38 protein-coding genes and 1 tRNA gene (2 of these 39 cut by a window edge) are annotated in these 57671 nt (G+C 72.6%); 16 read left to right on the forward strand and 23 right to left on the reverse strand.

All coding sequences use genetic code 11. From position 1 onward, the window contains the following. From uvrC to uvrA, 3 genes are all read right to left on the reverse strand, one after another. Nucleotides 1–802 carry the 5' portion of an excinuclease ABC subunit UvrC gene (uvrC, locus tag DFJ68_RS07900; RefSeq protein WP_121032272.1) on the reverse strand. 1346 nt of this gene lie to the left of the window's left edge, so only the first 802 of its 2148 coding nucleotides appear in the window; its start codon is at nt 800–802; its stop codon lies off the left edge, out of view. Between the two features lie 156 nt (nt 803–958). Continuing rightward, nucleotides 959–1540 (reverse strand): Rieske (2Fe-2S) protein, encoded by a 582-nt coding sequence (locus DFJ68_RS07905; RefSeq protein ID WP_121032273.1) that lies wholly within the window; start codon nt 1538–1540, stop codon nt 959–961. Continuing rightward, a complete protein-coding gene (gene uvrA / locus DFJ68_RS07910) occupies nt 1537–4650 on the reverse strand; it encodes an excinuclease ABC subunit UvrA (protein WP_170165855.1) in 3114 nt (1037 codons plus the stop codon). The genes DFJ68_RS07905 and uvrA overlap by 4 nt, the downstream gene beginning before the upstream one ends. A 95-nt stretch (nt 4651–4745) precedes the next feature. Here uvrA and DFJ68_RS07915 point away from each other — a divergent pair, with 95 nt between their 5' ends. From DFJ68_RS07915 to DFJ68_RS07925, 3 genes are read left to right on the forward strand one after another with little or no spacing between them, the layout of a single operon-like run. Further along, nucleotides 4746–6629 (forward strand): glycoside hydrolase family 15 protein, encoded by a 1884-nt coding sequence (locus DFJ68_RS07915; RefSeq protein WP_121032275.1) that lies wholly within the window; start codon nt 4746–4748, stop codon nt 6627–6629. Then, nucleotides 6626–7480 (forward strand): maleylpyruvate isomerase family mycothiol-dependent enzyme, encoded by an 855-nt coding sequence (locus DFJ68_RS07920; RefSeq protein ID WP_147431530.1) that lies wholly within the window; start codon nt 6626–6628, stop codon nt 7478–7480. The genes DFJ68_RS07915 and DFJ68_RS07920 overlap by 4 nt, the downstream gene beginning before the upstream one ends. Then, nucleotides 7446–8177, forward strand: coding sequence for an MBL fold metallo-hydrolase (locus DFJ68_RS07925; protein ID WP_121032277.1), 732 nt, complete (start codon nt 7446–7448; stop codon nt 8175–8177). The genes DFJ68_RS07920 and DFJ68_RS07925 overlap by 35 nt, the downstream gene beginning before the upstream one ends. Before the next feature lie 42 nt (nt 8178–8219). Here the strand turns inward: DFJ68_RS07925 and DFJ68_RS07930 are convergent, their stop codons facing one another. Beyond that, nucleotides 8220–8585 carry a hypothetical protein gene (locus DFJ68_RS07930; protein ID WP_121032278.1) on the reverse strand — a complete coding sequence of 122 codons (366 nt, stop codon included), beginning with the start codon at nt 8583–8585 and terminating at the stop codon, nt 8220–8222. Nucleotides 8586–8684: 99 nt separating this feature from the next. Here DFJ68_RS07930 and DFJ68_RS07935 point away from each other — a divergent pair, with 99 nt between their 5' ends. Together DFJ68_RS07935 and DFJ68_RS07940 are read left to right on the forward strand one after the other, a co-directional pair. Continuing rightward, entirely contained in the window at nt 8685–9569 is an 885-nt protein-coding gene (locus DFJ68_RS07935) for a C40 family peptidase (protein WP_211333291.1), read from the forward strand. Then, nucleotides 9566–10462, forward strand: a complete 897-nt coding sequence (locus DFJ68_RS07940; RefSeq protein ID WP_121032280.1) for an EamA family transporter — start codon at nt 9566–9568, stop codon at nt 10460–10462. The genes DFJ68_RS07935 and DFJ68_RS07940 overlap by 4 nt, the downstream gene beginning before the upstream one ends. A 133-nt stretch (nt 10463–10595) precedes the next feature. Here DFJ68_RS07940 and DFJ68_RS07945 read toward each other — a convergent pair whose 3' ends face one another. Then, nucleotides 10596–11306 carry a hypothetical protein gene (locus DFJ68_RS07945; protein WP_121032281.1) on the reverse strand — a complete coding sequence of 237 codons (711 nt, stop codon included), beginning with the start codon at nt 11304–11306 and terminating at the stop codon, nt 10596–10598. Nucleotides 11307–11599: 293 nt separating this feature from the next. Here DFJ68_RS07945 and DFJ68_RS07950 point away from each other — a divergent pair, with 293 nt between their 5' ends. Together DFJ68_RS07950 and DFJ68_RS07955 are read left to right on the forward strand one after the other, a co-directional pair. Further along, nucleotides 11600–24307, forward strand: coding sequence for a DUF7507 domain-containing protein (locus tag DFJ68_RS07950; protein WP_121032282.1), 12708 nt, complete (start codon nt 11600–11602; stop codon nt 24305–24307). 64 nt (nt 24308–24371) lie between these two features. After that, nucleotides 24372–25790 carry an MFS transporter gene (locus tag DFJ68_RS07955; protein WP_121032283.1) on the forward strand — a complete coding sequence of 473 codons (1419 nt, stop codon included), beginning with the start codon at nt 24372–24374 and terminating at the stop codon, nt 25788–25790. Nucleotides 25791–26251: 461 nt separating this feature from the next. Here DFJ68_RS07955 and DFJ68_RS07960 read toward each other — a convergent pair whose 3' ends face one another. After that, the gene (locus DFJ68_RS07960; RefSeq protein WP_121032284.1) at nt 26252–27247 is read right to left on the reverse strand and encodes a TerC family protein; all 996 of its coding nucleotides are present in this window, start codon (nt 27245–27247) and stop codon (nt 26252–26254) included. Nucleotides 27248–27508: 261 nt separating this feature from the next. Further along, nucleotides 27509–29632: an excinuclease ABC subunit UvrB gene (uvrB, locus tag DFJ68_RS07965; protein ID WP_121032285.1), complete on the reverse strand. Its 2124-nt coding sequence runs from the start codon at nt 29630–29632 to the stop codon at nt 27509–27511. Between the two features lie 146 nt (nt 29633–29778). Here uvrB and DFJ68_RS07970 point away from each other — a divergent pair, with 146 nt between their 5' ends. After that, nucleotides 29779–31056, forward strand: coding sequence for an AGE family epimerase/isomerase (locus DFJ68_RS07970; RefSeq protein WP_121032286.1), 1278 nt, complete (start codon nt 29779–29781; stop codon nt 31054–31056). Between the two features lie 66 nt (nt 31057–31122). Here DFJ68_RS07970 and DFJ68_RS07975 read toward each other — a convergent pair whose 3' ends face one another. Continuing rightward, nucleotides 31123–32172 (reverse strand): lipoate-protein ligase LplAB, encoded by a 1050-nt coding sequence (locus DFJ68_RS07975; protein WP_121032287.1) that lies wholly within the window; start codon nt 32170–32172, stop codon nt 31123–31125. Between the two features lie 161 nt (nt 32173–32333). Here DFJ68_RS07975 and DFJ68_RS07980 point away from each other — a divergent pair, with 161 nt between their 5' ends. Next, on the forward strand, nt 32334–32555 hold the full coding sequence (locus DFJ68_RS07980) for a hypothetical protein (RefSeq protein ID WP_121032288.1): 222 nt from the start codon (nt 32334–32336) through the stop codon (nt 32553–32555). Between the two features lie 24 nt (nt 32556–32579). Then, nucleotides 32580–33200, forward strand: a complete 621-nt coding sequence (locus tag DFJ68_RS07985) for an MSMEG_6728 family protein (RefSeq protein ID WP_170165721.1) — start codon at nt 32580–32582, stop codon at nt 33198–33200. Nucleotides 33201–33324: 124 nt separating this feature from the next. Here the strand turns inward: DFJ68_RS07985 and coaE are convergent, their stop codons facing one another. From coaE to rpsA, 4 genes are all read right to left on the reverse strand, one after another. Further along, nucleotides 33325–34521 (reverse strand): dephospho-CoA kinase, encoded by a 1197-nt coding sequence (coaE, locus tag DFJ68_RS07990; RefSeq protein WP_121032289.1) that lies wholly within the window; start codon nt 34519–34521, stop codon nt 33325–33327. Between the two features lie 3 nt (nt 34522–34524). Next, on the reverse strand, nt 34525–34992 hold the full coding sequence (locus tag DFJ68_RS07995; protein WP_121032290.1) for a PPOX class F420-dependent oxidoreductase: 468 nt from the start codon (nt 34990–34992) through the stop codon (nt 34525–34527). Between the two features lie 92 nt (nt 34993–35084). Beyond that, nucleotides 35085–35759 (reverse strand): TetR/AcrR family transcriptional regulator, encoded by a 675-nt coding sequence (locus DFJ68_RS08000; protein ID WP_245963533.1) that lies wholly within the window; start codon nt 35757–35759, stop codon nt 35085–35087. A 394-nt stretch (nt 35760–36153) separates the two neighbouring features. Then, nucleotides 36154–37656, reverse strand: a complete 1503-nt coding sequence (gene rpsA / locus DFJ68_RS08005; RefSeq protein ID WP_121032292.1) for a 30S ribosomal protein S1 — start codon at nt 37654–37656, stop codon at nt 36154–36156. A gap of 241 nt (nt 37657–37897) precedes the next feature. On the opposite strand from rpsA, the gene DFJ68_RS08010 reads away from it, so the two are divergent. From DFJ68_RS08010 to DFJ68_RS08035, 5 genes are all read left to right on the forward strand, one after another. Beyond that, nucleotides 37898–38761: a class I SAM-dependent methyltransferase gene (locus tag DFJ68_RS08010; protein ID WP_121032293.1), complete on the forward strand. Its 864-nt coding sequence runs from the start codon at nt 37898–37900 to the stop codon at nt 38759–38761. Further along, complete coding sequence (locus DFJ68_RS08015; RefSeq protein WP_211333292.1) at nt 38758–39726, forward strand: hypothetical protein; 969 nt, start codon at nt 38758–38760, stop codon at nt 39724–39726. Before DFJ68_RS08010 ends, DFJ68_RS08015 begins: the two co-directional genes overlap by 4 nt. A gap of 67 nt (nt 39727–39793) precedes the next feature. Continuing rightward, on the forward strand, nt 39794–43321 hold the full coding sequence (gene lysX, locus DFJ68_RS08020) for a bifunctional lysylphosphatidylglycerol synthetase/lysine--tRNA ligase LysX (protein WP_420823654.1): 3528 nt from the start codon (nt 39794–39796) through the stop codon (nt 43319–43321). Then, nucleotides 43321–44436 carry an alpha/beta hydrolase gene (locus tag DFJ68_RS08030; RefSeq protein WP_121032294.1) on the forward strand — a complete coding sequence of 372 codons (1116 nt, stop codon included), beginning with the start codon at nt 43321–43323 and terminating at the stop codon, nt 44434–44436. Before lysX ends, DFJ68_RS08030 begins: the two co-directional genes overlap by 1 nt. A 34-nt stretch (nt 44437–44470) precedes the next feature. After that, the gene (locus DFJ68_RS08035; protein ID WP_170165722.1) at nt 44471–45469 is read left to right on the forward strand and encodes an SGNH/GDSL hydrolase family protein; all 999 of its coding nucleotides are present in this window, start codon (nt 44471–44473) and stop codon (nt 45467–45469) included. A 30-nt stretch (nt 45470–45499) separates the two neighbouring features. On the opposite strand, the gene polA is transcribed toward DFJ68_RS08035, so the two are convergent. Beyond that, the gene (gene polA / locus DFJ68_RS08040; protein ID WP_121032296.1) at nt 45500–48172 is read right to left on the reverse strand and encodes a DNA polymerase I; all 2673 of its coding nucleotides are present in this window, start codon (nt 48170–48172) and stop codon (nt 45500–45502) included. A gap of 264 nt (nt 48173–48436) precedes the next feature. Between polA and DFJ68_RS08045 the strand changes: the two genes are divergently transcribed. Next, the gene (locus tag DFJ68_RS08045) at nt 48437–48829 is read left to right on the forward strand and encodes a PaaI family thioesterase (protein WP_121035203.1); all 393 of its coding nucleotides are present in this window, start codon (nt 48437–48439) and stop codon (nt 48827–48829) included. Between the two features lie 56 nt (nt 48830–48885). Here the strand turns inward: DFJ68_RS08045 and DFJ68_RS08050 are convergent, their stop codons facing one another. The 10 genes from DFJ68_RS08050 to DFJ68_RS08095 all read right to left on the reverse strand — a co-directional run. Next, nucleotides 48886–49518: a GNAT family N-acetyltransferase gene (locus DFJ68_RS08050; protein ID WP_121032297.1), complete on the reverse strand. Its 633-nt coding sequence runs from the start codon at nt 49516–49518 to the stop codon at nt 48886–48888. A 183-nt stretch (nt 49519–49701) separates the two neighbouring features. Then, nucleotides 49702–50421: an ABC transporter ATP-binding protein gene (locus DFJ68_RS08055; protein WP_121032298.1), complete on the reverse strand. Its 720-nt coding sequence runs from the start codon at nt 50419–50421 to the stop codon at nt 49702–49704. Further along, a complete protein-coding gene (locus DFJ68_RS08060; protein ID WP_121032299.1) occupies nt 50411–51340 on the reverse strand; it encodes an ABC transporter ATP-binding protein in 930 nt (309 codons plus the stop codon). Before DFJ68_RS08060 ends, DFJ68_RS08055 begins: the two co-directional genes overlap by 11 nt. Continuing rightward, nucleotides 51333–52478 carry a branched-chain amino acid ABC transporter permease gene (locus DFJ68_RS08065; protein WP_121032300.1) on the reverse strand — a complete coding sequence of 382 codons (1146 nt, stop codon included), beginning with the start codon at nt 52476–52478 and terminating at the stop codon, nt 51333–51335. The genes DFJ68_RS08060 and DFJ68_RS08065 overlap by 8 nt, the downstream gene beginning before the upstream one ends. Beyond that, nucleotides 52475–53464, reverse strand: a complete 990-nt coding sequence (locus tag DFJ68_RS08070; RefSeq protein WP_121032301.1) for a branched-chain amino acid ABC transporter permease — start codon at nt 53462–53464, stop codon at nt 52475–52477. The genes DFJ68_RS08065 and DFJ68_RS08070 overlap by 4 nt, the downstream gene beginning before the upstream one ends. 118 nt (nt 53465–53582) lie before the next feature. Beyond that, nucleotides 53583–54737 (reverse strand): branched-chain amino acid ABC transporter substrate-binding protein, encoded by a 1155-nt coding sequence (locus DFJ68_RS08075; protein ID WP_245963534.1) that lies wholly within the window; start codon nt 54735–54737, stop codon nt 53583–53585. A 268-nt stretch (nt 54738–55005) separates the two neighbouring features. Then, nucleotides 55006–55569, reverse strand: a complete 564-nt coding sequence (locus tag DFJ68_RS08080) for an ANTAR domain-containing response regulator (protein WP_121035205.1) — start codon at nt 55567–55569, stop codon at nt 55006–55008. A gap of 327 nt (nt 55570–55896) precedes the next feature. After that, nucleotides 55897–55982 (reverse strand) — tRNA-Leu (locus DFJ68_RS08085). Nucleotides 55983–56022: 40 nt separating this feature from the next. Next, nucleotides 56023–57480: a pyruvate kinase gene (pyk, locus tag DFJ68_RS08090; RefSeq protein ID WP_121032302.1), complete on the reverse strand. Its 1458-nt coding sequence runs from the start codon at nt 57478–57480 to the stop codon at nt 56023–56025. 156 nt (nt 57481–57636) lie between these two features. Further along, nucleotides 57637–57671, reverse strand: the end of a protein-coding gene (locus DFJ68_RS08095) for a glutamate synthase subunit beta (RefSeq protein WP_121032303.1). 1423 nt of this gene lie beyond the right edge of the window; only the last 35 of its 1458 coding nucleotides appear in the window; its start codon lies beyond the right edge, outside the window; its stop codon occupies nt 57637–57639.

Genomic DNA, 57671 nt, shown 5'->3' on the forward strand with positions numbered 1-57671 from the left:
CGAGCTCGTCGTCGGCGAGGGCGAAGACGTCGGCGTCGGTGGCGTCGGCGAGCACGACGGCCTGCTTCTCGAGGGCCTTGCTCAGCGCCCCGATGTCGTCGCGCAGCCGCGCCGCGGTCTCGAAGTCGAGCTCGGAGGCGGCCTCGCGCATGCGGGTCTCGAAGCGCTTGACGAAGCGGGCGGTGTTGCCGCCCATGAAGTCGCAGAAGTCCTCGGCGATGGCGCGGTGCTCGTCGGCCGACACCCGGCCGACGCACGGGGCGGAGCACTTGTCGATGTAGCCGAGCAGGCAGGGCCGGCCGCTGGCGGCGGCGCGCCGGAACACGCCCGACGAGCACGTGCGCACTGGGAAGACGCGCAGCAGCAGGTCGAGGGTCTCGCGGATGGCCCAGGCGTGGCCGTAGGGCCCGAAGTAGCGGGTGCCCTTGCGTTTCGCGCCGCGCATGACCTGCGCGCGGGGGTACTCCTCCCCCATCGTCACGGCGAGGAACGGGTAGCTCTTGTCGTCGCGGTACTTGACGTTGAACCGGGGGTCGAACTCCTTGATCCAGGAGTACTCGAGCTGGAGCGCCTCGACCTCGGTGCGCACGACGGTCCACTCGACGGAGGCCGCCGTCGTCACCATCGTGGCGGTGCGCGGGTGCAGGGCGGTGATGTCCTGGAAGTACGAGGACAGCCGCGGGCGAAGGGATTTCGCCTTGCCGACGTAGATGACCCGGCCGTGCGCGTCGCGGAACCGGTAGACCCCCGGGTCGTTGGGGATCTCCCCCGGTCTCGGTCGGTAGGTCCTCGGGTCTGCCACGTCCTCAGCCTAAGCCGCCCCACCGACACCCTTGACACCGCCGACGCCGCTGTCGCGCGGTCGGCAGCCCCAGAGCCCCAGCCGTCGTCACGGGGTCGGACCCCGGGCGACGGGCCGACCGGATGCCGGGAGGCGCGCCCCCGGCATCCCGTCACGTCAGGCGACGGTGAAGGTGTCGCCGGTGACGGTGATCTGCTTGGGCGTCAGGCCCTTCGGCGCGGGGCCGGCCACGCGGTCGCCGGTGGAGATGTCGAACTGGCTGCCGTGGCAGGGGCAGTCGATGCGGCCGTCGGCGACCTTCGTGACGGGGCACCCCTGGTGCGGGCACGTCGTGTCGAACGCCTTGAAGGTGCCGGCGGTCGGCTGCGTCACCACCGTCTTCGTGTCGGTGTAGATCGTGCCACCGCCCACGGGCACCTCGGAGGTGGCGGTGCCACCCGCGGCCGACGACGAGCTCGCGGCGCTGGAGGTCGACGTGCTCGTCTCGGCCGGGGTGCTGGCGGACGTCGAGCTGCTCGGCGCGCTCGAGGCGCCCCCGGCGGCCTGCCCGGCCTCGGGCTGGACGGGCGGGCTGCTGCACGCGGCGAGGGCACCGGCGCCCGCGACCACCGTCGCGACGCGGAGGACGTTGCGGCGGTCGGTCAGGCGTGCCGCGAGGGCGGGCGACACCGTCTCGGGGACGTCTTCGGCCGTCGGGCGGGCGGCGGGGTTCGTGGGGTCGGGCTGGGGATGGGTCATGGCTTTCCCTTTCGGGTCGTCGTGGCCTTCGTCGCCTTGCGCACGGTCGTGCTCGGCGAGGTCTTGCGGGCCGCGGCCGTCTTGGGAGCGGCGGTCGCGCGACCCTTGCCGTCGATGCTGCGCGAGCGCGCTGAGGATGCCGTGTCAGCAGCCTGTGAGCGCCGTGCACTGCCGACGGCCTTGGAGTCGCCGCGGGCCCGGGTGCGGGCCCGCGAGGTGGAGCGGGCGGTGCGCTCGAGCACGGGCTTGAGGAAGCGGCCGGTGTGGCTGGCCTCCACCTCGGCGACGTCCTCCGGGGTACCGGTGGCGATGACCTTGCCACCGCCGGAACCGCCCTCGGGGCCCATGTCGATGATCCAGTCGGCGTTCTTGATGACGTCGAGGTTGTGCTCGATGACGATGACGGTGTTGCCCTTGTCGACGAGCCCCTGGAGCACCTGGAGCAGCTTGCGGATGTCCTCGAAGTGCAGACCGGTGGTCGGCTCGTCGAGGACGTACACGGTGCGCCCGGACGACCGCTTCTGCAGCTCGCTGGCGAGCTTGACGCGCTGCGCCTCGCCGCCGGAGAGCGTCGGGGCGGGCTGCCCGAGGCGGACGTAGCCGAGGCCGACGTCGACGAGCGTGCGCAGGTGCCGCGCGATGGCGGGGACCGCCTCGAAGAAGTCGGCGGCCTCCTCGATCGGCATGTCGAGCACGTCGCTGATCGTCTTGCCCTTGAAGTGCACCTCGAGGGTCTCGCGGTTGTACCGCGCCCCGTGGCACACCTCGCAGGGGACGTACACGTCGGGCAGGAAGTTCATCTCGATCTTGATGGTGCCGTCGCCCGAGCACGCGTCGCAGCGACCGCCCTTGACGTTGAACGAGAACCGGCCGGGCTGGTAGCCCCGCACCTTGGCCTCGGTCGTCTCGGCGAACAGCTTGCGCATGTTGTCGAAGACGCCGGTGTAGGTCGCCGGGTTCGATCGGGGTGTGCGCCCGATCGGGCTCTGGTCGACGTGCACCACCTTGTCGAGCTCGTCGAGGCCGGAGACGCTCTTGTGCCGGCCCGGCACCTTGCGGGCGCCGTTGAGCTTGTTGGCCAGCACCGTGTAGAGGATGTCGTTGACGAGCGTCGACTTGCCGGAGCCGGACACGCCGGTGACGGCGACGAGGTTGCCGAGGGGGAAGGTGACGGAGACGTTCTTGAGGTTGTTCTCGCGGGCCCCCGACACCGTCAGCTCGCGGCCGTCGTGCGTGCGGCGCTCGGTCGGGACGGCGATCTCGCGTCGGCCGGACAGGTACTGGCCCGTGAGCGAGTCGGGGTGCTCGAGCAGGCCCTTGACCGGGCCGGAGTGCACGACGTGGCCGCCGTGCTCACCGGCGCCGGGGCCGATGTCGACGACCCAGTCGGCCTGGGCGATGGTGTCCTCGTCGTGCTCGACGACGATGAGGGTGTTGCCGAGGTCGCGCAGGCGCACGAGCGTCTCGATGAGCCGGTGGTTGTCGCGCTGGTGCAGGCCGATCGACGGCTCGTCGAGCACGTAGAGCACCCCGACGAGGCCCGAGCCGATCTGGGTGGCCAGGCGGATCCGCTGCGCCTCGCCGCCGGACAGCGTCGCGGCGGCCCGGTCGAGCGAGAGGTAGTCGAGGCCGACGTCGAGCAGGAAGCCGAGGCGGGCGTCGATCTCCTTGATGACGCCCTCGGCGATCTGGCGCTCGCGGGCGGTGAAGTCGACGGTGTCGAGGAAGCCGGCCGCCTCGTCGATCGACAGGGCGCAGACCTGCGAGATGTTCATGTCACCGACGAGCACGGCGAGGGACTCGGGCTTGAGGCGCGCCCCCTTGCAGACGGGGCAGGGCACCTCGCGCATGAACCCCTCGTGGCGCTCGCGGCTCCACTCGGAGTCGGTCTCGGAGTGGCGCCGCTTGATGAACGGCACGACCCCCTCGAAGCCGGTCGTGTACGAGCGCTCGCGCCCGTAGCGGTTGCGGTACTTGACGTGCACCTTGTAGTCCTGCCCGTGGAGCAGGGCCTCACGGGCCCGGGCCGGCAGCGCGCGCCACGGGGTGTCCATCGAGAACTTCATGTCGTCGGCGAGCGCCGACATGACGCGCTGGAAGTACTCCGCCGAGCCGGAGCCCTGCGACCACGGCGCGATGGCGCCGTCGGCGAGCGACAGGTCGTCGTCGGGCACGACGAGGTCGGGGTCGACCTCGAGCTCGACGCCGATGCCCGTGCAGGCCGGGCAGGCGCCGAACGGCGAGTTGAACGAGAACGACCGCGGCTGCACCTCGTCCATGCCGAGCGCGTGGTTGTTCGGGCACGCCATCTTCTCGCTGAAGCGGCGCTCGCGCGTCGGGTCGCCCTGCTCGCGGTCGACGAAGTCGACGACGACGATGCCCCCGGCCAGGCCGAGCGCGGTCTCGACCGAGTCGGTGAGGCGCCGCTTGGAGCCGGAGTCGTCGCCCTTGGCGACGAGACGGTCGACGACGACCTCGATGGTGTGCTTGCGCTGCTTCTCCAGCTTCGGCGCGTCGGCGAGGGAGACGACCTCACCGTCGACCCGGGCCCGCGAGAAGCCCTTGGTCTGCAGCTCGGCGAAGAGGTCGACGAACTCGCCCTTGCGGCCCTGCACGACGGGGGCCAGCACCTGGAAGCGGGTGCGGTCCTCGAGCGTCAGCAGCTGGTCGACGATCTGCTGCGGCGTCTGCCGGGTGACGGGCTCGCCGCACACGGGGCAGTGCGGCCGCCCCGCCCGGGCGAAGAGCAGGCGGAGGTAGTCGTAGACCTCGGTGATGGTGCCCACCGTCGAGCGGGGGTTGCGGTTGGTCGACTTCTGGTCGATCGAGACGGCCGGTGACAGCCCCTCGATGAAGTCGACGTCGGGCTTGTCCATCTGCCCGAGGAACTGCCGGGCGTAGGCGGACAGCGACTCGACGTAGCGCCGCTGCCCCTCGGCGAAGATCGTGTCGAAGGCCAGGCTCGACTTGCCCGACCCCGAGAGCCCGGTGAAGACGATGAGGCTGTCGCGCGGGAGGTCGACGGAGATGTCACGGAGGTTGTGCTCACGGGCGCCGCGGACGACGAGGGAATGGGAGGTGCCGGGGGACGAAGCAGTCACCCGTCCAATGCTAGGTGGGCCCTCCGACAGTCGTGTCCGCGCCGAGGGTCGCCTCACCCCCGCGTCCCACCCGCGTCCCACCTGCGACCGGCATACTGCGCACCATGAGCGACGCCCCGCCGACCGCACCCGCCGCCAGCGTCGCCCCCGCCCCACCCAACCCCGCCGCCGGCCACACCTCCACCCCCATCGAGGAGTACGCCGTCCTCGGCGACCTGTCGACGGCCGCGCTGGTCAGCCGGGCGGGTTCGGTCGACTGGCTGTGCCTGCCACGCTTCGACTCGCACGCCTGCTTCGCCGCCCTGCTCGGTGACCGCGACCACGGCCGCTGGCTGCTCGGCCCCGTCGGCGAGGCCACGAGCACCCGCCGCTACGTCGGGAACTCCTTCGTCCTCGAGACGGTGCACGAGACGGCATCCGGCTCGGTGCGTGTGACCGATCTCATGCCGATCGGCGACGGCCGCGCCGACCTCGTGCGCCTCGTCGAGGGGCTGACGGGCACCGTGCGCCTGCGGCACGAGTGGATCGTGCGCTTCGGCTACGGCAAGACCCGCCCGTGGGTCTCGCGCCACGCCGGCCTGACCCACAAGCCCGAGGCGGAGGTCATCAGCGCCATCGCCGGGCCCGACATGCTCGTGCTGCGCGGCTCGCGCCTGCCCCACCCGGAGGACGGTCACCACGTCGACGAGTTCGACGTCGCGGCCGGCGAGACCCTGCACTTCTCGACGACGTGGTTCGAGAGCCACCTCCCGGTGCCGCCGATGCTCGAGGTCGGCCACCGCGTCGAGGACACCGTCGCGCGCAGTCAGGAGTGGGCCGCCCGCAGCCAGTACGACGGACCCTACGAGGATGCCGTCACGCGCTCGCTCCTCGTGCTGCGCGTGCTGAGCCACGGGCGCACCGGCGGGATCGTCGCGGCGCCGACGACGTCGCTGCCCGAGGACTTCGGCGGCGAGCGCAACTGGGATTACCGCTTCTGCTGGCTGCGCGACGCGGCCCTCACCCTCGAGAGCCTCCTCGGGTGCGGCTACGTCGACGAGCCCCGCCTCTGGCGCAGCTGGCTGCTGCGGGCCGTGGCCGGCGACCCGGAGGACATGCAGATCATGTACCGCGTCGACGGCGGCCGCGACCTGCCCGAGCGCACCCTCGACCACCTGCCCGGCTACGCCGGCTCGACGCCCGTGCGCACCGGCAACGCCGCCGTCTCGCAGCGGCAGACGGACGTGCTCGGCGAGGTGATGATCGCCCTCGCCGAGGCCCGCAGCCGCGGCATCGAGGAGACGACCGAGACGTGGCACCTCCAGCGGGCCCTCATCGACAACCTCGTCACGCACTGGGACGAGCCCGACAACGGGCTCTGGGAGATCCGTGGCCCGCTGCGGCACTTCACGCACTCGCGGGCCATGGTGTGGGCCGCCTTCGACCGGGCCGTCCGGGCGGTCGAGCAGCACGGCTTCGACGGCCCCGTCGACGAGTGGCGCGAGCTGCGCGACCGCATCCGCGACGAGGTGCTGGCGAAGGGCTTCGACGAGGGCAAGCAGAGCTTCCGTCAGCACTACGACACCGACGAGGTCGACGCGGCCCTGCTCACACTGTCGGCGATCGGCATCGTCGAGGGCGACGACCCGCGCATGCTCGGCACCATCGCCGCCGTCGAGCGCGAGCTCATGCGCGACGGCCTCGTCCTGCGGTACCGCACCCAGAGCGGCGTCGACGGCCTGTCGGGCGACGAGCACCCCTTCCTCGCCTGCTCGTTCTGGCTCGTCGAGGCCTACGCCAGAGCGGGTATGCGCGACAAGGCGACCACGTTGATGGACCGCCTCGTCGCCCTGACCAACGACGTCGGCCTGCTCAGCGAGGAGTACGACCCCGTCGGCGGCCGCATGGTGGGCAACTTCCCGCAGGCCTTCTCGCACCTCACCCTCGTCGGCGCCGCCCTGGCGCTCGCCGAGGCCGACGCCCGAGCCACGCAGGAGGACCACCGATGAGCGACCTCGCCCCCGACACGATGCGCTCCGAGGACGAGGGGTCGCCCGGCTCGGGCCCCGCGACGCCGGGAACCCCGCCGACTACCCCGCCGACCACCCCGCCGACCACCCCGCCGACGGGGCCGACCACCGGGCCGGTGTTGCGCCTGCGCGACGTCACCGCGAGGCACGTCGCCGCGGAGACCGACCGGGTCGTCGCCACCGCCGTCTCGCTGCGCAACGACGCCGTGCTCGCCCCGTCGCTGTGCGACGGCTGGTCTCGCGGGCACGTCCTCTCGCACCTGGCCCGCAACGCCGAGGCGCTCAGCCGGGTCGTCGACGCGGCCCTCGACGGCACCGACGCCACGATGTACCGCTCCGACGAGGAGCGCGACGCCGAGATCGACGCGGGCGCCCGTCGGTGCGCGGCCGACCTCGCCGACGACGTGCGCCGCACGGCCGACGACCTCTCGGCGCGCCTCGAGCGGCTCGCCGGGCTGCCGCCCGAGCAGCGCGGCAGGACCGTGCCCCGCACGCCCGGCGGCCCCGACATCTCCGTCGACCTCGTGCCCTTCCTGCGACTGCGTGAGCTGGTCCTGCACCACGTCGACCTGCAGGCCGGCTTCGGCTTCGAGCACGTCCCGCCCGACCTGGCCGCGCTGCTGCTCGACTCCACCGTGCGCCGACTGCGCGAGACAGACGACCCCCCGCCCTACGGCATCCGCACCACCGAGGGCGACGACCACGTCGTCGGCGACGGCTCGCTCGGGGTACGTGGCAGCCGCGCCGGCGTGCTGCTGTGGCTCACGCGGGGGCGCCCCGACGGCATCCGGTCGGATGCCCCCCTCCCGGCCCCACCGACAGGAGTGTGACCCCGTGACGAGCAACGACACCTACACCGGGCACGTCGAGCCTGGTGGCCCCGCCGACGTCCGCGAGCTCGCCGGGCTGACCGTGCGCAAGCTGGCCGTCTCGGAGATGCACAACAACGTCTACCTGCTCACGTGCACCGCGACCGGCGAGCAGCTGCTCGTCGACGCCGCCGACGGCGCGGCCCGGCTGCGTGCACTCGTCGCCGAGGGCGGCGACGGCCTCGGCACGATCGTCACGACCCACCAGCACTGGGACCACGTGCGCGCGCTGGCCGAGCTCGTCGAGGCGACCGGCGCGACGACGGTCGCGGGGGCCGACGACGCCGACGCGCTACCGGTGCCGGTCGACCGTCGCGTCGAGCAGGGCGACACCGTCTCGTTCGGCGACGTGACGCTCGACGTCGTGCACCTGCGCGGTCACACACCCGGGTCGATCGCGCTGGCCTACCGCGAGCACCGTTCTGCGGCAACCGGTTCGGCGCGGACGCACCTCTTCACCGGCGACTCGCTCTTCCCGGGCGGAGTCGGCAACACGAAGAACGAGGGCCAGTCGTTCGACTCGCTCATCGAGGACGTCACCACGCGCGTGTTCGACGTCTACGACGACGACACGTGGTTCTACCCGGGCCACGGCGACGACTCGACGCTCGGCGCCGAGCGCCCGCACGTGCAGGAGTGGCGCGACCGCGGCTGGTGAGTCGGGACGGCGCGGTCAGGTCCCGTCGTGGGCCCTCGGGGCTCAGTGGGCCCGACGGCGCGGGGTCGCCTCGACGTGCGCGATGGCGAGCTCGAGCTGCTCGCGCACCCACGCCGCGTCGTGGCGCACCGTGCGCAGCATGAAGTGGCGGCGTGGGTTGCCGGCGACGCAGAACCCGAGCCCGAGACGTGACTCGTGCTCGGAGTTCCAGTACTTCTCGAGCTCGCGCTCGCGGTCCCAGCCGACGGGGGCGTGCAGGTACCCCGTGAAGTCGGCGACCGCGCCGTCCTCGTCGTAGCGGCGACCGCGTGGGGGGTCGATGCTCTCGACCGTGACGCCGTCGACCGGTGCCGTCAGCGTCTGCGCCCCGGAGCCGGCAGCGACCCCGTTCCTCGTGTACGTGTCCATCTCTCGACGGTACGACCGGCCCCCCTGCGACGGAAGGGACGAGAGGCCGTTCGCAGGGTGTTCGGAGCAACCTCATACGTGCGTGACAGGATGCCGGTCGTGTCGTCAGCAGCATCGCCGTCCTCCCCCGTCGCGGCCTCGTCGTCCTCGTCGTCCTCGCCGGCCTCGTCACGGCGCCACGCGGTCGTGCGCGTCCCCGTCACGACGGTGTGGTCCGCGCCCGACAGCCCACGCCCGGTCGACGCCCCCGTCGTGCGCGCCGAGCCCGACGCCGCCGCGTGGCTCGCCGCGCTCGACGCCGAGCCCGACGGACGGGGCCGGCTCGGCCTGCACGGGCGCGCCGAGACGCAGCTCGTGGCCGGCGAGCCCGTCCTCGTCGTCGAGGAGCGCGAGGTCGACGGGCCCGCGGTGTCGGACACCCGTGGGTCGTCGGCCGAGGGCACGGATGCCGTTGCGCCCGTGTCGTGGTCGCGCATCGTCGCGCCGTGGCAGCCCTCCCCCAAGGACCCGGCCGGCTACCCCGGGTGGGTGCCGACCGCTCACCTGACGCACGTGCCCGACTGGTCCGAGACGGCATCCGGCCCGCCCCCGGCCACCGACCACCCGGCGACCGACGTCGACCACCCCGCCCTCGTCCTTGCCCGCGAGCACCTCGGGCTGCCCTACCTCTGGGGCGGGCTGAGCCCCCTCGGGCTCGACTGCTCCGGCCTCGTGCACCACACGTGGCGCCGCTTCGGCCTCGTCGTGCCGCGCGACGCGTCGGCCCAGGCGGAGGGCTCCGAACCCGTCGAGGTCGACGCCGTGCGGCCCGGCGACCTCTACTTCTTCGCCCACCCCGGCAAGGGGGTGCACCACGTCGGCATCGTCGTCGAGCCGGGCCGCATGGTGCACGCCTCGGAGACCGGCGGGGTGCTCGTCGAGGAGCAGCTCGGGCAGGACCGCCTGGACACCCTCGTGTCGGCCGGGCGCCTGCCCCGGCCGTGAGGGCCGACCCGCGCACTGCTCCCCTGCTCGTCCTCGGCGGAGTCGTCTCGGTGCAGTTCGGCGCCGCCCTCGCGACCACGCTCATCCCGCGCATCGGCGCGACCGGCTCGGTCACCCTGCGCCTCGCCATCTCGTGCGTGCTGCTGCTCCTGCTCGTGCGGCCGTCGGTGCGGGGCCGGTCGCGGGCGGAGTGGGGCACCGTCGTCGCGTTCGGCCTCACCCTCGCCGCGATGAACACCGCCTTCTACAGCTCGCTCGCCCACCTGCCGATCGGGGTCGCGGTGACGGTCGAGTTCCTCGGCCCGCTGACGCTGGCCGCCGTGCGCAGCCGGCGCGCCCTCGACCTCGTCGCCGTGCTCGCCGCGGCCGGAGGGGTGGTGCTCGTCTCCGGGGCGCTCGACGCGTCGTGGTCGACCCTCGACCGGGTCGGCATCGGCTGGGGACTGCTCGCGGGAGTGCTGTGGGCGATGTACATCGTGCTCAGCCAGCGGACGGGGTCGAGCTTCGACGGGGTCGACGGCCTGGCGCTGGCGCTGCTCGTCTCGACCGTCGCCGTCGCCCCGTTCGGGCTGGCGTCGGCCGGCTCCTGGTCGTGGTCGTGGTCGCTCGTCGCGACCGGCGTCGGCATCGCCGTGCTCTCGTCGGTGCTGCCGTACTCGCTCGAGCTCATGGCCCTGCGGCACCTGTCGCAGAGGGTCTTCGGGGTGCTGCTGAGCCTCGAGCCGGCGGTGGCGGCCGTGGCCGGGCTCGTCGTGCTGGGCCAGGTGCTCGGCGGCAGCCAGCTCGCCGGCCTGCTGCTCGTCGTGGCGGCGAGCATGATCGTGCTGGGCTCGCAGGTGCGCCCCTCGTCGTCGCCGCCCCCGTCCGGTGACGGCGGTCTCGGCGCCGGCTGAGAAGTGGGTGGTGAAGGGTCTGAGCCCTCCAGAGGGCCTGAACCCTTCACGACCCGGGTCGGTCGCGTCTCACAACGGCCTCACCCCACCCCGCGCGACATGACCCGCGACGTGACCGGATGCCGGGGGAGGCTCAGCCCAGCGGGTCGAGGACGACCGTCGCCAGCACGACGAGGATCCAGGCCTTGCCACCGGTGAGCCGGCGGACGCGAGGCTCGGTGCCGCCCCACGGCAGGCGACCGCCGAGCAGCAGGAAGGCCGGCACGGCCACGAAGAAGAACGGGCTGAAGACGAACCAGAACCACGCCCACCTGGTGCCCCGCCACGGCTCGGGGCCGGCCACGAGGGCCAGCGTGAGCAGCCAGACGACGAGGGCGGCGGTCATGAACCACGTCGGGACCTGCCACCCGGCGAACGACGCCCCACCGTGGCGGTCCACGACGTCGACGACGAGCGACTCGCCACCGGGGACGGCGCGGAGGTGGTCGACGACGCTGCCGACCTCGGTGGCGCGGTCGGTCCCGTCGCTGAGCACGGTGCCGCCGGTTGTCGCGTCGCTCACCTGGCGCACCTCCGCGGCACGGGCGACGCCGTGCTCGCGCCACGTGACCTGGGCGGTCGCGAAGCCGTTCGCCTCGGGGCCGAGGGGGTCGGTCACGGTCACCCGGGTCACCGACCCGTCACGGACGGCGTCGTCGAGGTCCCCGAGCGCCGCCGGCGCGGTGGCGACGAACGGGAAGACCGCGAGCAGCAGCGCCGTGGCCGCGAGCAGGGCCCAGCGCCAGCGGTCCGTCGACCACAGGGGCGGGGCGGCGGGCTCGCGCGTCGCGGCGGCGGTCGTCATGCCCGGACCCTAGGGCCACGCCCGCGACCCCGCCAGCACCCCGACCGGGCGCCGCCGTCGACCCTGCGACCCAACCGGCCATCCCGAGACGGCCGGGACCCCGTCGTCGCGCACACCCCGGCAGCTTTCGACGGGCGCACACCCGGATGTGTCCCTACGCTGTGGCTCGGTGACCTGGCCACAGGTCGCCTTCCCGGCGTCGCGACGGTGCGGCCGGGGACGGCTTCCGTGAGGAAGGCGCCGGTCACGTGCTGGTCGCTCGAAGGTCTTGGGGCGGACGTCTCGCGCTTGGGGTGCGAGCCGGTCTGGCGCTGCTGCTCGCCCTCGTCACCGCGGTCGTCGTCACCCCGGGCGCCGAGCGCGCCGACGCCGCCGTCGTGCGCTCGTTCTCCAAGCTCTTCTCGCAGCAGACCAACGGCTCGATCGCCATCACCGGCAACCGCCTCATGACGTGCGGCAACGCCAACGCGTGCACCGAGGCACTGGCCGGCACCACGACCGCGAGCAACAACAACTTCACGATGACCTTCCTCGACGCCGACAACGTGTCGAGCACGAGCAGCTCGTCGGGGGCGGGGGTCAGCATCCCCAGCGGCGCGCGGGTGCTCTACGCCGGCCTCTTCTGGGGCGCCGCCCGTACCGCCGGCCAGAACGGCAACGCCGCCACCGGCAACCCGAACCAGCTGAAGTTCCGGGCCCCGGGCGCCGCCGCCTACACGACGCTGACCGCCGACACCGTCGACAGCTCGGGCCTGTCGACGAACGACTACTCCGCCTACAAGGACGTCACCTCGATCGTCCAGGCGGCCGGAAGCGGCACCTACTGGGGGGCCGACATCTCCGCCGCCACCGGGTCCGACCGCTACGGCGCCTGGAGCCTCGTCGTCGCCATCGGCGACCCCACCGCCCCGCTGCGCGACCTCACGGTCTTCAACGGCTACGCCACCCTGACGAACAACGAGCTCGTCACGACGACGATCTCCGGCTTCCTCGCCCCACCGTCGGGAGCGGTCAGCGCGAAGTTCGGGACCGTCGTCTACGAGGGCGACGCGGGCCTCACCGGCGACTACATGACGGTCGGCACGACCCGGCTCGCCGACGCCCAGAGCCCGTCGGCCAACTTCTTCGGCAGCAGGGTCACCGCCGGTGGGGCCAACCTCACCGACCGCACGCCGGCGAGCGTCAACAACCTCGGGGCCGACTCCAAGGTGGTGGACGCACCCGGGGTCGTCCCGAATGGCGCCACCTCGACCAACGTCACCTTCTCGACGAGCGGCGACTTCTACTACCCCGCCGTGCTCACCACCCAGATCGACCTCTACGCCCCGACCATCACCGGGACGAAGAGCGCCAGCAACCTGTCGGGCAACAGCCCGGCCCGGGCGGGCGACGTCATCGAGTACACGATGGCCTTCACCAACACCGGCGACGACAACGCCGTCAACTCCGTGGTCGAGGACGCCCTGCCACCCAACTCGACGTACGTGCCGGGCTCGCTGTCGGTGCTGGCCGGCGCCGGGACCGGCGCCAAGACCGACGCCGCCGGCGACGACCAGGCGGAGTACGTCGCCGCCACCAGACAGGTGCGCTTCCGGGTCGGCACCGGCGCGAACGCGACGAGCGGCGGGGTGCTCTCGAACGGTGGCACCACACGGCTGCGCTTCCAGGTCACGGTCGACACCGCGGCATCCGGCACGACGCTCTCGAACTCGGGCAACCTCGTCTACACCGCCGCCACGATCGGCACCCGGTACACGTACCAGACGGCCGACGCCTCGACCCCGGTCGCGACGCGGGCCGACCTGTCGCTGACGAAGACGACGGCGCAGACGGCCGTCGTCGCCGGCGACACGGTGACCTACACCCTGCGCGCCGCCAACTCCGGGCCCACCGCGGCCACCGACGTCGTCGTCACCGACACCCTCCCGTCGGGGGCGACGCTGGTGTCGAGCACCCCGTCGCAGGGCGCCTGCACGCCGTCCGGCCAGACCCTCACCTGCGCGGTCGGCACGGTGCCCAACGGCGCCGCCGCCACCGTGACCGTCGTCGTGCGCGTGCCGTCCGGCTCGACCGCCACGACCGTCACCAACGTCGCCGACGTGTCGAGCTCGACCTCCGACCCCGACACGACGAACAACCGGGCCTCGGTGACGACCCCCGTCACCCGCGCGGCCGACGTCTCCCTGACGAAGACGGTCAGCACCGCGACACCGGCCCCGGGGACGACGGTCACCTACACGCTCACGGCCCGCAACAACGGCCTGTCGGATGCCGTCGACGCCGTCGTCACGGACACCCTCCCCACCGCGTTCCAGGCCCTCACGGCCACGACGACGGCCGGGTCCTGCACGGTGACGGGCAACGGGATCTCCTGTGCCGTGGGCACGCTCGCCCCCGGGGCCACCGCGACGGTGCAGGTCACCGCTCGCGTCGACTCCGGCTTCAGCGGCGGTGGGGCGCTCGTCAACCGGGCCCAGGTGCAGTCGAGCACCCCCGACCCCACGCCGGCGAACAACACCGCCGCCGTCACCGTGACGCCCACCGCCGCGGTGACCGACATCCAGGTCGCCAAGGAGACGCTGACGTCCCCCGTCGTGGCCGGCGGCCCGGTCGCCTACCGGGTCACCCTCACCAACGCCGGACCGTCCGTCGCCCGCACGGTGACCCTGACCGACGCCCTGCCGTCGACCTTCAGCGGGGTGACCGCGACGACCAGCCTCGGCACGTGCACCGTCACGGGCACGACCGTCTCCTGCACCGTCGACCCGCTGCCGACGGGGTCGAGCGTCGTCGTCACGGTCAACGCCGTCCTCTCCCCCACCGCGACCGGCACGGTCGCCAACATGGCGAGCGCGACCTCGGCCACGACCGACCCGACGCCGGGGAACAACGCCGCGACGGTCACCGACACCGTGACCACGGCGGCCGACCTCGACCTCGACAAGGGCGCCACCCCGGTGCCGGTCGTCAACGGCCAGGACGTCACCTACACGCTGCGGGTGCGCAACCTCGGCCCGTCGACGTCGCGCGGCGTCGTGCTCACCGACCCGGTGCCCGCGCCGCTCGTCTTCCGCTCGGCGGCGCCGTCGCAGGGGTCGTGCACCCAGTCCGGTGGCACGGTCACCTGCCTGCTCGGCGACGTGCCCCTCGGGGCTACCGCCACCGTCACGGTGGTCGCCGCGGTCCCTCCGGCCGGTGGCGCCAACGGGGTCACGAACACGGCGCGGGTCACCGCGTCGACGACCGACCCCGCCACCGTCAACAACACGGCGAGCTACCGCCTCAGCACCGGCGCGTCGGCGAACGTCGTCATGAGCAAGACCGCCGGCCCCGCGACGGCCACGGCAGGCGCGCCGGTCACCTTCACCCTCGCCGCCCGCAACGCCGGCCCCTCCGACGCCCAGGGCGTCACGGTCACCGACCAGGTCCCGGCCTCCGTCGCCATCAGCGCCGTCACCACGACGACACCGGGGGCGACCTGCACGACCACCGGCAACGCCGTGAGCTGCACGGCCTCGACGCTGACGGCCGGCAGCAGCCTCGTCGTCACCGTGCAGGGCACGCTGGCCGCCACCACCGCGGCCGGCACCCTGACCAACACGGCCACCGCGACCGTCTCGTCACCGACCGACCCGACCCTCGGTGACAACACCGCGACGAGCTCGACCCCCGTGCAGACCCGCGCCGACGTCGTGCTGGCCAAGACCGGCCCCGCCACGGTCACCGCCGGCGGGGCGGTCACGTGGACCCTGACCGCCCGCAACGACGGCCCCTCGACCGCCCGTGACGTCCTGGTGCAAGACGCCCCACCGAGAGGGTTCACCTTCGCCACCGGCACCGGACCCGGCACCACGTGCGAGCAGCAGCAGGACATCGCGGTGCCGATCATCGAGTGCGCCCTCGGCACCCTCGCCCCGGGCGAGAGCCGGACCATCACCCTCAGCGGCAGCATCGACGCCGACACCGTGGCGGGCACCGCGCTGACCAACAGCGCCACCATGTCGTCGTCGACCCCCGACCCGAACCCGGCGAACAACACGGCGGCGGCGACGACGACCACCACCACCAGCGCCGACGTCTCGGTCTCCAAGTCGGTGGCGCCCGACCCGCTCACCGCCGGCGCCGCCGCGACGTACACGCTGCTGCTCGGCAACGCCGGCCCCTCCACGGCTCAGGGCGTGACCGTGACGGACACGCTGCCCGCGGCGCTGCGCGTGACCGGGGCCGTCGTCGCGGGCGGGACGTGCGCGGTGGCCGGCCAGCAGGTGACGTGCACCGTCCCCCAGCTCGCCGCCGGTGCCACGGCCGAGGCCCTCGTCCAAGTGGTGGTCGCGGCCGACACCACCGCAGCGGTCACCAACACCGCGAGCGTCTCGAGCTCCACGCCCGACCCGACCCCGGGCGACAACACGGACGCCCTCGTCACCCCGGTGGAGGAGAGCGCGGACCTCGAGCTGCTCAAGACGGCGGACACGCGGTCGGTCGTCGCCGGGACGGGCCTGACCTACACGGTCACGGTCGTCAACAACGGCCCCTCGGTCGCCACCGCCGCCACCGTCACCGACACCCTGCCGACCGGGCTGACCTACCTCGACGGGTCGACCAGCGCCGGTGCCTGCACGGTGTCGGGCCAGACGGTGACGTGCGCCGTCGGCGACGTGGCCCCCGGCGACCCGGTCACCATCACCATCAGCGCGCGACTCGCCCGCGGGTTCGCCGCCGACACGCTGGCGAACAGCGCGACGGTGGCCTCGCCCACCCCTGACCCCGCGTCCGACAACGACACCGCGACGGCCGACGTCGAGGTCACCCGCAGCGCCGACCTCTCCGTCAGCAAGGCGGCCACGCCCGAGACCGTCGTCCCCGGGCGGGAGGTCACGTACGCGATCACGGTCACGAACGACGGACCGTCGACGGCGCGTGACGTCACGGTGGCGGATGCCGTACCGGCCGGCATCCGCGTCACGTCGGCGACCTGGGGGGCGGGCACCGCGTGCACCGTGGCGGGGCAGGACGTCACGTGCGCCCTCGGGTCGGTCCCCGTCGGGCAGGTCAGCGTCACGGTGGTCGGCACCGTCGACTCGCAGTTCGCCGGCACCAGCCTGACCAACACGGCGACGGTGGCCTCGGGCACCGACGACCCCGACCCCGACGGCGACACGGCCACCGTCGTCTCCCCCGTGGTGGGCCAGGCCGACCTCGAGCTCGTCAAGACCATCACGCCCACGAACCCGGTCGCCGGCCAGCAGGTGACGTTCACCCTGACGGCGACCAACAACGGGCCGTCCGCCGCCCTCAGTCCGCAGTTCATCGACCAGCTGCCGCCAGGGCTGACGAACGTGTCGGTCGTGCCGCCACCGGGTGCCACCGGCTGCGAGATCGTGCCCCCGGTCAGCCCGGGCACCGTCGACAACCCGACCGCCCCGACCGTCATCTGCAGCGGGCCGATCTTCCGGGCCGGGATCACCGTGGTCGGTACCATCACCGCGACCATCACACCCGCCTACGTCGGGACCCTGAGCAACACGGGGCGCACGAGCTCGGACACCCTCGACCCGGTCGCGTCCAACAACGAGTCGACGGTCGCCGTCACGGTCGGCCAGTCGGCCGACCTGTCGATCGCCAAGACGGTCTCACCGACGACGCCCGTGCCTGGACAGCCGGTCACCTACACCCTCGCCGTGCGCAACGCGGGCCCGTCGACGGCCACCGCCGTCACCGTGTCCGACGTCGTCCCGGCCACGGTGACCGGCGTGCGGGCCACGTCGACGGCGGGCTCGTGCACGGTCGGGGCCGGCAACGCCGTCAGCTGCGCGGTCGGCTCCGTCGCACCCTCGGCCCTCGTCACGGTCACCGTGAGCGGGACCCTGTCGCCGTCGGCCACCGGCGCGGTGACGAACACGGCGACGGTCACCGCCGCGACGCCGGACCCCGACGCGACGGACAACTCCTCGACGGTGACGAGCCCGACCGCCCCCTCGGCCGACGTGTCGGTGACCAAGACCCTGACCCCGGCGGCCCCGGTACCGGGCGGCCCGGTGACGTTCACGATGACGGTGCGCAACGCCGGCCCGTCCACGGCCACCGCCGTCACCCTGACCGACCCCCTCGACGACGCGCTGCGGGGCACGGCCGTCACGAGCTCCGTGGGCACCTGCACGGTGACGGGGACGAGCCTCGGATGCCGGCTCGGTGACCTCGCGCCGGGTGGGTCGGCCACGGTCACGGTGACCGCCGTGCTCGACGCCGGCTTCACCGGCTCCCTCAGCAACACCGCCACCGTCGGGAGCGCCACCACCGACCCCGTGCCGGGCAACGACACCGCGACCGCCTCGGGGACGACGGCCCCGAGCGCGGACGTCTCGCTCACGAAGACGCTGACCCCCGAGGCACCGATCCCCGGTGCGGCGGTGTCGTACACGGTGCAGGTGCGCAACGCCGGGCCCTCCACGGCATCCGGCGTGGTCGTCACCGACCCGCTCGACGCCGCGATCACACAGGTCACCGCGACGGTCGACGACGGCAGCACGTGCGCCCTCGCCGCCGACAACACCCTCTCGTGCCCCGTCGGGTCGGTCGCCCCCGGCGGCCAGGTGACCGTCTCCGTCACGGGGACCCTCGCCCCCGACTTCACCGGGCGGCTCGAGAACACCGCGACCGCGCGGTCGGCGACGCCCGACCCGGTCGCCGACAACAACACCGCGTCGGCCTCCGGTCAGGCCGCGCCGAGCGCCGACGTCTCGATCGGCAAGGCGCTGACCCCGCTCGACCCGACGCCCGGCGAGCAGGTGCGCTTCACCCTCACGGTCGACGACGTCGGCCCGTCGACCGCCGCCGGGGTCACCGTGCGCGACCAGCTCGACCCCGCCCTCGGTGACATCCGCGTCACGAGCACGGCCGGCACGTGCACCGTCGACGCCGCCCGGTTGCTCACGTGCGCCGTGGGCGCGCTCGACCCCGATGACACCGAGGTGACGGTGACCGTCATCGCCACCCTGTCGACCGGCTTCACCGGCACCCTCACCAACACCGCCACGGCGACCTCGTCGACACCCGACCCGGACACCTCGAACAACAGCGCCACCGTGTCCGACGACAGCGTGCCGTCGGCCGACCTGTCCGTCGTCAAGACCATCGCGCCCCTCTCGCCCGTCCCGGGTCAGCCGGTGACGTTCACGCTCGTCGTCGCCAACGCCGGTCCGTCCAACGCGACCCAGGTCACGCTGACCGACCGGCTCGACGCCGCGCTCGAGGGGGCGACGGCCACGACGAGCGCCGGCACGTGCGCCGTCGGCGCGGACGACGCCCTGACGTGCGACCTCGGCACGGTCATCTCGGGGGCGACCGTGACCGTCACGGTCACCGCGACCCTCCAACCGGGCTACACCGGGCCGCTGTCCAACACCGCCCGGGTCGCCTCGCCCGTCAACGACCCGCAGCCGGGCAACAACACCTCGGCCGTCACCGGCCCGACGCTGGCCGCGGCCGACCTCTCGGTGAGCAAGTCCGTCAGCCCCGGCGCGCCCGTCCCGGGCCGGCCGGTCACGTACACCGTCACGGTGCGCAACGCCGGCCCGTCGACCGCCACCGAGGTCGTGCTCACCGACCCGCTCGACCCCGCGCTCACCGGCGCCACGGCGACGTCGACGGCCGGCTCGTGCCTCACCGCCGGCGGCGACGTCACCTGCGCCCTCGGCGCGGTGGCCCCGTCCGGTGTCGTCACGGTGACCGTGACCGCCGACCTCGACCGGGCCTTCACCGGCACCCTGGCCAACACCGCCACGGTCCGCACCGCGACGGTCGACCCCGACACGACGAACGACCGCGACACCGTCTCCGTCGTCACCGCACCGTCGGCCGGCCTGTCGATCAGCAAGACGCTGGAGACCGCCGCCCCGGTCCCGGGTTCCGCCGTGACGTACACCCTCACGGTCACGAACGACGGGCCGTCGACGGCCACCGGGGTGCTCGTGACCGACCAGCTCGACACGGCCCTGACTGCCGTCACGGCGACCGCCGACGACCAGAGCACCTGCACCGTCTCGGCGACCGACCTGCTCACCTGCCCGCTCGCCCCCGTCGCGCCCGGCGAGCGGGTCACCGTCACGGTGACCGCCACCCTCGACGCGGGCTTCACGGGTGCTCTCGTCAACGACGCCACGGTGTCGTCCGACACCCCCGACCCCGACCCGTCCGACGACACGGCATCGGTCACCGGTACGGCATCCCCGTCAGCCGACGTGTCGGTCGTCAAGACCCTGACGCCGTCGGTCCCCGTGCCCGGCCAGCCCGTCACGTACACCTTCGTCGTCACCAACGACGGCCCCTCCACCGCCGCCGGCGTCGAACTCGACGACCCCCTCGACGCCGCCCTCACGGGGGCGCTCGCGACGTCCGACCTTGGGTCGTGCTCCGTCGAGGCGGGTGCGCTCGACTGCGACCTCGGCTCCCTCGCGCCCGGGTCCGACGCGACGGTGACCCTCACGGCCGTGCTGTCGCCGTCCTTCACCGGCACCCTCACCAACACCGCGACCGTGTCGGCGCAGACGGACGACCCGGACCCGGCGAACGACACCTCGACCGCCAACGGTGCCGCGGCGCCGTCGGCGAACCTGTCCCTCACCAAAGCGGTGAGCCCCGAACGCCCGGTCCCCGGGCAGCCGGTCACCTTCACCCTCGGCGTCCGCAACGACGGGCCGTCCGACGCGACCGGTGTCACCGTCGAGGACACCCTCGCCGACGTCCTCTCGAACGCGACCGCCACGAGTCCCGACGGCACCTGCGACGTCACCGACGGTGGTGTGGTCACCTGCGACCTTGGCACCCTCGCGCCGGGGGCCGTCACCTCGGTGACGATCCGCGCCGACCTCGCGAGCTCGGCCACCGGCATCCTCGAGAACACGGCGACCGTCGGCTCGGACACCGACGACCCCGACACCGACGACAACACGGCCACGGTCACCGGCACGACCGCCCCGGCCGCCGACCTCTCCGTCACCAAGACCCTCGCGCCGACCGACCCCGTCCCCGGTCAGCGCGTCACGTTCACGCTCACCGTGCGCGACAACGGCCCGTCGGATGCCGTCGGGGTGACGGTCGTCGACGACCTCGACCCCGCGCTCACCGACGTCCGAGCGACGTCCACGGCCGGGACGTGCGCGGTGGCCGGGTCGTCCGTCGCCTGCGCCCTCGGGACCCTCGCCGCTGGTGCCGACCCCGTCGTCGTCACCGTCGAGGCCACGTTGTCCCCCGACTTCGACGGTCAGCTGACGAACACCGCCGTCGTCGCCGCCGACACCGTCGACCCCAACCCGGCGAACAACACGGCGACCGCCACCGCCGGCAGCGCCGCGTCGGCCGACGTGTCGGTGACGAAGGCCGTGAGCCCGGCCGCACCCGTCCCGGGCGCCGCCGTCACCTTCACCGTGACCGCCCGCAACGCCGGCCCGTCCACCGCCGCCCGGGTCGTCGTCGCCGACGTGCTCGACCCGCGTCTCGCCGACGTCACCGCCACGGCCGACGACGGCACCGCCTGCCGCCTCGACGGCAGCAGCCTCAGCTGCCCCGTCGGCGCCCTCCCCGTCGGCGGTGTCGTGACCGTGACGGTCACCGCCACCCTCGCGCCGGACGCCGTCGGGCAGCTGACGAACACGGCGACGGCCGACTCCCCGACGACCGACCCCGACACCTCGAACAACTCCGACACCGTCACGGCGTCGCTCGCCCCCTCGGCCGACCTCGGCCTGACCAAGACCCTCAGCCCCGCCGCGCCGGTGCCCGGGGCCCCGCTCGAGTACACGCTCGTCGTGACGAACGCGGGACCGTCGACGGCGACGGCCCCCGTCGTCGGCGACCAGCTGAGCCCGGCCCTCACCGACGTCACCACGACGACCACCCAGGGCGTCTGCTCGGTCGACGACGGTAGCCGCTTGACCTGCGAGCCGGGCGAACTCGCCCCGGGCGACTCGGTCACCGTGACGGTGTCGGCCACGCTCTCGCCCGACTTCACGGGCACCCTGTCGAACCGCGCCTCGGTCGACTCGGCGACCCCCGACCCCGACCCGACGAACAACCTGGACGAGGTCGACGGCGCCAGCTCCGCGAGCGCCGACCTGTCGATCGTCAAGACCTCGGACCCGACGACCCCCGTGCCCGGAGGCCCCGTCACCTACCTGCTACGGGTCACCAACGACGGACCCTCCACGGCCACCTCGGTGACCGTCACCGACGAGCTCGACGACGCCCTGCTCGGCGTCGGGGTGGTCGCGTCGGCTGGCGGCTGCACGCAGTCGGCGACGGGCACGCTCTCGTGCGACCTCGGCTCCCTGGCGCCGGGCGAGTCGGCGACGGTCACCGTCACCGCCACCGTGGATGCCGGTCGCACCGGGTCGCTGGCCAACACCGCCGAGGTCACCTCGGCCACACCCGACCCCGACCCGACGAACAACACGTCGAGCGTCGACCCGGTCCTCTCCCCCGTGGCCGACCTGTCCCTCACCAAGGCGCTCACCTCCGGGCCACCCGTCCCCGGCACGCCGGTGACCTACACCCTCACCGTCGACAACCTCGGACCGTCGACGGCGACCGGCGTCACGCTGACCGACGTCCTCGACCCACGGCTCTCCGCGGCGACCGCCACCCCCTCGGCCGGCACCTGTGACGTCGTGGGCGCCACCGTGGAGTGCGACCTGGGCAGCCTCACCCCGGAGGACCCACCCGTGACGGTCACCCTGACCGCCCTGCTCTCACCGGATGCCGTGGAGGACCTCGGCAACATCGCGACAGTGGCCTCGGACACCACCGACCCCGTTCCCGGCAACAACACGAAGACGGTCACCTCGCCCGTCGAGCCGTCGGCCGACGTCTCCGTCGAGAAGGAGGTACTGCCCACGGTCCCGGTGCCGGGCGAAGAGGTGACCTTCACCGTGACGGTGAGCAACGCCGGCCCGTCGAGCGCCCGCGACGTCGTCGTGCGCGACGTGCTTCCCGCCGACGTGACCCTGACCAGCGATCCCTCCACCACGGTGGGCGCCTGCACAGTCGTCGACGGGGCCCTCGAGTGCGACCTCGGGACCCTGGCCCCGACGGTCTCGACCGACCGTCCCGACGGTGTCCCGGCCGTCGTCGTGACCGTCGTGGGCACGCTCGACCCTGAGACGACCGCCCCTGTCACCAACACCGCCACCGTCGGGTCGTCGACGCCGGACCCCGACACCGCCAACAACACGGACACCGCCACCGGTGACCCCGCCCCGTCCGCCGACCTCACGATCGTCAAGACCTTCACGTCGCCGACGAGCGTGCCGGGGCAGCGCGTCGGGTTCACCATCACGGTCACGAACGACGGACCCTCCACCGCCACTCAGGTGCGGGTCGACGACCGGCTCGACCCGGTGCTCTCGGACCCCGAGGCGTCGACCGGCGACCCATCACGGCCCTGCACGACCACCGACGACGCCTTCTCGTGCGACCTCGGCTCGCTCGCCCCCGACGACTCCGTCACGATCACCGGCTCGGCCCTGCTCGCCCCCGACCACGTCGGTGAGCTCGTCAACGTCGCCACGGTGGAGTCGGCCACCTTCGACCCCGACACCTCCGACAACACCGCCACCGCCACGGCCACGTCGGTGCCGGCGGCCGACGTCTCGGTCACCAAGACGGTCGAGCCCACCCGACCCACCCCCGGCGCCCCCGTCACCTTCACCATCACCGTCGACAACGACGGGCCGTCGACCGCCACCGGCAGAGTCGTCACCGACCAGCTCGCCGACGCCCTGCTGCGACCGGAGGTCACCTCGACCGCCGGCACGTGCACCGTCACCGACGGGCTCGTGCGCTGCGAGCTCGGCGACCTCGCCCCCGCCGACCCGCCGGTGACGATCACCGTCCGGGCCCTGCTCGACCCCGCGTTCACAGGCGACCCCGCCTTCTCGGGTCGACTTGTCAACACCGCCGAGGTCACGGCCGGTCCCCAGGACCCCGACCCGAGCAACAACACCGACACCGTCGACGTGGTCACCGGAGCGAGCGCCGACCTGTCCGTGACGAAGGTGGTCACCTCGGGCCCGGTCGTCGCCGGACGTCCGGTCACCTGGGCCGTCACGGTGCGCAACGACGGCCCGTCCTCGTCGACCGGCACGACGCTGACCGACTCGCTGCCCGAGGGCGTGGGCCGGCCCACCGTGACCGTGGTGGGGGCGGACCCTGAGCCCGAGGGGTGCGACTGGTCCGCCACCGACCGCCAGGTGCGGTGCGAGCTCGGCACGATCGCGAGCGGCGCGACGGCGGTCGTGACCCTCACCGCCCTCGTCGACCCGGCCGCGTCCGGAACCCTGACCAACACCGCGACGGTCACCGGCGCCCTACCCGACCCGGAGAGCGCCGACGACACCGACAGCGTCACCTCCGTCGTCACCGGCTCGTCCGACGTGTCGGTGGTCAAGACGGCCTCGTCCGCGACCGCCCGCGTCGGTGACCGGCTCACCTACACCCTGACGGTCACGGCCGATGGTCCATCCACCGCCCGGGGCGTGACGATGCGCGACGTGCTGCCCGACGGGCTGGCGCTCGTCGGACGCGCCACGACGGATGCCGGTCGGTGCACGACCGGCGACGCCACCGTCACGTGCGCGCTCGGGGACCTCCAGCCGGGCTCGACGGTGGCGGTGACGCTGGCCGCACGCGTGGTCGACGCGGCGGCCGGGCGCACGGTGACGAACACGGCATCCGTCACCTCGTCGACGCCGGACCCCGGGCTCGGCAACGACCGCGGCAGTGCGACCGTCTCGGTGGCGGCCGCCACACCGCCGTCGCCCGGCCACCCTCAGCCCCCGCCACCCGTGCACCCGCCCGTACCGCCGGTGCACCCGCCCACCCCGGGTGGCCCCGACCTGCCTATCACGGGCGAGGACGTCGGGCTGGCCGTCGGGCTCGGCGTCGGGGCCGTGCTCACGGGTCTGCTGCTGCTGCACCTCGCCCGCCGACGTGAGGATGCCGGGTGACCCGGGCACCGGGTCGCCCGGGCCCGGTTGACCTCGAGCGACCTTGAGGTCCTAGCGTCGCACCATGCCCTCTCCCCGTGCCGGTGACGACACCACCGCCGCCGCCGACCGTGACCGCAGAGCGGCGGTGCCCGACGACGTGACGGGTGCGGCCGTGGAGCCGGGCGGGCTGATGTCGCCGGAGCTGCGGGCGACGACGATCGGGGTCATCGCGCTCGTCTCCCTGCACGCCTTCGAGGCGCTGGCCCTGACGACCGTCATGCCGACCATCGCCCGTGACCTCGACGGCGAGGCGCTCTACGCGATGGCCTTCACCGCCACGCTCGCCGCGGGCATCGTCAGCATCGTCTGGTCGGGCAACCTCGCCGACCGGCGCGGGCCCCGCCCGCCGCTGCTCATCGGCCTCGTCCTCTTCGCCGCCGGTCTCGTGCTCGCCGGCCTCGCGCCGACCATGCACGTGCTCATCGGGGCGCGGGTCGTCCAGGGGCTGGGCGCGGGGATGACGAGCACCGCGCTCTACGTCCTCGTCACCCGCGTGTACCCACCGCGGCTACACACCGCCGTGCTCGCGGGCTTCTCGGCGGCGTGGGTCGTGCCATCGGTCGCGGGCCCGTTCGTCGCGGGCCTGATCACCCAGACGCTCGGCTGGCGCTGGGTCTTCGGTCTGTCGCTCGTCGTGCTCGTGCTCGCGTCGCTGCTGCTGGCCCGCATGGTCCCCGGCCTCCGGCAAGACCTCGTGCCGGTCCCGTGGCGGGGGCGGGCCCTCGGCTGCTCGGTCGTCGTGGCCGGCGCCGTCCTCGTGCTCAACGCGGCCGCCGAGCACGTCGACGGGCGCAGCCTCGCGGTGGCCGCGGTCGCGGCGGTCGTGCTCGTCGCCGCCGTCGTCCCGCTGCTGCCGGCCGGCACGCTTCGCCTCGCCCGCGGCCTGCCCACCGACGTCGCGCTGCGCACCCTCGCCTTCGCCGCCTTCAGCGGTGCCGAGATCTACCTGCCGCGGCTGCTGACGGAGCGGGACGGCTTCGGCCCCACCCTCGCGGGGCTGTCCCTCACCGTCACCGGTGTCACGTGGTTCCTCGGCAGCAGCGTGCAGGGCCGGTGGGACGCGCGGTTCGAGGTCGGCCGGACGGCCACGGTCGCCCTCGGCCTCATGACCGTCTCGCTGGTCGCCATGGCCGCCCTCGTCGCCGTCGGCGCCCCCGCCTGGACCCTCATCGCGGTCTTCCCCGTCGCCGGCTTCGGCATCGGCACGCTCTACCCCCGGGTCACGGCCCAGGCGCTCGGGCGGGCCGACGACGACGAGCAGGGCTTCGTCAGCTCGGCCCTGCAGATCGGTGACTCCTCGGGCGGGGCCAGCGCCATCGCCCTGTCGGCCATCGTCTTCGCGGTGGCGGGCTCGGCCCTGCCCGGCTCGTACGCCCTCGTCATCGCCGTCATGGCCCTGCCGGTGCTCGTCGCCACCGTCGCCGCCCGGCGAGTCCGCTGAGCGTCGTCGCGGTCGTCCGCCGGGCGATGGCAGCCCAGGAAATCCCCCTTACGTCCCGGTAACGTAAATAGATGGTCAAATCGGACGTTTTTCCTTGCATTCCGGTGCATAGGAGGTGCATCATTTTCTTGTCGGCGACACCCCCCACCCCACAAGTCGTCGCCGGCGAACGTAGGTCGAGCACCTACCCACGCGGAACGATATGGACCCCCCAAGCCCATGTTCTGCGGTCCGCCTCGCGAGACTCAGCTCCGCGAGCAGCGAAGCAGCAGAGGCAGCCGCCCCCCAAGCGGCTGCCTCTCTGCATGTCCGGATGCCGGTGACGACGTCCCGCGCGCCCGCGCGCCCACGTACGTCCGGGCCCACGGCATCCGGAGACGCAGAAGGCCCCCACCCGTGGTCGGGTGGGGGCCTCCGGCGTGCCGGTGACGAGGCTGTCGCGCCGGCGCCGACGCGTGCGGTCAGGCGTCGATGTGCTGCTCGGCCCGGGCGTCGCGACGCGACTTCCAGAGGCTGGCCACCGTCGTCACCCCGAGGATGAGCACGATCGCCCCGAGCGAGACGCTGATCGGGATGTCGGGCACGGCGTCGATCGGCTCGCCGTTGTTGACGAACGGCAGGTTGTTCTCGTGCAGCGCGTGCATGACGAGCTTGACGCCGATGAAGGCGAGCAGGACGGCGAGGCCGATGCTGAGGTAGACGAGCTTCTTGAGCAGGCCGCCGATGAGGAAGTAGAGCTGCCGCAGACCCATGAGGGCGAAGATGTTCGCGGTCAGGACGAGGTACGGCTCCTTCGTCAGGCCGTAGATGGCCGGGATGGAGTCGAGCGCGAAGAGCAGGTCCGTCGTACCGAGGGCGAGGATGACGATGAACATCGGGGTGACGAGGCGCTTGCCGTTCTCGACGACGGTGAGGCTCGTGCCGTGGAAGTCCTTCGTGGCCGGGAAGCGCTTCTCGACCCAGAGCAGCAGGCGGTTCTCCTTGAACTCGTCGTCGTCGGACTCCCCACCCGTGGCCAGCTTGACCGCGGTGTAGATGAGGAACGCGCCGAAGATGTAGAAGACCCAGGCGTAGGCGTTGATGACGACCGCGCCGAGCGCGATGAAGACACCGCGCAGGATGATCGCGATGATGATGCCGACCATGAGCGCCGACTGCTGCAGCTTCATCGGTACCTTGAAGCTGGCCATGATGAGCAGGAAGACGAAGAGGTTGTCGACCGACAGCGAGTACTCGGTCAGCCAGCCGGCGTAGAACTCACCGGCGTACTGGCCGCCGTACTGCCACCAGATGAAGAGGCCGAAGAGCACGGCGGCGCCGATGAAGAAGGCGAGGTGCCGCGAGACCTCCGGCATCGTCGGCACGTGCGGCCGGCGCGCGATGACGAAGACGTCGACGAGCAGGAACACGGCCATGAGGCCGATCGTCAGGGCCCAGCCCCAGGCGGGAACATTCATGAGAACAGCCTTCCGGTCACCACATCAGCAACCGGAGGTCTCTCCCGCCCCGCGACCCCGGGGCCGACGTGGACCGACGGCCCGGGAGCAGCGGCAACAGTCCGCTCCGTGATGACGAGCTCGTCGCGCGGGGATACTCCCCTCCGTGAACGCCTGAGTGTTTCACTCCGCCACCCACCCCTCAAATCGAGGCCGCATCGTGGGTGCGCACAATGACCACAACCCCCGCAGCGGTCGCCTGGCGTCCGCTGCGGGCCGCGCTCAGCGGGTGGCGGCGCTCATCTGCCGCAGCTCCTTCTTGAGGTCGCCGAGCTCGTCGCGCAACCGGGCCGCCAGCTCGAAGTGCAGCTCGGCCGCGGCCTGGTGCATCTGCGTCGTCAGCTCCTGGATGAGGTTGGCGAGGTCGGCCGCGGCCATGTCGGCGGGCCGTCGCTTGGCGCCCCCGGCCGAGACCCCGACGTCGGCCGCCATGGCGCCACGACCGCCACCGCTCTTGCCGCGCGACTGCATGCGGCCGCTGCCGAGCAGCTCGGCCGTGTCGGCATCCTCGCGCTCGAGCAGGTCGGTGATGTCGGCGATCTTCTTGCGCAGCGGCTGCGGGTCGACGCCGCGCTCGAGGTTGTAGGCGATCTGCTTCTCGCGACGGCGGCTCGTCTCGTCGAGCGCCTGCTGCATCGAGGGCGTGACCTTGTCGGCGTACATGTGCACCTGGCCCGACACGTTTCGGGCGGCGCGGCCGATGGTCTGGATGAGGCTGCGCGCCGAGCGGAGGAAGCCCTCCTTGTCGGCGTCGAGGATCGAGACGAGGGAGACCTCCGGCAGGTCGAGGCCCTCACGCAGCAGGTTGATGCCGACGAGGACGTCGAAGACGCCGGAGCGCAGCTCGCGCAGCAGCTCGACGCGCCGGAGGGTGTCGATGTCGCTGTGCAGGTAGCGGACCCGGATGCCCTTGTCGAGGAGGTAGTCGGTGAGGTCCTCGGCCATCTTCTTGGTCAGCGTCGTGACGAGGACGCGCTCGTCGCGCTTGGTGCGCTCGAGGATCTCGTGCATGAGGTCGTCGATCTGGCCCTTGGTCGGCTTGAGCACGACCTCGGGGTCGATCAGGCCGGTGGGGCGGATGATCTGCTCGACCGGGGGCCCGCCGACGGAGGACTTGGCCATCTCGTAGTCGCCCGGCGTCGCCGAGAGGTAGATGGTCTGGTCGATGCGCTCGAGGAACTCCTCCCAGCGCAGGGGCCGGTTGTCCATCGCGCTCGGCAGGCGGAAGCCGTGGTCGACGAGCATCCGCTTGCGCGACATGTCGCCCTCGTACATGGCGCCGATCTGCGGCACCGTCTGGTGCGACTCGTCGAGGACGAGGAGGAAGTCCTCCGGGAAGTAGTCGATGAGGCAGTTCGGGGCCGAGCCCGACGTGCGACCGTCGATGTGCCGGCTGTAGTTCTCGATGCCGTTGCAGAACCCGACCTGGCGCATCATCTCGAGGTCGTACGTCGTGCGCATCCGCAGGCGCTGGGCCTCGAGCAGCTTGCCCTGCCGCTCGAAGAGGGCCAGCTGGTCCTCCAGCTCGAGCTCGATGCCACGGATGGCCCGCTCCATGCGCTCGGGGCCGGCGACGTAGTGCGAGGCGGGAAAGACGTACATCTCCGACTCCTCGTTGACGACCTCGCCCGTCACCGGGTGCAGCGTGTAGATCCGCTCGATCTCGTCGCCGAAGAACTCGATGCGCACGGCGAGCTCCTCGTACACCGGGATGATCTCGACGGTGTCGCCGCGGACGCGGAAGGTGCCCCGGGTGAAGGCGAGGTCGTTGCGGGTGTACTGCATCTCGACGAAGCGGCGCAGCAGGTCGTCACGGACGATCTCCTGACCGACGCGCAGCCGCGCCATCCGGTCGACGTACTCCTGCGGGGTGCCGAGGCCGTAGATGCACGAGACCGACGCGACGACGATGACGTCACGGCGGGTGAGCAGCGAGTTGGTCGCGGAGTGCCGCAGTCGCTCGACCTCGTCGTTGACCGAGCTGTCCTTCTCGATGTAGGTGTCCGTCTGCGGGATGTACGCCTCGGGCTGGTAGTAGTCGTAGTAGCTGACGAAGTACTCGACCGCGTTGTTCGGCAGCAGCTCGCGGAACTCGTTGGCCAGCTGGGCCGCCAGCGTCTTGTTCGGGGCCATGACGAGAGTCGGCCGCTGCACCTGCTCGATGAGCCAGGCCGTCGTGGCCGACTTGCCGGTGCCGGTCGCACCGAGCAGCACGGTGTCCTTCTCCCCCGCCTTGACGCGGCGGGCGAGCTCGGCGATGGCGGTGGGCTGGTCGCCGCTCGGGGTGTACTCGGAGATGACCTCGAAGGGCGCCACCGAGCGCTGCAGGTCGGTGATCGGTCGCATGGGTCAACCGTACGTCCGACCACCGACAGCGCCCCACCCGGCGAGAGCCTCGGCGGTACGGTGACGACCGTGCGCCTCTCATCGCTGCGAGCACCCGCCTCCCCCGCCCCCGGCCCCGGCCACGTCGCGAGCCCTCGGCGGGCCGCGTGAGCGCCCCCGCGTGGCCCGACCGGCCGACCCACGTGGGGTGGCTCGAGCAGCACCTGCTCGGCCTGCTGCGCTTCGGCCGCCGAACGGCGGCCGACGGCGGCGGCGCCCACTGGCTCGACGACGACGGGGCGCCAGACCCCTCCCGCGGCATCCAGACGTGGGTCACCTCACGCACGGTGCACGTCTACTCGCTCGGCACCCTCATGGGGGTACCGGGCTGCGCGCCGGTGGTCGACGGGGCGCTGGCCGGGCTCACCGGCCGGCTGCGGGACCGCGAGCACGGGGGCTGGTTCTCCTCCCTCGACGTCGACGGGCGGCCGGAGGACGGCAAGTCGGCGTACGCCCACGCGTTCGTCGTGCTGGCGGCGTCGTCGGCCACCGCGGCGGGGCGACCGGGCGCGGAGGCCCTGCTGGCCGAGGCGCTCGAGGTCTTCGACCGCCGGTTCTGGGACGTCGACGCCGGCCTGCCCGTCGACACGTGGGACACCGCCTTCTCGACCCTCGACGGCTACCGGGGCATCAACGCCGCGATGCACACGACCGAGGCGATGCTCGCCGCCGCCGACGTACTGGCCGTGGTGCTCGGCGACGAGGCGACCGCGCGGACGTGCCGGCGCCGGGCGACCGGCATCCTGTCGAAGGTCGCCTCGTGGGCCGCCGCCAACGACTGGCGGGTGCCCGAGCACTTCGACGCCGGGTGGCGCGTGCAGCTCGAGTACAACGCCGACCGCCGCGACGACCCCTTCAAGCCCTACGGGGCAACGGTCGGCCACGGGCTCGAGTGGGCGCGACTGCTGCTGCACGGCGAGGCCGCCGCGCTGGCGGCCGGTGAGGAGCCCCCGGCCGACGCGGTGGCGAGCAGCCGTGCCCTCTTCGACCGTGCCGTCGCCGACGGCTGGTCCGTCGACGGCCGCGACGGGTTCGTCTACACGACGGACTGGTGGGGCGCGCCGGTCGTCCGCGACCGCATGCACTGGGTCGCCGCAGAGGCGACGGCGACCGCCGCGGCCCTGTGGCTGCGCACGGGTGATCAGGCTTACGCAGACCGCTACGCGCAGTGGTGGGACCACGTCGCGACCACCGTGCTCGACCACGAGCACGGGTCGTGGCACCACCAGCTCGACGCCGACAACCGCCCGTCGGGGACGGTCTGGCCCGGCAAGGCCGACCTGTACCACGCCGTGGGGGCCACCCTCGTGCCTCGCCTGCCGCTGCAGCCGTCGCTGGCCGTCGCGGTCCGCGAGGGACTGTGGCGAGCACCCGCCGACGCCTGAGCTCGGCAACGCCGCAACGCTGCTCGCGGTCCGCCCCGGGCGAACCACGAGGTTGGCGCTGTCAGGTCACGGGACGCGGTGCGTCCACGCCTCCGTGCCGAACTTCTCGTCGACGAGCCGCTGCGCCTCGGCCAGCTCGGTCTCGGTGTACGTCGCCTCGTGCGAGCGGTAGCGGGCCATGAACGAGCGGGTGAACGACTCGAGGATCGCCTCGCGGCTCATCCCCGTCTGGCGTCGCATCGGGTCGACCCGCTTGTTCGCCGACTTCGTGCCCTTGTCGCTCATCTTCTCGCGGCCGATGCGCAGCACCTCGAGCATCTTGTCGGCGTCGATGTCGTAGCTCATCGTCACGTGGTGCAGCACCGCACCGGAGACGAACCGCTTCTGCGCGGCGCCGCCGATCTTGCCGGCATCCGTGGCGATGTCGTTGAGGGGCACGAAGTGCGCGTCGACGCCGACGTCGGCCAGCGCACCGATGACCCACTCGTCGAGGAAGGAGTACGACCGCTCGAAGCTGAGGCCCTCGACGAGCGACTCGGGGACGACGAGCGAGTACGTGATGCAGTTGCCGGGCTCCATGAACATGGCGCCGCCACCGCTGATGCGGCGCACGACGTCGATGTGGTGGCGGGCGGCCCCGTCGGGGTCGACCTCGTTGCGCACCGACTGGAAGCTGCCGATGACGACGAGGGGGCTGTCCCAGTCCCAGAACCGCAGGGTCGGCGGCCGCTCACCCGACGCGACCTCGCGGGCGATGACCTCGTCGAGGGCGACGTGCAGCGCCGGGTGCATGACCGTAGCCGGGATGACGTCGAACTCGTGGTCGTGCCACCCGGTCGCCTTGCCGAGGGCACGGCGCACCGCGATGCCGACGGCCTCGGCGCTGAAGCCGATGAGGTGCACCGACTCGTCGAGCGACCCCGTGACCGCCGACGCGAGCTGCTCGGCGCCGGCCTCGACCGGCATGCCGGTCAGCGCGCCGTTGATGTCGGCCAGGGCCTCGTCGGGCTCGAGGAAGAAGTCGCCCGAGACGCTGACGTCGGCCAGCCGGCCGTCCACCACCTCGAGGTCGACCGCCACGAGCTTGCCACCGACGACCTTGTACTCACCGCGCATGCCGGGCACAACAGCGCGGCGGCCCCCGCTATGCCCGGGATGCCGGGCGGATGGGTACGGCTCGACCGAGCCCGCGACGCACCGCGACGCACCGCCACGCACCCATCGCACCCGGTGGCCACAGACGCAGACATCAGAACCCCAGCACACTAGGAGACACCATGGACACGGACCAGCTCGTCGAGCGCATCCGCATCGCCCGCGACAACGCCCTCGAGGCCGAGAAGCAGGAGCGCCAGCGCCTCGCCGACGCCGACACCACCGACCTGCAGCAGGCGGCCTCGGTGCGCCTCGCCACCCGGCAGGCCGTCCGCGAGGCGCTCGACGACGTCCTCGACGAGACGTCGCCCGAGCCGGAGAAGGCGCAGCCGTCCGACGGCTGAGCGCGTCCGACCGCCGCTGACCGCATGCAGACCTTCGTCCCCCACGTCGACTTCGAGCGTTCCGCCCGGGCGCTCGACGTCAAGCGCCTCGGCAAGCAGCGGGTCGAGGTCATCCAGATCGTGCGCGCCCTCACCGTGCCGGGCTACGCGTGGAAGAACCACCCGGCGGTGCTCATGTGGCGCGGCCACGAGGAGGCCCTCGGCCGCTACGGCCTCGTCATGTGTGACGTCTGGGTCGACCTCGGCTTCGACGACACGTGCGCCGCGACCATCGTCGACGACCTGGCGACCGCGGGTGTCTCCCCCATCCGCACGTACGACGAGCTGGCCGCGGCGGGTGCCCTGCCGCCCTGGCTCTTCGACGACGACGTACGCCGGAGCCACCGGAGCGCCCTGGTACGCAAGGATGCCGATCACTACCGTCCGCAGTTCCCCGACGTCCCCGACGACGTCGAGTACGTCTGGCCGGTGCGTTCCGAGGCGGTGATCGCGCGGGAACGGACGAAGGCGGAGAACGCCGAGAAGCGCCGGCTGCGCACGGTCGAGCGCGAGGCGCAGCTGCTGCTGGCGCAGCAGGCGGCCGACCGGCGCCGCCGCAGCGCCGCGGCCCGCAAGGGCTGGGCCACCCGTCGAGAGGGCGCGTAACCCCCGTCGAGAGGGCGCCTAGCCCCCGTCGAGAGGCCAGTCGCCCCCCGTGGCGGGGGCCTGGGGATGCCGGGTGCCGCGTCGTGTCGACCCGGGCCGACCCCGGTCGGCCCGGGTCGACCCCTCAGGGGTGCCAGCCGGTGCGGCTCGCCCACTCCCCGGCCCGGACCCACGCGTCGTCGAACCAGGGCTCCTTGGCCTCCGAGTAGACGCCCGTCCGGTCGTCGAGGGCGAGCAAGCGCTGCTTCTCGGCGGCGTAGGCCGCACGCTCGGCCGGCACGTGGCGCAGCCAGTCCGGGAAGAGCAGCGCGAAGCGCCACCCCTGCGAGCCGCGTTGTCGCACGTGCACGTGCACGACCTCCCCCGGGTCACAGCCGCCCCAGTACCGCTTGGCCCAGACCGTCTCACCGCTGCCCGGCTTGGCCCGGTCGGCGAGGTTGTCCGGGGTGCAGACGTAGCCAGCGTCGCGCAGCGCGGCGTGGAAGGTCGCGGCGTCGGCGTCCGCGAGCTCGCGCACGCCGACCTGCACGTCGATGACGTCCTTGGCCGGCAGCCCGGGCACCGCCGTCGACCCGATGTGCGAGACCTCGGTGACGGTCCGCTGCCCCGACAGGGCCGCCGCCAGCTTGGCCACGACCCGGCTGCCACGTGCCTCCCAGCGCGGGTCCGGCGGCACGACGGCGCCGTGGTCGGGTCGTCTCGAGCGTCGCCCGGCGAGCAGGTTGTCGTGCCACGGCTCGAGCCGGTCGCGCCACAGGGCGTCGACGAGCCCGGCCAGTGCGTCGGGCGAGCCGTCGTTCGGTAGCACCACGTCGGCCACGGCCCGCCGCTGCTCGTCGGTGGCCTGGGCGGCCATGCGCCGCCGGGCGTCGCCCTCCTCGAGCCCCCGCTGGTCGACGAGCCGCTGCACACGCGTCTCGACGTCGGCCTCGACGACCACCGTCAGGTGCTCGTTCACCCACGCGCCCCGCTCGACGAGCAGCGGCATGTCGTAGACGCTGACGCTCTCGCGGGCGACATCGCGGCGCCGGGCCGCGACCCGTCGGGCGATGGCCGGCACGGTGATGGCGTCGAGGTCCGCGAGCGCGCTCGGGTCACGGAAGACGATGGACGCCAGACCCGCCCGGTCGAGGGTGCCGTCGGGTCGCAGCACCTCCGGCCCGAAACGGGACGCGACCGCGTCCAGCGTCGGCTCCCCCGGCTCCATGACCTCGCGGGCCACGAGGTCGGCGTCGACCACGACGGCCCCGAGCTCGGCGAGCCGCCGTGACACCGTCGACTTGCCCGACCCGATGCCGCCGGTGACGCCGACGCGCAGCACCGGTCAGCCCTGGGCGAGGCGGGCCGGGAAGCCCCCGGTCGCGATCGGGCCCCACCGCGTGGGGGTGATGCGCAGCAGCGACTTGCCCTGGGTGCGCATCGCCTCGCGGTACTCGTCCCAGTCGGGGTGCTCCCCGGAGATGGCCCGGAAGTAGTCGACGAGCGGCTCGACGGCCTCGGGCTGGTCGATGACCTCGCAGTCACCGTCGACCTGCAGCCACGGCCCGCCGAAGTCGTCCGACAGGACGAGGACGCTGACCTGCGGATGCCGTCGCGCGTTGGCCGTCTTGGCCCGCTCCGGGTAGGTCGACACGACGATGCGACCCTGCTCGTCGACCCCGCCCGTCACGGGCGAGACCTGCGGGGTGCCGTCACGCCGCGTCGTCACGAGGACGAGGTCGTGACGGGGGCGCACGAAGTCGAGCATGGCGTCACGGTCGACGGTGGTCGTGGTGGCGATGGTTCGAGGCATGGTCCGATTCTCCCCCGGCCACCCGGCATCCGCTGCGCCGGTCGACCTCCCGTCGCCACCCGGCATCCGCCACTCCCGTCCAGCGGCGACGCTCAGGCCTGCTCGCGGGCGACCTCCTCGGCCCGGTCGACGGTGACGATGAAGGCCTCGCCCAGCCACAGCGCGTACTGCTCGTGGGTCCACCCGCAGCGCCGCACGAAGCGGTCGTAGATCTCGGGCGCGGTGAGGGTCCAGACGATGTCGGTGAGGCCGGTGCGGTCGAGCTCCGGGGTGAGCCCGTGGGCCTCGTCGAGGGCGGCCAGCATGTTCGTGTTGCCCACCCGCCGCTCCACCTCGATGGCCTCGACGAAGTCGGACAGGCCCGTGTCGCCGCCGGCCCCCTTGGCCAGCAGCACACCGAGCAGCGGGCCGGTGCGCTGGTAGATCGTCGAGCAGAGCGCGGCGTAGGCCCGCAGGAACGACGCGCGGTCGGGCGCGAGCGACATGGCCCGGAACTCCGGACGGTCGGGCATGGGGACGGGGTCGTCGTCGCCGGCGAGGGTCACGTCGTAGACCGCCTTGACGACCTCGGACTTGCCGCCGACCGCGTTGTACACCGTCTGCGCGCTGACGCCGGCGCCGGAGGCCAGCGCACTGATCGAGGTCGAGTGGTAGCCGCGCTCGAGCAGCATGGCCCGGGCCACCTCGATGATGCGCCGCCGGGTGGCCTGCGCGGCCTGCGCCCGACCCGAGTTGTCGTACGGCCGATCGGCGTCGTCGGTTGACACGGGGTGCCCCCTCACCGGACCATGGGTGTTCGCTGGAACGAGGTTCAAGCCAATGGTGCGGCGACAGGGGTTCGCACCACTGGCTCCCCCACCCCGACCGGCTCTCCACCGTCGCGCAGCAGTGTTGCACGACAGGGCGGCCCGCGGTCCACAGACCGGAGGCCGCGACCGGAGGGACGGCCGCGGAGGCGGTACCCGTCCGGCGACATCGTGGGGGAACGAGGGACCGGGTCGAGACCGACCCGGCCCCTCGTCGGTGGTGCCGTCACCGGTGGACCACCCGTCCGACCACCTGACCATGACGCACGAGAGCCCCGGACCCGTCAGGGGTCCGGGGCTCTCGTGACGGAGCCGACCGTCTCCCACCGGTCACGAGGACCGGCGGGAGGAGGGGTCAGTTGCCGGTGAGCTTCTCGCGCAGCGCGGCGAGGGCCTCGTCCGACGCGAGGGTGCCCTCGGCCGGCGCGGGGCTGCTGCTCTGGCGCGGGGTGCCCTCGCCGGAGTCGGCGACGTCACCCGTGGCCGACGAGTACGAGGTCGAGGTGCTGCCACCGGCAGCGGCCTCGGCGTCGGCCTTCGTCGCGGCCTCGACCTGCGCCTTGTGGGCCTCCCAGCGGGAGTGGGCCTCGGCGTACTGACGCTCCCACTTCTCGCGCTGGGTGTCGAAGCCCTCGAGCCACTCGTTCGTCTCCGGGTCGAAGCCCTCGGGGTACTTGTAGTTGCCCTGCTCGTCGTACTCGGCCGCCATGCCGTACAGCGTGGGGTCGAACTCCGAGGCCGGGACCGACTGGTCGTTGGCCTGCTTGAGCGAGAGCGAGATGCGGCGACGCTCGAGGTCGATGTCGATGACCTTGACGAAGATCTCGTCACCGACGTTGACGACCTGCTCGGGCAGCTCGACGTGACGCTCGGCCAGCTCGGAGATGTGCACGAGGCCCTCGATGCCGTCCTCGACGCGCACGAACGCACCGAACGGGACGAGCTTGGTGACCTTGCCGGGCACGACCTGGCCGATGGCGTGGGTGCGTGCGAAGTGCTGCCACGGGTCCTCCTGCGTCGCCTTCAGCGACAGGGAGACACGCTCGCGGTCCATGTCGACGTCGAGCACCTCGACGGTGACCTCGGTGCCGACCTCGACGACCTCGGACGGGTGGTCGATGTGCTTCCACGACAGCTCGGAGACGTGGACGAGACCGTCGACGCCGCCGAGGTCGACGAAGGCGCCGAAGTTGACGATGGAGGACACGACGCCCGAACGGACCTGGCCCTTCTGGAGCTCCTTGAGGAACGTCGTGCGCACCTCGGACTGCGTCTGCTCGAGCCAGGCACGGCGCGACAGGACCACGTTGTTGCGGTTCTTGTCGAGCTCGATGATCTTGGCCTCGATCTCCTTGCCGACGTACGGCTGGAGGTCGCGGACGCGGCGCATCTCGACGAGCGAGGCGGGCAGGAAGCCACGCAGGCCGATGTCGAGGATGAGGCCGCCCTTGACGACCTCGATGACGGTGCCGGTGACGACGCCGTCCTCCTCCTTGACCTTCTCGATCGTGCCCCAGGCGCGCTCGTACTGAGCCCGCTTCTTGGACAGGATCAGACGGCCCTCCTTGTCCTCCTTCTGGAGGACGAGGGCCTCGACCTCGTCGCCGACCTTGACGACCTCGCCGGGGTCGACATCGTGCTTGATGGACAGCTCACGCGAGGGGATGACGCCCTCGGTCTTGTAGCCGATGTCGAGCAGGACCTCGTCCCGGTCGACCTTGACGATGCGACCCTCGACGATGTCGCCGTCGTTGAAGTCCTTGATGGTCGCGTCGATCGCGGCAAGGATGTCTTCCAGGGTGCCGATGTCGTTGATGGCGACCTCGGGCGCGGTCTTCTCGACCGTATTGGCAGTCATGTAGTAGGAACTCCGATTGTGGACAGTGAAGTTGGAGACACCGCGTCGCCCACCTGTCGGTCGGGCCACTCGATGTCGGTACGGGTACGGGTTGACGTGCTCGTACGCACACGGGTGCGCTCGGCGATCCTATCCGGGCGGCCAGCACAGGGTCAAAGTCCGTCGTGGTAGGGCCGGTGATGTCCCCCGAACCCACCTCCGCCCGCCCGGGCCCGCGCCCCACCGGGGTCGAGGGGGCGCCGTGAGCGAGCCCTCCGGACCGCCGAGCGACGTGGCGCGCCGTCCCGTGGGGGCGGCCGAGACGGCATCCGCCAACCGGCTGTGGTGGGACGGCGAGGCCGCCGACTACCACGCCGAGCACGGCGCCTTCCTCGGTGACACCGACTTCGTCTGGGGTCCCGAGCGCCTGCGTGAGGCGGATGCCGGCCTGCTCGGTGAGCTCGCCGGCGCGGACGTGCTCGAGGTCGGGGCGGGGTCGGGCCAGTGCTCGCGCTGGGTGCGCGGCCGCGGTGGGCGCGTCGTCGCGACGGACCTCTCGGCCGGGATGCTGCGCACGGGCCGTCGGGTGGATGCCGGTCTGGCCCCGGGTGCGCGCGTGCCGTTCGTGCAGTGCGACGGCCGGGCCCTGCCCTTTGCCGACGCGTCGTTCGACGTCGTCTTCACCGCCTACGGCGTCGTGCCGTTCGTGGCCGACCCGGACCTCGTCCTGCGCGAGGCCGCCCGGGTGCTGCGGCCCGGTGGGCGCTTCGTCTTCTCGACGACCCACCCGCTGCGGTGGGCGCTGCCCGACGACCCCGGTGAGGGTGGCCTGACGGTGACGATGTCGTACTTCGACCGCACGCCCTACGTCGAGCAGGACGAGGCCGGCCGGGTCGTCTATGTCGAGCACCACCGCACGCTCGGCGACCGGGTGCGCGAGATCACCGCCGCCGGGCTCGTGCTCGTCGACCTCGTCGAGCCGGAGTGGCCGGAGGGCCACGAGCAGACGTGGGGCGGCTGGTCGCCCCTGCGCGGTCGCCTCGTCCCGGGGACCGCGGTCTTCGTCTGCCGGCGGCCCGACGCTCCCAGCGGGCGTGCGGGCGGCGGTGGCAGCATCAGGTCGTGACCACCGCCCCGACGCTGCCGCTGCTCGCGGTCGTGCTGTCGGCGCTGGCCTACGGCTCGGCGACCGTCCTGCAGGCGGTCGGGGTCCGGGCGCTCGCGCGGACGCCGCGACGGCCGCTCGGGGCGTGGCTGACCGCCGGCCGCTGGTACGTCGTCGGCCTCGTGCTCGACCTCGGCGGCTTCCTGGCCTCCGTCGTGGCGCTGCGCACGCTGCCGCTCTTCGTCGTCGAGTCGGCGGTCGCCTCGAGCGTGGCCGTCACGGCGGTGCTGTCGTCGCTTGTGCTGGGGCAGCGGCTCGTGGCCCGCGAACGGCTCATGCTGCTCGTCGTGCTCGTCGGCCTCGTCGGCCTCGCCGTCGGGGCCGAGCCCGGGCCGGGCCTGCGGCCACCGGCGGTGACGACGCTCCTCGTCGCCTCGGTGCTCGTGGTCGCGGCCCTCGTCGTCGTCGCGCTGCGCGCGCCGCGGGAGCGCCGGGTCGGGCTCGTCGTGCTGAGCGCCGCCGCCGGGCTCGGATTCGGCGGGGTCGGGGTGGCCGCGCGGGTGCTCGTCTGGCCGACCGCCGAGGGCGGGGTGGCCGGCCAGGTCGCCCACCTCGTGACGGACCCGGTGCTGCTCGCCCTGGTCGCCCACGGCATCCTCGCGACGGTCGCCTACGCCCTCGCCCTCGAGCGCGGCAGCGCGACGACCATCGCGGCGGTGACGTTCGCGGTCGAGACGGTGGTGCCGTCGGCCGTGGGCCTGGTCTGGCTGGGCGACGCCGTGCGCCCCGGCGGGGGGTGGGTCGCCGTCGTCACCCTCGGCTTCGCCGCGACGCTCGGCGGTGCCGTGGGGCTCGCCGGGCGCGCCGAGCCGGCGGACGCCACCGGGCCCGCCGCGCCCATAGCGCCCGCTGACCCCGCCGAGCCCACCGAGCCGGAGGCGTCGGCCGCGCACCGAGCCACCCAGCGGGCGCCGAGACGGCACTGACCCCACTCACAGCACACGTCCAGACAACGTCCGGCAGAGGCCCAGCGCGGCCCGACACAGTGGGGCCGTGTCCGCAGAACCGCGCCGACTCCTGGCACCACGCAGCCCCCGTCCCCCACGCCTGACCGGCTCCCCCGCCGCCCGCGCCACCGGCACGTCGGGCTCGGCCCGATGGCTCGTACGGGTGTACGCGGTGGCGACCCCCGTAGCCCTGCTGCTCACGCTGTTCGTGCGGCGACAGCCCGGTCCGGTGCTGCTCGAGGAGGTCTTCGGCCTCGTCAACGTGCCCGTCACCTCGACCTTCGTGTCGGTCGTCGTGCTGGCCCTCATCACGCGAGCGCTCATGGGGCGCAAGCGGATCGGCCTCTGGCTCGTGGCCGCCTTCCAGATCTTCGGCCTCTACCTCGGGGTCGTCGAGCAGCTGCCGGGGCGGCCGTTCCCGTTCGCCGAGGTCTGGCGCACGCGCGGTGACCTCGGCCGCGCGCTCGACCTCGCCGCGACGGTGCTCGCCGTCCTCGCCCTCGTCTGGCTCTGGCACCTGCGGCCACAGTTCACGGCCCGCGTGCGGCGCGGGTCGTGGCGGCTCGCGGGCGCCGCCCTGCTCGCCGGGTCCGCGGTCACCGTCGGCGTCGCCTGGCTGCTGCTCGGCACCGTCGACCTCCCCCGGTCGCAGACGCGGGCCCTCGTCGGGACCGTCATCACAGCCCTCGGCGGGCACACCCGGCACACCGTCGGTCTCGTCCCTCCGTGGGTGGTCGACGTCGTCGCCGTCTGCGCCGGCCTGACCGTCGTCGGCGCGGTCGCCCTGTTCCTCGCCTCGGCGCGCCCGGCCAACCGCTGGTCACCCGACCGGGAGGTGTCGCTACGCGGTCTCGTCGCGGGGTTCGGCGCGCGCGACTCCCTCGCCTACTTCGCGACCCGCCGCGACCGCGCGTCGGTCTTCTCCCCCGACGGCCGCGCCGCCGTCACCTACCGCGTCGTGGCGGGGGTGTCCCTCGCGTCGGGCGACCCGGTCGGCGACCCGGCCGCGTGGCGGCCGGCCATCGAGGCCTGGCGGGCCGAGGCGCGCGAGTTCGGCTGGATTCCGGCCGTGCTCGGCGCGAGCGAGGAGGGCGCCCGCGCGTTCGCGGCCGACGGCATGCGCGTGCTGCTCCTCGGCGACGAGGCCGTCGTCGAGACGGCCCGCTTCGACCTGCGCCGGCCCGAGATGGCGGCGCTGCGCCAGGCCGTGCGTCGGGTCGGCCGCGCCGGCGTGACGGTGCAGCTGCGCCGGCAGCGTGACCTCGACGCGGACACCGTCAGCGGGCTCGCGCACCGGGCGGCGGAGTGGCGCGGCGGCGAGACCGAGCGGGGGTTCTCGATGGCACTGGGCCGGCCGGCCGACCCCGCCGACGGCGACGTCCTGCACGTGACGGCCCACGACGTCGACGGCTCGGTCGTCGGCATCCTCTCGTTCGTGCCCTGGGGCCGGCGCGGCGCGTCCCTCGACGTCATGCGCCACTCCCCCGACGCCCCCAACGGGGTCACCGAGGCGATGATCTGCGAGCTGCTCCGGCGCGGTGACGAGGTCGGGATCGACCGGGTCTCGCTCAACTTCTGCATGTTCCGTCGGGCCTTCGCCGAGGCCGACCGGCTCGGTGCACGCCCCTCGACCCGCGTCGGCGCCTCGCTGCTCGGCGTCCTCGACCGCGCCTGGCAGCTCGAGCGCCTCTACCGCTTCACCGAGCGCTTCGAACCCCAGTGGGCGCCGCGCTTCCTCTGCACCGACGACACCGTGTCGCTGCCGCAGGTCGCCGTCGCCGCGGGCGCCGCGGAGGGCTTCCTGCCGTGGCCCTCCCGCGCCGACCGCACGACCCGCTCGCTCGACCCGGAGCACATCGCCGTCCTCGCCGAGCTGCACGCCGGCGAGGAGCCCGACCTGCAGCAGCTCGGCCCGTCGCGCACGAGCGCCTTCCGGGACCGCGCGCGGACCGTCGAGGCCATGCGGTCCGCCGGCCGCGACCCCTACCCGCTCGGCGGCGGCGACCCGGCGACGCCGGTGCCGGGCCGGCCCGCGGACGAGCTCACCGTCGTCGGGCGCGTCCACCGGGTGCGCGACCACGGGTCGGTGCTCTTCGTCGACCTGCTGGACACGCCCGTCACGCCGGACCGCGACGACGGGGGCCGGCAGGTGCTCGCCGAGGCCGGCGTCCTCGGCCACGCGGAGGTCCGTGACCTCGCCCGGGTCGTCGCCCCCGGCGACCTCGTCCGCTTCACCGGTCGCCGTGGCCTCTCACGCACCGGCACCCCGAGCCTGCTCGTCGAGCGGTGGCGCATGGAGGCCAAGTGCCTGCACCCGCTGCCGTTCGACGCCGACGACGACTCCCCCGCCCTCGTCCGCGCCCGCTCGACCGACCTCATCATCCATGCCGCCGCCCTGGGCCAGCTGCGGCGGCGGTCGGCCGTCATCCACGTCGTGCGCGACGAGCTCGCGGCGGCCGGGTTCGTCGAGGTCGAGACCCCGATGCTGCAGCCAGTCCACGGCGGGGCGTCGGCACGACCCTTCCGCACCCGCAGCAACGCGTACGGCGTCGACCTCTCGCTGCGCATCGCCCCCGAGCTCTACCTCAAGCGGCTGCTCGTCGCCGGCATGGGCCCCGTCTTCGAGCTGGGCCGCAACTTCCGCAACGAGGGGGTCGACGCGACCCACAACCCCGAGTTCACCTCGCTCGAGGTGTACCAGCCGCACGCCGACTACGATGTCATGCGGCGCCTCACCGAGCGCCTCGTCCGGCGGGCGGCGGAGGCCGTGCACGGTGCCCAGGTGCTGCCCGTCCCGGCCCCCGGGCAGGAGCGCCGCGGCACCGACGGCGTGCCGCTCGTCGACGTGAGCGGCGAGTGGCCCGTCGTGCGCGTCCTCGACGCCGTGTCGCGCGCCGTCGGCACCGAGGTCTCCCTCGCGACCCCGCTGGCGGTGCTGCGCGGCATCGCCGCCACCCACGGCGTCGAGGTGCCGGCGGCCGGCGGCCCCGGCGCGGTCATCGAGGAGCTCTACGCCGACCTCGTCGAGCGCACGACCGGCGCGCCGACCTTCTACACCGACTTCCCCGCCGAGACCTCGCCCCTCGCCCGACCCCACCGCACCGAGCCGGGGCTGGCCGAGCGGTGGGACCTCGTCGTGGCGGGCATGGAGGTCGCGACCGCCTACAGCGAGCTGACCGACCCGCTCGAGCAGCGGCGCCGGCTCACCCTCCAGTCCCTGCTCGCCGCGGCCGGTGACCCGGAGGCGATGGAGGTCGACGAGGCGTTCCTGCTCGCTCTCGAGACGGGGATGCCGCCGAGCGGCGGGCTCGGTATCGGCGTCGACCGGCTCGTCATGATGCTGACGAACAGCCCCATCCGCTCGGTGCTGACCTTCCCGTTCGTCAAGCCGCTGCCGGAGGCGGCCGCCCGTCGGCCCCGTCCCCGCGCCACGGCCCCCGTCACCCCGGCCGGCCGGACCTCCGCCCGCCGGGACACCGCGGTAGAGACCTCGGCCACCACCCCGACCACCACGACCACGACGACCACGACGACCACGACGACCACGACGAACCGCCTTGCAGGAGCACGCTGATGGAGCTCACCGATCCCCGCCTCGTCGTCCTGCTGGCCGTCGTCGCCCTCGCCCTCTTCGCGCTCGTCGTGTCGGGGTTCCCCCGGTGGCGCCACCCGGCCGCGCGGGCGGCGTCCCGGGGCCTGACGGTCGTCGTGCTCAACGCCGTCGTGCTGGCGGCGTGCGGAGCCGCGCTCAACAACCAGTACCTCTTCTACTCGAGCTGGTCCGACCTGCTCGGCTCCGGCTCGACCCAGGTCGTGGCCCACCACGGCGGCTCGAGCGTCCAGATCGACCAGGCCAAGGTCAACGGACCCGGCTTCTCGGCCGTCACGAGCCCGACGGCCCTGCCCCCGCTGCCCGACCCGGGCCAGCGCATGCAGAACTACACGGTCGCGGGGGCACGGTCCGGCTCGAAGGGGCAGGTGCTCGTCTACCTCCCGGTGGGCTACGACCCCTCGTCGACCCACCGCTACCCCGTCATCGTCGGCCTGCACGGCTTCCCGAGCGCGCCGAAGGGCTTCGTCAAGCTCAACTTCCTCAGCAGCATCGACGTCCTGACGGCGCAGCACCGCATGGCCCCGTCCATCGTCGTCATCCCCCGCATCGACACGCCGGCCGACCTCGACACCGAGTGCGTCAACGGCGGCCCCGGGCAGCCGCAGACCGACACGTGGCTCTCCCGCGACATCCCGGCCTGGACCGCCGCGCACTTCCACGTCGAGCTCAAGCGCACGTCGTGGGCGGCGGTCGGCTACTCGTACGGGGCCTGGTGTGCGGCGTCCCTGACGATGCGCCACCCCGACGTCTTCGGGGCCGCGGTCTCCCTGCTCGGCTACTTCCGGCCGGACTTCGCGACGAACTACGACCCCCTCAGCCCGGCCGCGCTCAAGGGCTACGACCTCGTCTCGATCGCCAGGAACGACCCGCCGCCCGTCGCGATGTGGGTGCTGACCTCGCACGAGGACGGCCTGTCGTACCCCACGAGCGCGAAGTTCCTCGCCGCCGCTCGCGCCCCGCTCGATGTCACCGCCACCGTTCTCGCGCACGGCGGTCACCGGGTGAGCCTCTTCACCCCCTACGTCCCGGGCGCGATGGCGTGGCTGGGCCAGACCCTGCCGGGGTTCCGTGCGTAGTGGGCACGGGCCCCGGTCACGAGGCGGCGCGGCCGTGCTCCTGCTGTGGACGCTGCTGTCGGCGGTCGTGCTCGGCGGGTGCACCACGAGCGTCGCCGACACGCCGGATGCCGTGACGCCCGGGTCGGTCTCGACGGCCCCCACCGCGTCCGCGCCCCCCACGACCTCGACCCCGACCTCGACGTCATCGGCCGCCACGACCACGCCGACCACACCGCCCGAACCGACCTCGACCCCCGCCACCACGCCGACCACGCCGACCACCTCGACCACCTCCAGCGCGACGACCACCTCGACCACCTCCAGCGCGACGAGCAGCACCACCGCGAGCTGGCCGGCCTCGCTCGTCGCCCTCGGCGACTCGGTGCCGGCCGCCGACACCTGCGACTGCACCGGCTTCGTCGAGCGGCTCGGTCCGCAGCTCCAGGCGGCGACGCACCGGGCGTGGTCGGTGCACAACGACGCGGTGTCCGGCTACACGAGCGGCGACGTCCTCGACGACCTGCAGGACCCCGACGTCCAGCGGGACCTGTCCACCGCCGACCTCGTCGTCGTCCAGGTCGGCGCCAACGACCTCGACCTCGACCAGGTCGGCGACCCCGACTGTGACCCGGTCGCCACGTCAGACTGCTACACCCAGACCCTCGACCAGCTCGAGGGCACGCTCGGCCGGATCGTCGACGGCATCCGCTCGCTCGACCAGCGGCCCGACCTGCAGATCGCGCTGCTGGGCTACTGGAACGTCACCGTCGACGGCCAGGTCGCGGCGGCCCAGGGGTCGGCCTTCGTCAAGGCCAGCGTCGCCCTCACCGAGGCGACGAACGCCGTCCTCTCCGACGTCGCCGACCGGTCGGGCTCGATTTACGTCGACACCCGCACGCCGTTCGACGGGGCGTCCGGCACCCGCGACGCGACCGACGACCTGCTCGACGACGGCGACCACCCCGACGGCTCGGGGCACGCCCTCATCGCGACGGCGGTCATGCAGGCCCTGCAGCGCAGCGGCGCAGTCGACGACTGGACGCAGTCGTGAGCCGACCGGTGACCCGGCCCCGTCAGGGGCTCAGTGCGCGGCGTCGTGCCAGGAGCGACCGACGCCGACGTTGATGTCGAGCGGCACATCCATCGGGACCGCCGCCCCCATCTGCTCGCGCACCACGCGCTCGACGTCCTCGCGCTCGCCGGCCGCGATCTCGAGCACGAGCTCGTCGTGCACCTGCAGCAGCACCCGCGACGCAGCGCCGGACGCAGTCAGGGCGCGGTCGACCTCGATCATCGCCACCTTCATGATGTCGGCGGCCGACCCCTGGATCGGGGCGTTGAGGGCCATCCGCTCGGCCATCTCGCGGCGCTGGCGGTTGTCCGAGGTGAGGTCGGGCAGGTAGCGGCGCCGACCGAGCATCGTCGCCGTCCACCCTGTGCCACGGGCCTCCGCGACGACGTCGTGCAGGTACTCGCTGACGCCGCCGAAGCGCTCGAAGTAGCCGTCCATGAGGCCGCGGGCCTCCTCGGTGCTGATCGTCAGCTGCTTGCTCAGCCCGAACGCGGAGAGCCCGTAGGCAAGGCCGTACGACATCGCCTTGACCTTCGATCGCATGGCCGGGGTGACGTCGTCGGGCTCGACCCCGAAGACCCGCGAGCCGACGAACTTGTGGAGGTCCTCGCCGGTGCGGAAGGCCTCGATGAGCCCCGCGTCGCGCGAGAGGTGGGCCATGACGCGCATCTCGATCTGGCTGTAGTCGGCCGACATGAGCGACTCGTAGCCGTCGCCGACGACGAACAGCTCGCGGATGCGGCGGCCCTCCTCGGTGCGGATCGGCACGTTCTGCAGGTTCGGCTCGGTCGAGCTGAGCCGACCGGTCGCGGCGATGGTCTGCAGGTAGGTCGTGTGGATGCGGCCGTCCTCGGCGACCGACTTCTGCAGCCCCTCGACGGTCACCCGCAGGCGCGCGGCGTCGCGGTGGCGCAGCAGGGCCTCGAGGAAGGAATGCTCGGTCTTGGTGTAGAGGTCGGCCAGCGCGTCGGCGTCGGTCGTGTAGCCGGTCTTGGTGCGCTTCGTCTTCGGCATGCCGAGCGTCTCGAAGAGCACGACCTGCAGCTGCTTCGGCGAACCGAGGTTGATCTGCTCGCCGCCGATGGCGTCCCAGGCGTCCTGCTGGGCCTGCGCCACCTTGGCGGCGAAGTCGGCCTCGAGGGCGTCGAGGCCGGGGACGTCGACGGCGATGCCGGTGCGCTCCATGCGGGCGAGGACGTCGATGAGGGGCAGCTCCACGTCGCGCAGCAGCTCGGCCCCACCGGTGTCGGCCACCTGCTGGTCGAGCACGTCGGCGAGGTCGCGCACGGCGGTGGCCCGCACCATCTCGTACTCGGCGGCCTTCTCGTCGGCGTCGCCCTCGAGGTCGAGCATGCCCTGGCCGGAGTCGTCGGTGGCGACGAGCTCGCGCTGGAGGTTGCGCAGCACGAGGTCGTCGAGGTGGTACGTGCGGTTGTCGGGCTTGACGAGGTAGGCCGCGAGCTGGGTGTCGCTCGTCAGCCCGCGCAGCGTCCAGCCCCGGGCGGCCAGCGCCTGCACCGGCCCCTTGGCGTCGTGCATCGCCTTGGGTCGCTCGGGGTCGGCCAGCCAGGCGCCGACCGCCTCGTCGGCCGCGGGCTCGAGGGTGGTCACGTCGATCCACGCCGCCGCCCCGTCGGCCGCGGCCACGGCCAGCCCCGTGACGTCGCCCGCCCCGCGGGCCCACGTGCCGATGAGCGAGACCCCCGCCCGCTGGCCCGGCTGCAGGTGCGTCGACAGCCACGCCGGGACGGCATCCGAGGCCACGACCTCGCCGTCGAGGTCGAAGCCCTGGTCGGCCTCGGGCGCCGCGGCCTCGACCGTCGCGAAGAGGCGGTCGCGCAGCACCCGGAACTCGAGCCCGTCGAAGACGGTGTGCACCTCGTCGCGGCTCCACTGGGCCCGCTCGAAGTCGCCCACGGTCAGGCCGACAGGGCTGTCCTTGACCAGCTGGTTGAGCCGCCGGTTGCGCAGCACGTTGTCGAGGTGGTCGCGCAGCGAGTCGCCCGCCTTGCCCTTGATCTGGTCGATGCCGGCGACGATGCCGTCGAGGCCGCCGTACTGGGTGATCCACTTCGCGGCCGTCTTGGGGCCGACCCCGGGCACGCCGGGCAGGTTGTCGCTGCTCTCGCCGACGAGGGCCGCGAGGTCCGAGTACTTCGTCGGCGGCACGCCGTACTTCTCCTCGACCTCCTTCGGGCCCATCCGCCACACCTCCGAGACGCCGCGCACCGGGTAGAGGATCGTCACCTTGTCGGAGACGAGCTGGAAAGTGTCGCGGTCGCCCGAGCAGATGAGCACGTCGAGGCCCTCGGCCTCGGCCTGCGTCGCGATGGTCGCGATGATGTCGTCGGCCTCGTAGCCGGGCAGTTCGACGTAGCGGATGCGCAGGGCGTCGAGCACCTCGTGCACGAGCGGGATCTGCCCGGCGAACTCGTCGGGGGTGCGGGCCCGGCCGGCCTTGTACTCCGCGTACTCCTCCGTGCGGAAGTTCTGCCGCGCGAGGTCGAAGGCGACCGCGACGTGGGTCGGCTCCTCGTCGCGGAGCATGTTGATGAGCATCGACGTGAAGCCGTAGACGGCGTTGGTGTGCTGCCCCGTCGTGGTCGAGAAGTTCTCGGCCGGCAGCGCGAAGAAGGCGCGGTAGGCCAGCGAGTGTCCGTCGAGAAGCAGTAGTCGGCTCACGTCAGGCAGCCTAGTGTCCGCCACCGACGCTCCCCCGCGGGCCGCCGACGGCCACCTCGCGCCACCAGCCGCCACAACCGGCGCCGCCCGCGTGCCGCCCGCCGCCGCCCACCCGGCCGACCTACGATCGGGGCCATGAGCACGGATGCCGGTCGGCCCCGCCCCCGCGACCCCGCCCCGGGCGGCGGAGACCCCGCAGAGCCCACCGGGCGCACCGGGCGCCGCGAGGCCGCGGGGGACGTCGACGCCGACCTCGTGCGGTCGATGACCGACGACGCCCGCGGCACCCTCATCGACCGCATGGGCATCGAGCTCGTGGAGGTCACCCGGGAGCGGCTGGTGGCGACGATGCCCGTCGAGGGCAACACGCAGCCCTACGGCCTGCTTCACGGGGGCGCCAGCGTCGTGCTCGCCGAAACGCTGGGCTCGATCGGGGCGCAGCTGCACGCCGGGGCCGGCCGCGTGGCCGTCGGGCTCGACATCAACGCCACCCACCACCGGGCCGCGCGGTCCGGTACCGTCACCGGCACGGCCACCGTGCTCAGCGCGGGGCGCACCCTCGTCAGCTACGACGTGGTCGTCACCGACGAGGGGGGCCGGCGGGTGTGCACGTCACGCATCACGTGCCTGCTCCGCGACGCCGCTCCCGGCGCCTGACGACCGACCCCACACCACCGGACGACCGCCGACCGTCTCGGGCCCACGCCCTCGGCTCAGCCGGCGACCTGCGGCGGCTGGGCCGGGGCGGCCCCGGTCGAGGTGCGGGCCGTCGTGCGGGCCGAGGCCCGACGGGCGGCGGTGCGCAGGTCGCGGCGGCGCTGCAGCACCTGGTCGAGGCCGTAGCGCTGGCTGCGGGGCTCCCCCGCGAGCTTGCGCTGCAGCAGGGCGGTCGAGGTGACCCGGCGCACCGTCTCGGGGGCGAAGCCGAGCCGGGCGAAGAAGCGGTTGGCCTCACGGTTCGAGGCGGGGACCGCGCTGCTCAGGTGCTCGGCCCCGGTGCGGTCGGCGTGACGGCCCGCGGCCGCCAGCAGCGCCCGGCCGACACCGCTGCGGCGGTGGTCGGGGTGGACGTACAACATGTCGATCGAGACACAAGGGCTGTCGACGAGCAGGCTGCGGGTCGAGTCGGCGAGGACGACGTAGCCGGCGGGGGCGCCGTCGACGAAGCTGAGGTAGGCGGCGATGTCGTCGCGCTGCAACGCCGTCCGCAGGGTGCCGTCGAGCGCGAGGCGCTGTGCGGCCTCGGGCGTCGTCCCCGACTCGACGCGGTGGGTGATCCACAGCTCGATGAACTGCGAGTGCATGTCGGCGTCGACCTGCTTCACCGCGACAACTGCTCGACCCATCGTCCCTCTCTTCGACCTGTGAAGTCCCCCGAGGTCACCCGCCCGACACTACGGCCAACCTGCCCCGGGTGGAAGCGGTTCGGCCGAGTCGGTGGATGACGCGGAAGAGCCGCCCGGACGTCTCCGTCGGGCGGCTCCACCAGCCTATGCCCCGATTGTCGGGGTCGGTGACACGGGCTCTCGTCAGACGTCGCCGCCGAGGTAGGCCGCCTTGACCGCCGGGTCGGCGGCGAGGTCGCGCCCGCTGCCCTCCCGCACGATCTCGCCGGTCTCGAGGATGTAGGCCCGGTGGCTGCGCTTGAGCGCCTGCGCCGCGTTCTGCTCGACGAGCAGCACCGTGGTCCCCTGGCTGTTGATCTCCGTGACGATGTCGAAGATCTGCTGGATCAGCTTGGGGGCCAGACCCATCGACGGCTCGTCGAGCAGCAGCAGCTTCGGCTTGGCCATGAGGGCCCGCCCCATGGCCAGCATCTGCTGCTCGCCGCCCGACATCGAGCCGGCCGCCTGGTTGCTGCGCTCCTTGAGCCGTGGGAAGAGCTCGAAGACGCGGTCGAGGTCCTGCTTGACCGCCTTGCTCTTGCGGTCCTTGCGGGCGTAGGTCCCCATCTCGAGGTTCTCCATCACCGTCATGCCGACGAAGCACCCGCGCCCCTCGGGCGACTGCGCGATGCCGAGCGCCGGGCGCTCGTGCGACGGCAGCTCGGTGATGTCCTTGCCGTCGAACATGATCGACCCGGCCCGCACCGGCCGCAGGCCCGAGACCGTCTTCATCGTCGTCGTCTTGCCCGCGCCGTTGGCGCCGATGAGGGTGACGATCTCCCCCTCGTCGACGGTGAAGCTGATGTCGCGGATGGCCTCGATGCGTCCGTAGTTGACGCACAGGCCCTTGACCTCAAGAAGCATTGTCCTCATCCACTCCCAGGTAGGCGGCGATGACCGTCGGGTTGTCGCGGATCTCGGCGGGGCTGCCCTCGGCGATCTTGCGACCGAACTCGAGCACGACGATCCGGTCCGTGACGCCCATGACGAGCTTCATGTCGTGCTCGATGAGCAGCACCGTGTAGCCCTGGTCGCGGATGGTGCGGATCAGCTCCATCAGCTTGATCTTCTCCGCCGGGTTGAACCCGGCGGCGGGCTCGTCGAGGCAGAGCAGCTGCGGGTTCGTCGCCAGCGCCCGGGCGATCTCGAGGCGCCGCTGGTCGCCGTAGGGCAGGTTGCGTGCGAGCTCCTCCGCCTTGGCGTCCAGTCCCATGAAGGCGAGCAGCTCCATGGCGCGGTTGTAGCCGCTCTCCTCCTCGCGCCGGTGCTTCGGCAGCCGGAACATCGCCGAGACGACCCCGGTGCTGTGGTGCGCGTCGACCCCGACCATGACGTTCTCCAGGGCCGTCATGTTCGCGAACAGGCGGATGTTCTGGAAGGTGCGGGCGATGCCGAGCTTGGTGATGGCGAACTTCTTGCGGCGCCCCAGCGGCTTGCCGAGGAAGCGCACGCCCCCAGAGGTCGGCTGGTAGACGCCGGTCATGACGTTGAAGCACGTCGTCTTGCCGGCGCCGTTCGGGCCGATGAGCCCGAGGATCTCGCCCTTGCGGATCTCGAAGCTGACGCCGTCGAGGGCGACGACACCGCCGAAGCGCAGGGTGACGTCGTCGACCTCGAGCAGCTTCTCGCCGTCGGCGACACCCTCCCCGATCGGCTCGGGGGCGATGTCGACGTCGGGGTTGATGGCCGTGACGTCGGATGCCGGGCCGCCGGCCGTCGCCGGACGGCTCGCGGGTGCCCCGGTCGTGGCGTCCGTGGTGGCGTCGGTGGTGGGCTCAGGCATGGACCTCTCCTTCCTCGAGGGCGGCCTGTCTCTCGTCGGCCTTCTTCACGCGTCTGCTCCGCCGTGGCGGGATGAGACCCTGCGGCCGGAAGATCGCCAGGAGCATGAGGGCGAGGCCGAACACGAGCACACGGAAGTCGGCGAACTCACGGAAGCGCTCCGGGAAGTAGCTGACGACGATGGCGCCGAGCACGACGCCCCACCGGTTGCCCTGGCCACCGACGACGACGGCGGCGAGGAACAGGATGGACAGCAGCAGCTCGAAGCTCTGCGGGTTGATGAACCCGGCCTTGCCGGCGAAGAGCGCCCCCGAGAGACCACCGATGGCCGCGCCCAGCGAGAAGGCGAGCAGCTTGAAACGGAAGGTGGGCACGCCCATGAGCTCGGCGGCATCCTCGTCCTCCCGGGTGGCCTCCCACGCACGACCCACTCGGCTGTTCTTGACGAGGATGTCGAAGACGAGCACGAGGGCGATGACGACGAGGGCCAGCCAGTAGTACGGGATGAAGTCGCCGATGCCGAACTTGAGGAACGTCGTCGTCGCGTCGAGGTCGACGACGGGCACGCCGGTGTCCCAGCTCAGGCTCGGGACCTCGAACAGCTCGGCCCCCGGCGGGCGGGGGATGTTCGAGATGCCCTGCTGACCGCCGAGCCACTGCGAGTTGACCAGCGTGAGGCGCACGATCTCGCCGAAGCCGAGGGTGACGATGGCGAGGTAGTCGCCGCGGACCCGCAGGGTCGGCGCGCCGAGGACGACGCCCGAGACCATCGCCACGACGATGGCGATGGGCACGGTCCAGAGCCACGGGATGTTGGCGTGCTCCGAGCTGAGCACGCCGACCGTGTAGGCGCCGACGGCGTAGAAGCCGACGTAGCCGAGGTCGAGCAGGCCGGCGTACCCGACGACGATGTTGAGGCCGAGGGCCACGAGCACGTACGTCGCGACGGTGAACAACACTCCACCGAAGTCGGAGTCGGCCGTCGTGATGAACGGGATGTTGAGCAGCGGCAGCGCGAAGAGGAACACCGCGAAGAGCACCCACAGCACGACCTTGACCGGCGTGGGCAGCCCGCTGACGCGGTTCTTGAAGGCGTCCCCTCGGGGGCCGCGCTTCGCGGCCACGGTCGAGGTGCTCATGCGCGCGCCTTTCCGAGGGACTCACCGAGCAGGCCGGTGGGTCGGAACAGGAGGATGACGACGAGCAGCACGAAAGCGACGACGTCCTTCCACTGCGTGCCGACGATGGCCGACCCGTAGTTCTCGGCCAGCCCGAGGATGAAGCCACCGAGCAGGGCGCCCCGCAGGTTGCCGATGCCGCCGAGGACGGCGGCCGTGAACGCCTTGACGCCGAGGATGAACCCGACGTCGTAGCGGGTGATGCCGATGCGCAGCAGGTAGAAGACCGCCGCGGCGCCGGCCATGACACCTCCGACGAGGAAGGTGACCTGGATGACGCGGTCGCGGTTGACGCCCATGAGGGCCGCGGCCTCGGGATCCTGGGCCACCGCCCGGATGCCGCGCCCGAGGCGAGAGCGCTTGACGAACTGGTCGAGCACGATCATGACGGCGACGGCGCCGAGGATGACGAGGATGTCGACGTTGGTGACGTTGTAGCCGCCGATGTTGAAGAGCGGCTCCTTGCGCATGATGTCGGGCAGACCGACCGCGTTGCGCGAGTTGCGCACGTAGCTGCGCAGCTCGTCGTCGAGCCCGACCCAGCCGGCGATCTTCTCGCGCAGGCCCATCGCCTCCGACAGCACGAAGCTGGCGCCGATGGCGGAGATGAGGGCGACGAGCGGAGGCGCGTTGCGCTTGCGCAGCGGCCGGTAGGCCACGCGCTCGAGCACAACGGCGATGAGGCCCGACATCGCCATGGCGGCGATGAACATCATAGCGATCCAGAAGACCACCTGCCCGACGCTGCCGCCCGCCTTGCCCCCGAGGAGCATGACGACCCACAGGGCCGCGAAGGTGCCGAACATGAAGACCTCGGAGTGCGCGAAGTTGATGAGGCGCAGCACGCCGTACACGAGGGTGTAGCCGAGGGCGATGAGGGCGTAGACCGCGCCGAGCGTGATGCCCGTGATGGTCAGCGCCGCGAAGTTGTCGATGAGGAACTGCATCCAAGACCTCCTGGGGCCGGGTGCGAGGGCAGGAACGGCGCGGCGGGAGAGCGGGGCTCATCCGCCGACAGGGGCGGCCGGAGCGCTGGCTCCGACCGCCCCTGTCAGACGTCGTTCGTTACTTGATCTCGCCGGCGGAGACGATCTTGCCGCTCTCGACCTTGTAGGCGAAGACCTTGACGTCGGCCGACTCGCCCTTGTCGTCGAACTTGAGCTGCTTCGTCACGCCCTTCTCGTCGTAGCTCTTGACCCAGTCGACCATCGTCTCGCGGGTCTTGCCGGCGCCGATCCCGTTGAGCAGGATGGTCGCGGAGTCGTAGCCCTCACCCGAGTAGGTGTTGGGGTCCTCGTTGAACTTCTTCTTGTACGCGGCCTGGAACTCCGGGGCCACGTCGGCCGGCACGCAGGGGCAGGTGATGATGGTGCCCTCGGCGGCGTCGCCGGCGTTGTCGAGGTAGCTCTGGTCCTTGACGCCGTCGGCCACGACGAACGTGCCCTTCCAGCCGGCGTCGCGCAGCTGCTTGATCATCGGTGCGGCCTCGGGCGAGTACCCGCCGAAGAACACGGCGTCGGCGCCCGACGAGGTCACCTTGGTGACGGTGGCGCCGAAGTCGGTCTGCTTCTGCTGGATCGTGTCGTTGCCCACGACGGCGGAGCCGAGGTCCTGGCGCACGATGTCGGCCAGGCCCTTGCCATACTCGGAGGCGTCGTCGATGACGAACGGCTTGCTCGACTTGAGGGTGTCCTTGATGTACTTCGCGGCCGCGGGGCCCTGCGTCGAGTCGTTGCCGAGGGCACGGAAGAACGTCTTCCAGCCGTTGTCGGCGAGGGCCGGGTTGGTGGCCGACGGGGTGATCGTGACGAGGCCCGCCTCGTTGAACAGCGGGTCGGCGGCCTTGGACTCACCGGAGAAGGCCGGGCCGACGATGCCGACGACCTTCTTGTCGTCGATGGCGTTCTTGGCCAGCGCGGGGGCCTGCGTGGGGTCACCCTGCGAGTCGTAGTTCGCCAGCGCGACCTTGCAGTCGGGGTGCTTGGCGTTGTAGTCGTCGAGGGCGAGGTTGACGCCGTTCTGGATGTAGATGCCGAGGTTGGCGTTGGGCCCGGTGAGGGCGCCGAACATGCCGATCTTGAGGTCGCACGCCGCGGCGGACGACGCACCGCCGCTGCCGCCGGCAGCGGGGGTGCTGGAGCTGCCACCCGTGGTGCCGCAGGCACCCAGGGCAAGGGCCGCGACGGCGAGCGGCATGGCGAGCTTGAGGTGGGAACGCACGAGAGTCCTCCTGATGTCACACGTCCCTCGGGCGAGGGTTGTGTCGGAGACTAGGCCACGGTTTCGCACACGTCAGCAAAAAACACGCCGGGAAACCGTGTCGTGACCTACTCCTTACACGCGCGAAGCGCACCTGCCGCAGGCTCGCCCGTGCGCCGCCGTCACGACCGGACGGCCGGAGTCGACCGCAGGTGCAGGAAGTCCCGGTGCCGGATGCCGGGTGGCCGGCAGCGACGGCCCCGGCTGACGGGGTGCCGCGACGCCCGGTTCAGGAGGCGGGGAAGCCGTTGATGACGGCCTCCGCGACCTCCTTCATGCCGAGGCGGCGGTCCATGGCCGTCTTCTGGATCCAGCGGAAGGCGTCGGCCTCGCTCAGCTTGAGCTGGGTCATCAGCGTCCCCTTGGCCCGGTCGACGAGCTTGCGCGTCTCGAGCCGCTCGCCGAGATCGGCGATCTCGGACTCGAGGGCCTTCATCTCCTGCCAGCGAGAGTGGGCGATGTCGATGGCGGGGCGCAGGTCGTCGGCGGTGAACGGCTTGACGACGTAGGCCATGACGCCGGCGTCACGGGCGCGCTCGACGAGCTCGGTCTGCGAGAAGGCGGTGAGCATGATGACCGGGCAGAGCTTGGTCTCGTGCAGCGCCTCGGCGGCCGAGAGCCCGTCCATGATCGGCATCTTGACGTCCATGATGACGAGGTCGGGCTTCAGCTCGCGGGCGAGCTCGACGGCCTGCTCGCCGTTGCTCGCCTGGCCGACGACGTCGTAGCCGAGCTCGCCGAGCATCTCGACGAGGTCGAGGCGGATGAGCGTCTCGTCCTCGGCGACGAGGATGCGGGTGCCACCCGACGCGGACGCACCCGAGGACTCCCCGGCATCCGGGCTCTCGGCCGCGGTCGGCGTGGTCGGCTCGGTGGGCTCGCCGGCCGGTGCGGCCGGCGCGGCGGTGTCCGTGGCGCCGGTGGCGGTCTTCGCCGCCCGGCTCGGACGGGCCGGCGCCTTGGGCTTGCCGGTGGTCTCGTCGGGCGCGGCCGTGGTGCTGTCGTCGGTGCTCACGGTCGAAGCCTAGCGAAACCGGCGTCTCGCGCGAGCCGCGGGTTCGTCACCCGTGGACGCCGTCGCCCGTCGCCGGCGGATGACCCCGCGCGTGACGTCGTCGGCTGGTGCCGAGGGCGGGACTCGAACCCGCACGGCCTTGCGGCCAGAGCATTTTGAGTGCCCCGTGTCTGCCATTCCACCACCCCGGCGCTGGTGCCGGGCCAGCATACGGCCCGGCCGGTCACCGGCTCAGCCGGTGACCTCCTCCGGCCGGTAGGCCGGCGCGGCCCGGTTGACGGCGTCGCCGGCGCGGTGCACGCGCAGCGCGTTGGTCGAGCCGGGGATGCCGGGGGGCGAGCCGGCGACGATGACGACGCGGTCGCCCTCGACGACGCGGCCCTCGGGCAGCAGCTTGAGGTCGACCTGCATCGCGAACTGGTCGGTGTGGTGCATCCGCGGCACGAGGTAGGTCTCGATGCCCCAGACGAGCGCGAGCCGCGAGCGGGTGCGCGCGTCGGAGGTGAAGACGAGCATCGGCAGATGCGGGCGGACGCGGGACATGCGCTGCGCGCTGTCGCCCGTCTCGCTGAAGGTGATGAGGAACTTCGCGTCGACGACCTCACCGATCTCGACGGCGGCCTTGGTGATCGCGCCCCCGACCGTGTGCGGGGTCGTCTTGAGGCGGGCGATCTTGTCGTAGCCGTGCTCCTCGGTGCTGGCGATGATGCGCGCCATCGTCTGCACGGCCTGGATCGGGTAGGCCCCGACCGACGTCTCGCCCGACAGCATGAGGGCGTCGGCGCCGTCGAGCACCGCGTTGGCGGCGTCGGAGGCCTCGGCCCGGGTCGGGCGGGCGTTCTCGATCATCGACTCGAGCACCTGCGTCGCGACGATGACGGGCTTGGCGTCCTTGCGGGCCAGCTCGATCGCCGTCTTCTGCACGAGCGGCACCTCCTCGAGCGGCATCTCGACGCCGAGGTCGCCACGGGCGACCATGATGCCGTCGAAGGCGCGGACGATCTCGGGGAGGTTGGCCACCGCCTGCGGCTTCTCGATCTTGGCGATGACGGGGATGCGGAACCCGAACTCGTCCATGATCGCGTGCACGTCGACGATGTCGTCGGCGCTGCGGACGAACGACAGGGCGATCATGTCGGCGCCGAGGCGCATCGCGAACCGGAGGTCGTCGACGTCCTTCTCCGACAGGGCGGGGACGCTGACGGCGACGCCGGGCAGGTTGATGCCCTTGTTGTTGCTCACCACGCCCCCGACGACCGTCTCGGCGATGACGTCGGTGTCGGTGACGTCGACGGCGCGGAGCATGACCTTGCCGTCGTCGATGAGCAGCATGTCGCCGGGGTTGACGTCGCCCGGCAGGCCCGCGTACGTCGTGCCGACCTCGTTCTCGTCGCCGTCGACCTCGCGGGTGGTGATGGTGAAGCGCTGGCCCGGGGCCAGGGTGACGGGGCCCGACTTGAACCGCGCGGTGCGGATCTTCGGGCCCTGCAGGTCGACGAGGATGCCGACGGCGCGGCCGGCCTCGTCGCTCGCGGCGCGCACGCCGTCGTAGACCTGCTCGTGCACGGAGTGCTCACCGTGCGAGAGGTTGAGACGGGCCACGTCCATGCCCGCGTCGACGAGGGCCTTGAGCTGTTCGGGGGATGATGTCTTGGGTCCGATCGTGCACACGATCTTGGCTCGACGCATGGGTCCGATCCTATTGGCCCTGGTGACCGCGCTCACGACACGGGTCAGATGCCGGATGCCGGTGGGCCCGGCATCCGGCCGTCGGTGCCCTCGCGACGCCCTCGGGACGCCCTCGGGACGCCCGTGGTACGTCCTTGGTGCGCCCCTCGGGCGGGGTCAGACGGTGAGCGGACGGTCCGTCGGGCCGATCG

Origin of the sequence: Terracoccus luteus, assembly GCF_003635045.1 — a bacterium.
Classification (GTDB): domain Bacteria; phylum Actinomycetota; class Actinomycetes; order Actinomycetales; family Dermatophilaceae; genus Terracoccus; species Terracoccus luteus.

Coding starts and splice junctions, on each gene's coding strand:
- DFJ68_RS08070 (WP_121032301.1), bottom strand. CDS start 53,464: ATGCAGTTCCTCATCGACAACTTCGCGGCGCTGACCATCACGGGCATC.
- uvrB (WP_121032285.1), bottom strand. CDS start 29,632: ATGCGACCGATCACCGACCTGCAGCGCTCGGTGGCGCCCTTCGAGGTC.
- DFJ68_RS07945 (WP_121032281.1), bottom strand. CDS start 11,306: ATGACGACCGCCGCCGCGACGCGCGAGCCCGCCGCCCCGCCCCTGTGG.
- DFJ68_RS07915 (WP_121032275.1), top strand. CDS start 4,746: ATGAGCGACGCCCCGCCGACCGCACCCGCCGCCAGCGTCGCCCCCGCC.
- DFJ68_RS08065 (WP_121032300.1), bottom strand. CDS start 52,478: ATGAGCACCTCGACCGTGGCCGCGAAGCGCGGCCCCCGAGGGGACGCC.
- DFJ68_RS07960 (WP_121032284.1), bottom strand. CDS start 27,247: ATGAATGTTCCCGCCTGGGGCTGGGCCCTGACGATCGGCCTCATGGCC.
- DFJ68_RS07980 (WP_121032288.1), top strand. CDS start 32,334: ATGGACACGGACCAGCTCGTCGAGCGCATCCGCATCGCCCGCGACAAC.
- DFJ68_RS08060 (WP_121032299.1), bottom strand. CDS start 51,340: ATGCCTGAGCCCACCACCGACGCCACCACGGACGCCACGACCGGGGCA.
- DFJ68_RS08045 (WP_121035203.1), top strand. CDS start 48,437: ATGACCGACGACGCCCGCGGCACCCTCATCGACCGCATGGGCATCGAG.
- pyk (WP_121032302.1), bottom strand. CDS start 57,480: ATGCGTCGAGCCAAGATCGTGTGCACGATCGGACCCAAGACATCATCC.
- DFJ68_RS07955 (WP_121032283.1), top strand. CDS start 24,372: ATGCCCTCTCCCCGTGCCGGTGACGACACCACCGCCGCCGCCGACCGT.
- DFJ68_RS08030 (WP_121032294.1), top strand. CDS start 43,321: ATGGAGCTCACCGATCCCCGCCTCGTCGTCCTGCTGGCCGTCGTCGCC.
- DFJ68_RS07925 (WP_121032277.1), top strand. CDS start 7,446: ATGCCCCCCTCCCGGCCCCACCGACAGGAGTGTGACCCCGTGACGAGC.
- rpsA (WP_121032292.1), bottom strand. CDS start 37,656: ATGACTGCCAATACGGTCGAGAAGACCGCGCCCGAGGTCGCCATCAAC.
- DFJ68_RS08050 (WP_121032297.1), bottom strand. CDS start 49,518: ATGGGTCGAGCAGTTGTCGCGGTGAAGCAGGTCGACGCCGACATGCAC.
- DFJ68_RS07920 (WP_147431530.1), top strand. CDS start 6,626: ATGAGCGACCTCGCCCCCGACACGATGCGCTCCGAGGACGAGGGGTCG.
- DFJ68_RS07975 (WP_121032287.1), bottom strand. CDS start 32,172: ATGCGCGGTGAGTACAAGGTCGTCGGTGGCAAGCTCGTGGCGGTCGAC.
- DFJ68_RS07905 (WP_121032273.1), bottom strand. CDS start 1,540: ATGACCCATCCCCAGCCCGACCCCACGAACCCCGCCGCCCGCCCGACG.
- DFJ68_RS08055 (WP_121032298.1), bottom strand. CDS start 50,421: ATGCTTCTTGAGGTCAAGGGCCTGTGCGTCAACTACGGACGCATCGAG.
- DFJ68_RS07995 (WP_121032290.1), bottom strand. CDS start 34,992: ATGCCTCGAACCATCGCCACCACGACCACCGTCGACCGTGACGCCATG.
- DFJ68_RS07930 (WP_121032278.1), bottom strand. CDS start 8,585: ATGGACACGTACACGAGGAACGGGGTCGCTGCCGGCTCCGGGGCGCAG.
- DFJ68_RS07985 (WP_170165721.1), top strand. CDS start 32,580: ATGCAGACCTTCGTCCCCCACGTCGACTTCGAGCGTTCCGCCCGGGCG.